This is a genomic window from Gilliamella sp. B3172, from assembly GCF_026536465.1.
Classification (GTDB): domain Bacteria; phylum Pseudomonadota; class Gammaproteobacteria; order Enterobacterales; family Orbaceae; genus Gilliamella.
This window is the reverse complement of sequence record NZ_JAFNOA010000002.1, coordinates 57672-115342: the sequence shown is the minus strand read 5'-3', so window position 1 is coordinate 115342 and position 57671 is coordinate 57672. Positions and strand designations below refer to the sequence as shown.

General features: G+C 35.3%; 36 protein-coding genes, 4 tRNA genes and 1 pseudogene (1 of these 41 only partly in view). 9 read left to right on the top strand and 32 right to left on the bottom strand.

Annotated features, from left to right (window positions below):
* The 13 genes and pseudogenes from J3U37_RS03235 to J3U37_RS03175 all read right to left on the bottom strand — a co-directional run.
* A protein-coding gene (locus tag J3U37_RS03235; RefSeq protein WP_267373343.1) for a BglG family transcription antiterminator crosses the window boundary here: on the bottom strand, positions 1 to 1101 show its 5' portion. Its footprint begins 909 nt before the window's first position; the window shows 1101 of its 2010 coding nt (coding positions 1–1101); its start codon is at positions 1099 to 1101; its stop codon lies off the left edge, out of view.
* Between the two features lie 170 nt (positions 1102 to 1271).
* Positions 1272 to 1589 carry a PTS cellobiose transporter subunit IIB gene (locus J3U37_RS03230; RefSeq protein WP_220219206.1) on the bottom strand — a complete coding sequence of 106 codons (318 nt, stop codon included), beginning with the start codon at positions 1587 to 1589 and terminating at the stop codon, positions 1272 to 1274.
* 24 nt (positions 1590 to 1613) lie between these two features.
* Positions 1614 to 3044, bottom strand: a complete 1431-nt coding sequence (locus J3U37_RS03225; protein WP_220219205.1) for a 6-phospho-beta-glucosidase — start codon at positions 3042 to 3044, stop codon at positions 1614 to 1616.
* Positions 3045 to 3208: 164 nt separating this feature from the next.
* Positions 3209 to 3495, bottom strand: a pseudogene (locus tag J3U37_RS03220) (YciI family protein).
* Positions 3496 to 3617: 122 nt separating this feature from the next.
* Complete coding sequence (locus J3U37_RS03215; protein ID WP_065563083.1) at positions 3618 to 3845, bottom strand: ChaB family protein; 228 nt, start codon at positions 3843 to 3845, stop codon at positions 3618 to 3620.
* A 427-nt stretch (positions 3846 to 4272) separates the two neighbouring features.
* Positions 4273 to 5268: an MDR family oxidoreductase gene (locus tag J3U37_RS03210; RefSeq protein WP_267373342.1), complete on the bottom strand. Its 996-nt coding sequence runs from the start codon at positions 5266 to 5268 to the stop codon at positions 4273 to 4275.
* A gap of 200 nt (positions 5269 to 5468) precedes the next feature.
* Entirely contained in the window at positions 5469 to 6074 is a 606-nt protein-coding gene (locus J3U37_RS03205; RefSeq protein WP_267373341.1) for a TetR/AcrR family transcriptional regulator, read from the bottom strand.
* 207 nt (positions 6075 to 6281) lie between these two features.
* The gene (gene sstT, locus J3U37_RS03200) at positions 6282 to 7523 is read right to left on the bottom strand and encodes a serine/threonine transporter SstT (RefSeq protein ID WP_220219201.1); all 1242 of its coding nucleotides are present in this window, start codon (positions 7521 to 7523) and stop codon (positions 6282 to 6284) included.
* A gap of 213 nt (positions 7524 to 7736) precedes the next feature.
* Positions 7737 to 12149 carry an autotransporter outer membrane beta-barrel domain-containing protein gene (locus J3U37_RS03195; RefSeq protein WP_267373340.1) on the bottom strand — a complete coding sequence of 1471 codons (4413 nt, stop codon included), beginning with the start codon at positions 12147 to 12149 and terminating at the stop codon, positions 7737 to 7739.
* Between the two features lie 745 nt (positions 12150 to 12894).
* Positions 12895 to 14640: an acetyl/propionyl/methylcrotonyl-CoA carboxylase subunit alpha gene (locus J3U37_RS03190; protein ID WP_267373339.1), complete on the bottom strand. Its 1746-nt coding sequence runs from the start codon at positions 14638 to 14640 to the stop codon at positions 12895 to 12897.
* The gene (locus tag J3U37_RS03185) at positions 14633 to 16231 is read right to left on the bottom strand and encodes a 5-oxoprolinase/urea amidolyase family protein (RefSeq protein ID WP_416379980.1); all 1599 of its coding nucleotides are present in this window, start codon (positions 16229 to 16231) and stop codon (positions 14633 to 14635) included. The genes J3U37_RS03190 and J3U37_RS03185 overlap by 8 nt, the downstream gene beginning before the upstream one ends.
* A 102-nt stretch (positions 16232 to 16333) precedes the next feature.
* Positions 16334 to 17101: a LamB/YcsF family protein gene (locus tag J3U37_RS03180; RefSeq protein ID WP_267373337.1), complete on the bottom strand. Its 768-nt coding sequence runs from the start codon at positions 17099 to 17101 to the stop codon at positions 16334 to 16336.
* A gap of 9 nt (positions 17102 to 17110) precedes the next feature.
* A complete protein-coding gene (locus tag J3U37_RS03175; protein ID WP_267373336.1) occupies positions 17111 to 18349 on the bottom strand; it encodes an NRAMP family divalent metal transporter in 1239 nt (412 codons plus the stop codon).
* A 614-nt stretch (positions 18350 to 18963) separates the two neighbouring features.
* On the opposite strand from J3U37_RS03175, the gene J3U37_RS03170 reads away from it, so the two are divergent.
* The 5 genes from J3U37_RS03170 (at position 18964) to J3U37_RS03150 (ending at position 36083) form a co-directional block, all read left to right on the top strand.
* The gene (locus J3U37_RS03170) at positions 18964 to 22311 is read left to right on the top strand and encodes a DUF6138 family protein (protein WP_267373335.1); all 3348 of its coding nucleotides are present in this window, start codon (positions 18964 to 18966) and stop codon (positions 22309 to 22311) included.
* 105 nt (positions 22312 to 22416) lie between these two features.
* The gene (locus J3U37_RS03165; protein ID WP_267373334.1) at positions 22417 to 25761 is read left to right on the top strand and encodes a DUF6138 family protein; all 3345 of its coding nucleotides are present in this window, start codon (positions 22417 to 22419) and stop codon (positions 25759 to 25761) included.
* Between the two features lie 105 nt (positions 25762 to 25866).
* Positions 25867 to 29223: a DUF6138 family protein gene (locus tag J3U37_RS03160; protein ID WP_267373333.1), complete on the top strand. Its 3357-nt coding sequence runs from the start codon at positions 25867 to 25869 to the stop codon at positions 29221 to 29223.
* Positions 29224 to 29328: 105 nt separating this feature from the next.
* Entirely contained in the window at positions 29329 to 32694 is a 3366-nt protein-coding gene (locus J3U37_RS03155; RefSeq protein WP_267373332.1) for a DUF6138 family protein, read from the top strand.
* A gap of 104 nt (positions 32695 to 32798) precedes the next feature.
* Positions 32799 to 36083, top strand: coding sequence for a DUF6138 family protein (locus J3U37_RS03150; protein WP_267373331.1), 3285 nt, complete (start codon positions 32799 to 32801; stop codon positions 36081 to 36083).
* A gap of 243 nt (positions 36084 to 36326) precedes the next feature.
* On the opposite strand, the gene J3U37_RS03145 is transcribed toward J3U37_RS03150, so the two are convergent.
* The 10 genes from J3U37_RS03145 to J3U37_RS03100 form a co-directional block, all read right to left on the bottom strand.
* Positions 36327 to 37619 carry a hypothetical protein gene (locus tag J3U37_RS03145; protein ID WP_267373330.1) on the bottom strand — a complete coding sequence of 431 codons (1293 nt, stop codon included), beginning with the start codon at positions 37617 to 37619 and terminating at the stop codon, positions 36327 to 36329.
* A 128-nt stretch (positions 37620 to 37747) separates the two neighbouring features.
* Positions 37748 to 38011 (bottom strand): PAAR domain-containing protein, encoded by a 264-nt coding sequence (locus J3U37_RS03140; RefSeq protein WP_267373329.1) that lies wholly within the window; start codon positions 38009 to 38011, stop codon positions 37748 to 37750.
* 35 nt (positions 38012 to 38046) lie between these two features.
* The gene (locus tag J3U37_RS03135; RefSeq protein WP_267373328.1) at positions 38047 to 38946 is read right to left on the bottom strand and encodes a hypothetical protein; all 900 of its coding nucleotides are present in this window, start codon (positions 38944 to 38946) and stop codon (positions 38047 to 38049) included.
* Entirely contained in the window at positions 38943 to 39734 is a 792-nt protein-coding gene (locus tag J3U37_RS03130; RefSeq protein WP_267373326.1) for a hypothetical protein, read from the bottom strand. Before J3U37_RS03130 ends, J3U37_RS03135 begins: the two co-directional genes overlap by 4 nt.
* Positions 39721 to 42354: a hypothetical protein gene (locus J3U37_RS03125; RefSeq protein ID WP_267373324.1), complete on the bottom strand. Its 2634-nt coding sequence runs from the start codon at positions 42352 to 42354 to the stop codon at positions 39721 to 39723. The genes J3U37_RS03130 and J3U37_RS03125 overlap by 14 nt, the downstream gene beginning before the upstream one ends.
* Before the next feature lie 3 nt (positions 42355 to 42357).
* Positions 42358 to 44880 (bottom strand): type VI secretion system Vgr family protein, encoded by a 2523-nt coding sequence (locus J3U37_RS03120; protein ID WP_267373322.1) that lies wholly within the window; start codon positions 44878 to 44880, stop codon positions 42358 to 42360.
* Positions 44881 to 45495: 615 nt separating this feature from the next.
* Positions 45496 to 45571 (bottom strand) — tRNA-Gly (locus tag J3U37_RS03115).
* 71 nt (positions 45572 to 45642) lie between these two features.
* Positions 45643 to 45900, bottom strand: coding sequence for a DUF1145 domain-containing protein (locus J3U37_RS03110; RefSeq protein WP_267329289.1), 258 nt, complete (start codon positions 45898 to 45900; stop codon positions 45643 to 45645).
* Between the two features lies 1 nt (position 45901).
* Positions 45902 to 46465 (bottom strand): 16S rRNA (guanine(966)-N(2))-methyltransferase RsmD, encoded by a 564-nt coding sequence (rsmD, locus tag J3U37_RS03105; RefSeq protein WP_267373320.1) that lies wholly within the window; start codon positions 46463 to 46465, stop codon positions 45902 to 45904.
* 13 nt (positions 46466 to 46478) lie between these two features.
* The gene (locus J3U37_RS03100) at positions 46479 to 49016 is read right to left on the bottom strand and encodes a penicillin-binding protein 1A (RefSeq protein ID WP_220219164.1); all 2538 of its coding nucleotides are present in this window, start codon (positions 49014 to 49016) and stop codon (positions 46479 to 46481) included.
* Positions 49017 to 49389: 373 nt separating this feature from the next.
* Here J3U37_RS03100 and J3U37_RS03095 point away from each other — a divergent pair, with 373 nt between their 5' ends.
* Complete coding sequence (locus J3U37_RS03095; RefSeq protein WP_220219163.1) at positions 49390 to 49794, top strand: protein YgfX; 405 nt, start codon at positions 49390 to 49392, stop codon at positions 49792 to 49794.
* A 33-nt stretch (positions 49795 to 49827) separates the two neighbouring features.
* On the opposite strand, the gene tusA is transcribed toward J3U37_RS03095, so the two are convergent.
* From tusA to J3U37_RS03065, 6 genes are all read right to left on the bottom strand, one after another.
* Positions 49828 to 50061: a sulfurtransferase TusA gene (gene tusA, locus J3U37_RS03090; protein ID WP_366915714.1), complete on the bottom strand. Its 234-nt coding sequence runs from the start codon at positions 50059 to 50061 to the stop codon at positions 49828 to 49830.
* A gap of 20 nt (positions 50062 to 50081) precedes the next feature.
* Positions 50082 to 50888 carry a Cof-type HAD-IIB family hydrolase gene (locus J3U37_RS03085; RefSeq protein ID WP_220219162.1) on the bottom strand — a complete coding sequence of 269 codons (807 nt, stop codon included), beginning with the start codon at positions 50886 to 50888 and terminating at the stop codon, positions 50082 to 50084.
* A 125-nt stretch (positions 50889 to 51013) separates the two neighbouring features.
* On the bottom strand, positions 51014 to 52306 hold the full coding sequence (locus J3U37_RS03080) for a secretin N-terminal domain-containing protein (RefSeq protein WP_267373317.1): 1293 nt from the start codon (positions 52304 to 52306) through the stop codon (positions 51014 to 51016).
* Between the two features lie 32 nt (positions 52307 to 52338).
* Positions 52339 to 52707 carry a hypothetical protein gene (locus tag J3U37_RS03075; protein WP_220219160.1) on the bottom strand — a complete coding sequence of 123 codons (369 nt, stop codon included), beginning with the start codon at positions 52705 to 52707 and terminating at the stop codon, positions 52339 to 52341.
* Positions 52704 to 53177, bottom strand: coding sequence for a hypothetical protein (locus tag J3U37_RS03070; RefSeq protein ID WP_220219159.1), 474 nt, complete (start codon positions 53175 to 53177; stop codon positions 52704 to 52706). Before J3U37_RS03070 ends, J3U37_RS03075 begins: the two co-directional genes overlap by 4 nt.
* Positions 53167 to 54114, bottom strand: a complete 948-nt coding sequence (locus J3U37_RS03065) for a PilN domain-containing protein (RefSeq protein WP_267373314.1) — start codon at positions 54112 to 54114, stop codon at positions 53167 to 53169. Before J3U37_RS03065 ends, J3U37_RS03070 begins: the two co-directional genes overlap by 11 nt.
* Positions 54115 to 54315: 201 nt before the next feature.
* On the opposite strand from J3U37_RS03065, the gene J3U37_RS03060 reads away from it, so the two are divergent.
* The 3 genes from J3U37_RS03060 (at position 54316) to J3U37_RS03050 (ending at position 54598) form a co-directional block, all read left to right on the top strand.
* Positions 54316 to 54391: transfer RNA gene (locus J3U37_RS03060), tRNA-Val, on the top strand.
* Positions 54392 to 54424: 33 nt separating this feature from the next.
* A tRNA-Val gene (locus J3U37_RS03055) sits at positions 54425 to 54500 on the top strand.
* A gap of 22 nt (positions 54501 to 54522) precedes the next feature.
* Positions 54523 to 54598, top strand: a tRNA-Lys gene (locus J3U37_RS03050).
* A gap of 219 nt (positions 54599 to 54817) precedes the next feature.
* On the opposite strand, the gene J3U37_RS03045 is transcribed toward J3U37_RS03050, so the two are convergent.
* The 3 genes from J3U37_RS03045 to J3U37_RS03035 form a co-directional block, all read right to left on the bottom strand.
* Positions 54818 to 55444, bottom strand: coding sequence for a LysE/ArgO family amino acid transporter (locus J3U37_RS03045; RefSeq protein WP_267373312.1), 627 nt, complete (start codon positions 55442 to 55444; stop codon positions 54818 to 54820).
* A gap of 94 nt (positions 55445 to 55538) precedes the next feature.
* Positions 55539 to 56879 carry an APC family permease gene (locus J3U37_RS03040; protein WP_267373310.1) on the bottom strand — a complete coding sequence of 447 codons (1341 nt, stop codon included), beginning with the start codon at positions 56877 to 56879 and terminating at the stop codon, positions 55539 to 55541.
* 113 nt (positions 56880 to 56992) lie between these two features.
* On the bottom strand, positions 56993 to 57412 hold the full coding sequence (locus J3U37_RS03035) for an OsmC family protein (protein WP_267373308.1): 420 nt from the start codon (positions 57410 to 57412) through the stop codon (positions 56993 to 56995).
* Positions 57413 to 57671 lie beyond the last annotated feature (259 nt).

Sequence of the window (57671 nt, the reverse complement as noted above, 5' to 3'; positions counted from 1 at the left end):
AAGGTAGTGTTTTACCAGTTCAAAGAGCTCCGGCGAACTGGCTTTAATTTCATTTAGCAATGGATTTTCTAACTTAATTTTCTGCTCTAATCGGACTAACATTGGCTTTAAATGTTGAATTAGCCCTTTTTTTAACTGTTCATCTTTATAAAACCGATAACCGGTCTCTTGTTGAATCTTAATAAGTAAATTGCTAAGCGATAAATAGAGTTCTGAATCTAAATCTTGCTGAATTAAATTTGACTTACTCATTAAATGTAAAGTCAAATACATCTGCTCTTCTTTTGGAAAATGAAAACCGATAACCGTTTCAACCCTATCAATAATTTTTTTAGCAACTTGATATTCTAAGCTCTCTTTAGCTTTATCTGGCAGATCAAGATTTTGTATTGAAAGTCCTGATTGTAAACGTTTAATACTCAGTGACAGATGAAGTACGATGTTTTGCATCATAACATCAGATAATTTGATATTCGCTTCACGACATTCATCTAAGATGATAATGGTTAAGGTATCAAAGCAAATTGCATCACCAAACTTATTGAAATACGTTAAGCGTTGCAAAAAGTTAATCGACTCTTCATGAAAAAAATAGCTCATAATAAAGTGTCTTTTTGCTTTTTCGTCGCCTTCAACAGAAAGCAAAGATTTACTCTTTTTTATGGTAAGCTCAAAAGATTGGAGTTGATTTTTAATTTCTTGGATATCTTTATTTAACTGCGATGAACTAATAAATAATTGTTCGGATAAAGTCTCGATATCAATTTTTTGGCATTCTAATAAAAGCAGATTAAGAATATAGTGTCTTCTTTGACTCAATTCACGGTAATTTGATTGTTCCTCACTGCGATCTAACAAATGGTGTTCAATTAAAAATTGATTAAATGCAGTTCTATCTTTAATTTGCAGCTGGTAACCATAACCTTGCTTACTGATTATCAATCCACCATTTTTTTCAATGAGTGATTTAAGATCATTGAGATAAGTACGTACAGTCCGATCGGATAATGATAATTCACTTGCCAATGTAGCACTGCTCTTAAAAAGGTTTTTAGAACGAACTAATAAACTTATAAGATCACGTTGTTTATTTTTGATCATTATCATCCATACCTATAGTCACTAAAACGATATTATCAATAATATTGCAATTACTCTTATCGTTAAGATAAGTTCTCACATCCAGTAAGATAATCAGGCACTGCTATGAAGCATCATCAATAGACAGTGCCCAAATCCTATCGTTAAACTGATAGGATAGTGACAAAGAATTATTTAAGATTTTCCTCTGTTAATTTAGCCAGTTGCTCAATACCTGATTGAATTGGTATATAAGCTTGGAAAGGAATGCTTACCACCGGCTTACCTGCTTCATCTCCCATTTTTTTAAATTTATCGAGCATCATCATCGTTTGGGGGCTAATTAAAAAGAGCGAAAAATCACTGTCTTTAATCATATTTCCACCTTCCGTGGCAGATACTGCGTCCAATACGATTTCTTTGCCTTGACTGGCAAAATATTCTGTTACTTTTTTAGCCATTAATGAGGAAGACATGCCTGCGGCACAAATAATTAACGCTTTTTTCATAGTTTCTCCTAAAAGAGTGATCCATTATAAGATTTCGCCGTTTGATTCAATGACTTTCTTGTACCATGCAAATGAATCTTTACGGCTACGTTTTAACGTTCCATTACCTTTATTATCTTTATCAACATAGATAAATCCGTAACGTTTTTCCATTTCGCCCGTTCCGGCTGATACTAAATCGATGCATCCCCATGGGGTATAGCCCATTAGATCCACGCCGTCTTCTTCCACCGCTAATTTCATTTGTTTAATGTGTTCACGTAAATATTCAATCCGATACGTATCATGGACACTACCGTCGGCTTCGACTTTATCATAAGCACCAAAACCATTTTCCACGATGAAAAGCGGCAAGTGATACATATCAGTTAGCCAGTTTAATGTGTAGCGCAAACCTTCCGGATCGATCTGCCAACCCCAATCAGATTTTTTAACGTATTGATTACCAATTAAATCGGTTTTTTCGTTATATTCATAGTTATCTGATTTTTTTCTAATCGCATTAGACATGTAATAACTAAAACCAATGTAATCGACTGTACCGTTTTCTAATACTTCGAGATCTTGGCTTGTCACGTCTAATTTAAAGCCTTTGCGTTGCCAGTATTTGATAATATGATTAGGATATTGACCATGAACATGAACATCAGTAAAGAAATACTTACGTTCCATGACTTTTTGAGCCATTAAGATATCACCTGGTTTACAGGTTTCCGGATAGATTGGAACAACGGCAATCATACAACCAATTTGAAAATCAGGATTGATAGCATGACCAATTTGGACAGCTTTTGCACTAGCGACCAATTCATAATGTGCTGCTTGATACATTATTTGTTCACGATCATCGCCAGCTTTATAGTAGATACCAGAGTTAGTAAACGGGGCAAAGTCTTCATCAAAATTGGCTTGATTATTGATTTCATTAAACGTCATCCAATATTTGACTTTATTTTTGTAACGATCAAAGCAGACCTCTGCAAAGCGCACAAAGAAATCAATTAATTTACGATTACGAAAACCACCATACTCCGTAACTAAATAGTAAGGTAATTCAAAATGTGAGAGGGTAACAACTGGTTCAATATTGTATTTTAAACATTCATCAAATAAATCATCATAAAATTTTAGGCCTTCTTCATTGGGTGCCAGTTCATCACCTTTAGGAAAAATTCGAGTCCATGCAATCGAAGTTCTAAAACATTTAAAACCCATTTCAGCAAATAGCTTAATATCTTCTTTATAATGATGATAAAAATCGATAGCTTCATGATTGGGATAATACTCACCTTCTATTATCCCTTCGGTAATTTTTCGATAACTTTTTGGGGAACCAACAGTCATGACATCAGCAACGCTGATACCTTTTCCTCCGGCTTGCCATGCGCCTTCTAATTGATGTGCAGCAACCGCACCACCCCATAAAAAATCCTTTGGTAAACCTTTATTATTCATGATCAAATACCTGTATTAAATGAGAGATTAAATTCAGTATAAAAGGAAAAAATTTGAATTACTAACCAACTTTTTCCGTATTGATCAGGAAAATATAAGCAAAGAAAATAGATATAAAAGCGTGATGCTTAAAAAAATTAAATTGCGCTTACCGTAATTATTAACTAAATAAATTGTTCAAAACCAGTGGCATATTTGGACGGTACAAATTCGATAATATCGTACTGGGCAATTTGCTGAATATAAAACGGATCTTTTTGCATTATAGTTAACGCTTGTTCTTTATTCTCAGCACGACAAAGTATCACACCACCAGTACGTGGCACTTTTCGGCCTGAAGCAATAAAATGTCCCAATCGATAATTCTCTTCAAGGTAATCGATATGCTGCTGTAAAAAATTTTTTCAACTTCATTAATGGGTTTAATATAAGTGAGGGTGAATATAAACATAATAATTCTCCATATAAAAAACCAGCTTAATAGCTAGTTTTTATTGACTATTCATATTGTTAATAAATCCATATCTATAATAACTTAGTTGTGGACTTGATAGCATTTATAGTATTGAGTTTTTACTTGCGTTCCCATTGACCATTTTCATTTTTGCGGTAAACCTTTTCTACAGCTGACCACGCCACTCTAAATGCGATTTGCTCTGGCGAACTTTTATCTCGCCTTTTCTTGGGATCTTGGTACTCTTTTATGGCATTGTTAAAAGCTTCTTTAAAAATATCTTGAGCATGTTCGGGTAAAACATGGCGTACAGATTCGGGTAAATCATCTCGTGTTTGATATGGCATATAACATTTCCTCTATAAATTAGTCATACATGAATGAAAATTTAAAAACGGTAAAAGTTAAAGCTGCTACAAAATCAAAATACGTTTAAAATTTAGTCTCTTTTTGGCAAGAATACAAGTTTTAATTTGCTTTGGTTAATCACTCTATTTTTTACTTTTATCAGCTAGCTCACCATTGCGGTATTTTGGCTAAAAATAAGATCCAAATAGCTAACCTTTAGTGTAATTAACAAAACTATCCAATTGAATAGTTGAAAATGTCCAACACATGCAAAGTAGCTAAATACTTGACAGTAAATAATTTAGCTACCCTGTTTTGCATAGGTGACGATTTTGCTAATCATTGAATGCCAACAAATCTAAATAAAAAATAAATTGCGGTCAATAACACAGCAAAAATCTGTATGAAGTTCAATATAAAGTTATTTTATTTGTTCACATCTACTACAAAACGACCTTTGGTTTGTCCTGCTATCATGTTCTGCGCAGTATCAACACACTCGTCTAAACGAATAGTATTGCCTATATGAGCCAAAGTTTTATCATCTAAATACTGAGCTAATAAGTTCCATGCGGCAATACGATTATCATAACTTGCCATTACGCTGTCGATACCTGCCAATGTTACCCCGCGCAAAATAAAAGGTGCGACAGTTGCCGGGAAATCCATTCCTTGTGCTAGCCCACAACAGGCTACAATACCACCATATTGAGTTTGGGCACATACATTAGCTAAGGTATGAGAACCAACCACATCGACAACGGCTGACCACTGTTCTTTTTGTAGAGGTTTACCCGCCTCTTTCAACTGTTTACTATCAATAATATTGCTGGCACCAAGTTTGTGTAAATATTCTTTGTCAGTTAATTTACCTGTTGATGCAGTAACTTGATAACCCAATTTGCTTAATAATGCTACCGCAACTGAGCCAACTCCGCCACTCGCCCCTGTCACAAGTACAGTTCCGCTCTGCGGTTTTATCCCAAAATCAACAATACGTTTTACACATAATGCAGCAGTATATCCGGCGGTGCCAATAATCATCGATTGATAGGGTGTGATATTTTGGGGTAATGGAATTAACCAATCTGATTTTAAGTAAGCATATTGCGCCAGACACCCCCAATGGGTTTCACCACATCCCCAACCATTTAAAATAACAGTATCACCAGCATGATAACGATCATTGCTAGATTCAATAACTGTACCCACACCATCAATACCTGGCACCATAGGCCATTGCCTAACAACAGGACTTTTATTGGTTAACGCCAAAGCATCTTTATAGTTAATACTTGAATATAGCACCTTAACCAAGGTATCACCTTGTTGAGTAACAAGCAGTTGTTTATCAATTGTTTTTATAGAGGCCGAAAAACCGGTAGTATCATTTTTATCTAACAAAATAGCTTTAAATGACATGCTTACTCCTTATTACATATCTAAATGTAAAGTTGGTTCATTTGCTTAATTCATCAAGTTAAATATTGAACTAACCTGATGATTTTCCTTATAGACGATCGGTCTAGGAATTATAGACCGATCGTCTAGTAAAAGACAATACAGTAAAAACAATTTATTTCACATAGCGATAGGAATAAACATAACATTCAAAAGATGTATTAAGAAATTATTTTATTTAGAAAAAGCTCTATAAAAAGATCGAGTGGTGTTGAGTTTTTGACCAATTTACTACGCGTTACTGCCCCTTCCCAACCAATCCAAAAAAAAGCGGCCAGTGCTTTACAATCAGTATGAGTATTAATTTCTCCTGATTGCTGCGCAAGTAATAAACAATTTTCAATCTTAGTTTGCCAGCTTTGTAAGATTTGCTCCAACAGCAAAGCATAACCACCGGGAAGTAATGATTCTTCTTGAATCAGTTCACCAATCAAACAGCCTCGATTAAAATCATATTTTTCCATTCCCTTTTTAGCATCTTCATAAAAGGCATGAATTCTTGCTAATGGGGAGTTAATTGACATATTTGTTAAATGTTTATTTAATTTATGAGCAAAAAAGCTATCATAACTGGCTATAATCGTCCGTCCAAATTCTTCTTTACTTTTGAAGTAATAATAGAAAGATCCTTTGGGAACACCGACTTGTTTTAAGATACTTTCAATATTCGATGAAACATAACCGTAAGTTGTCATCATCTCGACACCGCTTCGAATCAATGCCGCTTTTGTTCCATTTTCTTTTTTTGTGGTTGATTGAAATGACATGACAAATAAGATCCACTATCAATAATAATCTTGCGCTCAATAATAAATAGTCACTTTAGCAAAAGCAATGAGTTTATTTATTACCATAAAATGAAGAAGAATTTTGAGTAAAGTTATTACAATGATAATGTTGATAAGCTCTTAAATTAAAGATTGAACGATATTAAAAATGTATTTCAAAATCATTCAATCTTATTAATTGTGATACTATTTTTCGGCGACTTTTTTATTTTTTGATGCTTCGGATACTGCACCAATAAAAACTACATCGCTTGAAGAATTCAGTGCGGTTTCAACCGAGTCTTGAATAACACCAATTGCAATACCGATACCGATAACTTTGGCAGATATTTCATTTGGTATACCGAACATACTACAAGCGACCGGAATCAACAATAATGACCCGCCCGCTATACCAGATGCGCCACAAGCACAAATTGCAGTAATAATACACAGCAATACCGCAGAATAGATATCAACATGAATGTTAGGCATTGAATTAACAGTTGCTAAAGTCAAAACAGTAATGGTTATTGCAGCGCCTGACATATTGATTGCAGCTCCCAAAGGCACGGCTACTGAATAGGTATCTTCATCCATTTTTAATCGTTTACAAATTTCAATATTAACCGGAATATTTGCCGCAGAGCTACGGGTAAAAAATGCAGGTATGGCACTTTCTTTTAATGATGTAAAGACCAATGGGTAAGGGTTTTTACGCATGACTAAGAATGCTAACAGTGGATTAATCACCAACGCAACAATAAACATACATGATACAAGCACAATTAATAAATGCGCATATTTATATAACTCATCAAAACCGGTTTCTGCCAATGTGGATGAGACTAATCCAAACACACCTAAAGGTGCAAAACGAATAATAATTCTGACAATAAATGAAATGGCATATGAGAGATCATTCATCATGATTTTTGTTGATTCGCTTGCATGTCTTAATGCAAGTCCAATACCGACGCCCCAAATGATTAAACCAATATAATTTGCATTAACAAGCGCATTAACCGGATTATCTATCATTTTATCTAACAAAGTTATTAAAACATCTTTGATGCCACTAGGAGGCTTTAATTTAATTTGCTCAATGTCATTACCTAATGTAATTTGAGATGGAAATAAAAAACTTGCTAAGGTGGCTAATAGAGCAGCATATATCATTCCAGCGAAATAGAGTGATAAAAGTGTCCCCATATTCGCTTTTTTGCCATGTTGATGGTTTGATATTGAAGCGATAACTAAAATCAATACCAATATTGGCGCAACTGATTTTAACGCATTAATGAAAAGCCCACCGAGTAACGACATGTTTAAGGCAGTATCTTTGGAAAAAAAAGCCAGTGTTATACCTAAAATCAGGCCCAATAAGATTTGAGGAATCAACCCTACTTTAAAGTAAAAACGTATCAAAGGATTGGTTGAGTGAGTCATGGTATTTCCCTATTTTTCTAACATGAAGCTCAAACCTTAACACAAATAAGATATAAACTTGTAGAAAAAAAATTTATCATAATCTTTTTTTATATATAACTTTGGTTAATTATTAAGATTAATTACCTTAAATATGGATCAATAAAAAAAACCGATACCTTAATTATATAAAGTATCGGTCAGTTAGATTAAAAACTTAGCTTGCTAGTTATGTTACCAGTTAGCTCTAATACCTATTGAACCATTAATTGGCGCTTTCACATTTGCATCACCACTATTAGACCAAATATGACCAATTTCCGTATAGGCACTGACATCACGATTAAACTCATAACTTCCACCTATAGCAAGTTCTGTACTGGTGTAACCGGCACCACTATTAAACTTAGTAGCAACACTTGGACTTTCAAACGTTACACGATCAGCCCCATCGGGTGAATAGTATAAATTTATACGAGCATAAGGACGCAACGTTCCAGATTCTGTCTGAAAATGATTTTCAAGTCGCGCACCCACTCGAAAAAGCCAAGAATTGTTATGACTTTGTTTAACGGTAGTGTTACCACTGATATGACTATTATTAATATCTAGCCATTGATGAATAATTTGTAATTGAGGTTCAATTCGCCAATCATAATAATTCAAATCAAATGGTTTACCTGCTTCAGCAGAAACACTTATACCGTAACCTTTTTCAGAGCTGTTCTTGTTGCTATTTGGTTTGATGTCAACTTTATGACGACCGCCTTGTAAGACCAAATCTAAATATGTTCCTTCATCATCCATGTAGTTACCGTACGCACCTAAGAAATAGGAATTTAATTTATTCTTGCCTGCATGACCGTTAATTGTACTAGCAAAACCATTTATATCTAAACTACCATGTAAAAATCCGAAATATGCCCCAGCTCGCCAATAACTATTTTCATCTTTCCAAATATCACTACCAACTTGTAAACCGGCGTAATTGCCTTTACTATGCGAATTTGCTATGCCGTTTTGTTTTATATCAGTTCTCTCAGTGATAATTCGCCCCCAACTAATACGAGAATCCCCTAATAAGGTATTACCTATACGTTGATGCATGTTCGCTTGCATAATCAAATCAGCTTGGCGTAATTGTGCAGCAACAGCTGCAAACATTGGCACTTCCTTACGATAAGCAACCTTGCTCGGTGAAACCGGGTTAATCGGTGGTTCTGGTTTATCCGGATTAACCGGTGGTTCTGGTTTATCTGGATTTACTGGTGGGTTTGGTTTATCTGGATTTACTGGGTTAACTGGATTCACCGGGTCAACTGGATTTACCGGGTTAACTGGATTTACCGGGTTAACTGGATTTACTGGATTTACTGGATTTACTGGATTAGTTGGATTGGTTGGATTAGTTGGATTGGTTGGATTGGTTGGTTTGTAAGAACGTAAATACCAATTGTTATTTTCTTGATTAATATCACCTTTATGTAAATAGTATTCATAAGCGCCGACATCTAAATGTGTCCCATCTAAATTAAAAGCATCGTTCGAGCTCACTCCATTTACATTGACAATTTCAATACCATTAGTTGTGCCTGTATCTGCACCTAATCCACCAATATTGGTTATTTTAACTAATGTGTTTCCTGAAGCATTTCCACCAATTATTAACTTATCGGTTAAGCTATTACTATCTTGCACCACTGTATCAAGCAAAAGCTGTCCATTATCACCAATATAATTACCTGTTATAGTAAGATTATCGCCAGTATAGTTATTATTCAGCGCGATAGTACCACTATTATAAACATCGCCACTTACTGTAGCTTGATGTAACGTTGGGACAAAATCTAAAATAGAGTTCGAACTTAGTTTAAGTTTATCAGTATTTAAATTACCAGTTAATGATAATCTGCCGTTTGTACCAACATTAATATTTTCCCAATCAAGAATCGCTATATCGCCACGGCTACCTACTGAATCAGAAGATCCTGTCAGATGAGTGCTAAAGTTAAGTATATCTATTTCATTTGATGAACCAGCTCGAATATATTGATGCCCACCATCAATCTTGGTTAATTCTGAGATATCGGAGCCTTCATTGATATTAAGCGTATCATTACCCGTTCCTAGCAAAATTTTACCGCTAACTCTAGAACCATTATTAAGATTAATTATAGAATTGGTAACTTCATTTTTTATCGCTGTCCCAAGAACTGAATAAACATTAGCGCCATTGTTAAGGTTAATATTGGTTGTTGTATCCGATTTACCTGTTGTATAGATACCCGCATCGAGATTATTGGCAGCATCTGTCCCATTTGCATATACATTACCATTAATATTAATATTTGTTGAACCTAACCCATTGTTATTAATCTTAATACCATTGTTTTTACCATAAATTACACCTGCTTTTTGATCAACCTCGATATCATGACTCAAGTTACTGTGAGTTATAACGATACCTGACTCATCTTGACCGATGACGACTCCGCTATGTGCAATAAATTTAGTTTGACCTAATCCTGAGTTTTCAAGTTCTATACCATTTTTTTTTCCTTTGATTAACTCAGTTCCTGTTTGAGAAACTAGCAAGTCAGTTGTATTATTCTGATTTGAAACATAAATTGCATCATCTAGCTCGCCTTCAACTCTATTCGCAATGGCAACTACGGTTTGAGCCGATCCTTTATTAATCAGATTAATACCTTTGCTATGACCTTTTATATAACTATTACTTAAGGTCTCCAGATGTAATTGACCCGTAGTTATATCATTCTCAACAACAATCGCATCAGCATTTTTACCTATAATATTACCGGCCAGAGACAGAGAAGTAGTAGAAATGCCCTTGTTAGTAAAATTTAGTCCATTATAATAACCAGAAATCGTACCAGACTGTTGCTCATAAGATAGATTAAGACTGTTGGCTGCATTTACAACAGACATACCATGTTGCTGAATACTTTCAATGACACCCGATGTTGATATCTGGGTTGAGCCAGTGCCTCCATTTATAAGTGAAACACCATTTAACATACCGGTGACAATACCAGACGCTTGTATAAAGATTAATTTATTAGCTTCAATGCCATTTTGGACTATTAAACCTTCATTTACTTGACCAGTGATATTACCAAATAAGTTAATATTAGTATTACCTGTCCCACTATTATGAAGGTTAACACCTCTTAATCTACCAGTAATATTACCGGAAGGTTGAATAAAATTTAAATCCCCTGTTTTGTCAGCGTTTACTGCCACGATACCATCGTTTGAAGCGCCAATAACTTCCTTAGAAATCTCAAGTGAAGTGATACTGCCTTGACCATTATTGACTAGATTTATACCATTGAGGTTACCATGAATTTTACCATTCGACTGAATAATAGATACACCATTCAAGGTTTGACTACTGTTGATAACTTTAATTCCGTCGTTTTGCTCTCCCTCAACAGTTCCTGAAGTTGAGATAAAAGTTGATTTTGTTCCATTATTAAGGATATTTATGCCATTATTATGACCTTTGATCGAGCCTGATGTTTGATTTAATCTTATATTACCGGAATTTGCCGCATTTTGAGCAATAATACCGTCTTGCTGCTCGCCTTGGATACTATTTTTCGTTAAAATGCCAATATCGCCATTACCATTATTCAATAAATTAAGTCCGTTTACATGACCGAAAATACTACCACTCAATTGTTTTAAAGACATAGCCGTTGTAGTATTAGCCTGATTTTTCGCTACAATACCATCTATTTGCTCGCCTGTTACCGAACCAGAAATTGTTATATCGCTAGCTCCCAGGCCATTATTCATAATATTTATACCGTTATTATGACCTTTAATTACAGAATCAACCATTTGTGTTAGAAAAACATCTGAGGCTGTACTAGCCGACTCTGAATAAATAGCATCCATATTACGTCCTTCAACATTACCGGCAATAGTGATATCGGTTTGTTGATTACCATTATTATACGTTGCTAAACCATAACTTTGACCACTTACATTACTATCGTCATATTGATTGATTGTAATATTTTTACTGCCTGTGTTATTTTTTACAAATATACCTTCATTACTTAAACCATTTACTTTACCCGAAACAATAATTTCGGATATACCTTGGCTGTGATTTTCAACACTTATCCCACGATTATGACCTTCAATATTCCCATTTGACTGATTAACCGTCACATCAGATGCTTGATTGCCATTGAGTACAGATATACCATTATCTTGATTACCCACAACTGTACCTGAAGTATTAATGATTGTTGAACCTCTACCGTTATTAGTTGCCGCTATACCGGATTTACTTCCTCTCGATTCACCATTAACTAATTGAGTTATTTTGATATCTTGTGAATTACTACTATTTTGGGCATTAATCCCATCCCCTCCGTTACCAAATATTTTCCCCAGCGTATTGATAGTCAAAATACCATTGCCTTGGTGAATAATCTCGACTCCATTTTGACTACCTGTAATAGAGCCATTAGATTGAATAAAAGTAAAATTTGTGACATTAGAAGGGACTGTATTTTCATATCCATTGCCGTTGGTATTATTTACATCACCTGTACATGCCTGATTATTTGGATCATTAGTTATACATTGAGCAAAACTTGGGTTGGTCATCGCTAATGTAATGCTTGTTGTAGTAATGAAATTAAGTAAAAAAGCTTTGCTTTTAGATTTTGCCTTCCCTGAATTGTCAACAGCACATTGACAACGTGCGCTCCAAATTAACTTATTTATTTTATTCATATTCCCTCTCACTGAATCTTATATTGGTTATGATCCAATTTTTAATTTAAAAACATGAAAAACTGAATTAATTGAATTTTTTGAATAATGTGATCCCTTTAATTTCAAAATAAATACTGGATTTATTTTTTAAGTCACTTGGATAACACGTATATAGATAAAACAATCATTACTTTATTGATAAACAAAGCTCAAAATCATTTATAAACATTAAAGATGGAAAAAAGAAAAGCTAATGACAGTCCAGCAAATAACGGGGGAACTAAACATTTTAAAAGATGAACTATCGGTTAATATTTGTACCATATACCGATAAAAACCGCAATAGAATTATAAAAATTTACATATGATTGTGTAAATTTCGTTTTAATAAACGTGAAAGATCCTATATTTAATTAAACTAGAATATTAAATAAAGATTAATTTAACTTATCGTTGAGCTGAAATAAGCTAACCTGTATGTTTCACTATACCAAGGTTAAAACAGACAATTAGTGACTTTTTATTAAGAATAAAAGGGAGAAAAATTGGCATGAAATGAACTCTCATGCCGATAATTAAAACAAGAAATTATTATAATTATTATTGTCGTCGCTAAACAAACTATTAATAAAAATTAATCAATCTGAGCAATCTTACAGTCAGCGTTAATATACTCACCTTCTTTGATTGCTTGTTTTAAAGTTCCTGAACGATGAGCAATAACGGTTACTTCCATTTTCATTGCTTCCATTATAGCAATAACTTCGCCTTCATTAACAATTTGCCCATCCTCAACGACCCATTTAAATAAGTTTCCTGAAACAGGTGATACCACAATAATACCGTTATACTTTACATCTAAATGCTCAGAACTGGCAATAGTTGAATTAGTTTGAAATGATAAGCCTGTTAGCAATTTTGATGGTAACCCCAGTTTACAGCGTTTGCCATCAATTTCTATAAAGGTATGCGTTATACTTTCTTCATTTTGCGGGATTTGTCTTTTAGCCGGTTGAATTTCATTATTAAACTCAGTTTCAATCCAACGAGTGTGTACATTAAATTGTTGGCAAAAATCTGGATGTTCAATGACCGCTTGATGAAAAGGTAACACTGAAGCCACTCCTTCTATGTTAAACTCAGTCAAAGCTCGACGTGCTCGTGCAATTGCTTGCTTACGATCATTCCCAGTAATAATAAGTTTAGCCATTAAAGAGTCGAAAGTAGCAGGAATCGTTGAACCTGTTTTAACACCACTATCTAAACGTACTCCAGGACCAGATGGCGGTTCAAATAGGCTTATCATACCTGAAGTAGGTAAAAAACCGTTACCCGCATCTTCAGCATTTATTCGGAATTCAATTGCGTGTGACCGGGGCTTCGGTGTTTGATCTATACTCAGCGGTAAACCTTGTGCGATGCGTAGTTGCTCAACAACGAGATCAACACCTGTCGTTTCTTCAGTTACAGGGTGTTCAACTTGTAAGCGCGTATTTACTTCTAAAAATGATAATTTACCTGACTGGCTTAATAAAAATTCGACAGTACCCGCTCCGACATAATTAGCTTTGACACAAATGTCTTTCGAAGCTTTAATAATTTGTTGCTCAAGTTGTTCAGAAATAAAAGGTGCAGGAGACTCTTCAATAAGTTTTTGATTACGTCTTTGCAATGAACAATCTCGTGTACCAACGACAACAACATTACCAAATGTATCAGCAAGTATCTGAGCTTCGATATGTCGAGGGTGATATAGAAATTGTTCTAAAAAGCACTCTCCTCGGCCAAATGCGGCTGTCGCTTCACGTACCGCTGAGTGGTAAAGCTCTTCAACTTCTTCAATTTGCCATGCAACTTTTAACCCGCGACCACCACCGCCAAAAGCAGCTTTGATCGCAATAGGTAATCCATACTCTTGAGCAAACGCCAATACTTCTTTTACATCTTTAACTGGTTGCTTGGTGCCAGAAACTAACGGAGCACCAACAGATAGGGCTATCTGCCTTGCCTGAACTTTATCACCGAGCATTTCAATTGTTTCAGGATTTGGCCCAATCCATATTAATCCAGCTGCTTGTACCGCTTTGGCAAATTCGGCTCGTTCGGATAAAAAACCATATCCGGGATGCACCATAGTTGCACCGGATTTTTTAGCGATAGTAATTATTTTTTCAATGTTTAAATAACTTTCACTGGGTAAAGTCCCGGATAAACCATAAGCTTCATCTGCCATTTGGACATGTAATGAATCTATATCACTATCAGCATAAATAGCAATCGACTTAAAGCCCAAATCTCGACAGGCACGAATAATACGAGTCGCGATTTCACCACGATTAGCAATTAACACTTTATGTGTGATTTTTTTGTAATCAGACATGATCAGAACAACTCCCAATAAATTCTTTAAACATTCCAATAGGATTAAATTTTATTTTAGCATTAACAGGAATTTGACCTGCTAAGTCTAAATGATAATTACAAACTGCACCAATGACGGGATAACCTCCTGTCAATGGATGATCATTCAAAAATAGAACTGGCTGGCCATTAGCTGGAATCTGAATTGCGCCAATACAAGTCCCTTCGCTTGGTAATTCTTGCTGGATTTTACGACTCAATGGCTCTTCACCTAATAATCGTAGCCCAATACGATTAGATGCCGGCGTAACATGCCATAGCTGTGAACAAAGCTTTGTTATCGCCTGTTGAGTAAACCAGTCAGTACGAGGGCCTAATACAATATCTAATTCAACCACATCATCTGAAGTAGGATAATTAACTAAAGGTAATTGAGTTAATGATACAGCATTTAATCGTTTTTTGTGTCTAAGTGCTAAATATTGATTATTTTTCAGTGGTGAAGGTCCCACTTGTGCCAACGTGTCATATGAACAACTGGTTAGAACGGGGGCTATTTCAAATCCACCACGTACAGCAAAATAACTACGGACGCCACATTGACAATTTCCTAGCTCAATAATATCCCCTTTTTCTAATTGAATCGGCTCATACATTCTTGAGTGATATTTTTCTTGCTTAGCAGTAGTAATCGTAATGTCACATGTAGCACCTGTTACAGCAACTAGCATGGCGCTGTTTATCTGTGCCTTAAATCCACCTTGAGTGATTTCTAAAGCCGGGGTGTTGATTGAATTACCGACTACACGATTCACGCTATGTAGCGCACTTTTATCCATAGCTCCGGACTCGGAAATGCCTAATGCTGCTTGACCAATTCGACCATCATCTTGCCATAGTGTTTGTAAGCCAGTCTGTAGAATTTTAATATCGTGTTGTTGATGATCGGTTTCTTCAACTTTTTTAGATATCGGTAATGAGTATATTTTCCCAGATTTACTGGCATCAATAAAATTAACTCGACTACCGGGCTTTAGTAATGCAGGTTCTTTTCGATGTAGATCCCATACCGCAACATGAGTAATTCCAATTAATTGCCACCCACCAGGACTAGTCTTTGGATAAATACTGCTAAATTCTCCCGCTAAGGCTACCGAACCAGCCGGAATGCGGATACGTGGCGATTGGCGACGTGGCACATTAAGATTAGCGCCTTTTGATACCATATAAGCAAAACCAGGCGCAAAGCCACAAAAAGCGACTTGATATTCGTGCTCAGTGTGTCGCTCAATAACTTCACTAATCGTGATACCTAAATAATTAGCAACGTCCGCTAAATCCTCGCCTTGATATTGTACAGGTATAGTAATTAACTCACCTGAAGGCATGACTCCCGCTGAAATATCAAGTGTTGCAACATGTTTGGCAATTGTAGAGGCATTAGTAAGAACAGGATTGAAACGAATCAATATCGTTCTCGCTGCTGGCACAATTTCTTCGATATGCCATTGTTTGAACATATTATGCAATAGATCAGTTAACGCCATTGTTTGTTCAAGGCTATTTAGTTCTACCATTAGTGCATCTAAATTAACCGGTAAAAAACGCATCATACACTCCTAGTGCCTAAAACTGAAAATCCATCAATAATTAAAAGCCAAAATATATAAGGTCGCAGTTTAGATACCTTAAGGAATCTAACCATAAATAATCTAAACAAACGAAGAAACAGTTATACCATTTTGTTGAAATTTATCACGAACACTTTGCGCTATCGCTAACGCAGCAGGACTATCGCCATGAACACAAATTGAACTGGCATCAATCGAAACAAATTTTCCCTCAATTGACATCAAACCACCTTCGTTCACCAATTGTAACATACGTTCGGCTACTAATTGAGGATCATGCAACACAGCGCCTTTTTCATGGCGAGAAACTAAAGTTCCATTAGCATGATATGCACGATCAGCAAACGCTTCGGCTACAACATTTAAACCATTTTCCTTTGCCCAATTAATAAGGGGAGATCCAGCCAAAGCCACCAGAACAAGATTAGCATCAAGTGAACAAATAGCATCAATGACAGCCATTGCCTGACGCTTATCATGCGCCATAGTATTATACAATGCCCCATGGGGTTTTACGTAGTCAACGCTGGCACCAATTGAAGTTGCTAATCCTTTGAGCGCACCAATTTGATAAATCACATCAGCGGTTAATTCGTCTGATGCGAGATCCATATTACGCCGACCAAACCCGACTAAATCAGGATAAGCGACATGTGCACCGATCTTAACATTATTGGCTTTAGCAGCTTTAAGCGTCTTTAAAATTCCTTCCGGGGATCCTGCATGAAAACCACATGCTACATTGGCACTACTGACAATTTTGAGTATCGCTTCATCATTACCCATTTTCCATTGACCAAAACTCTCACCAAGATCACTATTTAAATCTATCAATTTATTAACTGGCATGCTGATCCTTTATTTTAAATAATTAAAGATAGTTACAACTGACATTGCGCCCATATACCAAGTCATAATACAAACAATTAAACCAGACCATATTAACCATCTAGGATAATGATAGCCAGACATAAGATCGGATCGCTTCCAACCTATATAAATAAATATTGTTAAGCCTAGTGGTAAGACTAAACCATTAAAACCACCGGCAAAAACCAATAATGCAACAGGTGCAGTGCCCATTATTAAATAGACAGCCAAAGAGCTGATAATAAATGCAATGGTAGCCATTTGACGTTGTTTTTTCGTAATGTTACGTTTAAACGGTGTGATAAACGTCATTGAAGTATAAGCTGCTCCAATAATACTGGTTAATGCTGCAGCCCATAGTATTAAGCCAAAAATACGCAAACCAAGCTCACCTAAAGCAGCTTGAAAAGCCTGCGATGCAGGATTGGCAGCGTAACTTGAAATATCGATTGTCACCCCACTTGCCACAACGCCTAAAATTGCTAAAAACAAAATGTAACGCATAATGCCAACAACAATTATACCTCGGGTTGCCGCCGTCGATACTGGCTTAATATTATGCACACCACCCATATTTTTATCCAACAAACGATGTGCGCCGGCATAAGAAATATAACCCCCGACAGTACCACCTACAATGGTTGTAATCGATGCAAAATCAATATTACTAGGAAAGACTGTTTGCGTTAAAGCTTGCCCGATTGGCGGATGCGCTGCAAAGAGCACAAATAATGTTAAGCCAATCATTAATAATCCTAAACCTATCATTAATCGATCAATAAAATGACTGGCCTTACTTGATGAAAAGATATAAACAGCCAATAAAGCACTTATTGCCCCACCCCATTTAGGATCAAGACCCACCAGTGCATTTAAGCCAAGACCTGCTCCAGCGATGTTACCAATATTAAAAACCAAGCCACCAAATATCACCAACACAGCCAATAGGTAACCACTACCGGGAATTGTCGCGTTAGCAATATCTGAAGAGTACATTTTAGTTAACGATACCACTCGCCAAATATTTTGTTGCACAACAAAATCAATAATAATTGATGCCAAAATTCCGAATCCAAAAGCACTACCTAATGTTACGGTAAAAGTGGCGGTTTGCGTGATAAAACCAGGGCCTATTGCCGAGGTTGCCATTAAAAAAATAGCACTGATTAAAGAAGCCCGACGATTTTTTACAAAAGCGGCTGCACTATGGCTATTTTGATTTTCCATATGCCTGTTCCTTCTATAGTTGCTTTGCTTGTTAACAAATAATTGCAATTTCCATACCATAGTTATCGCCAATAACTATGAAAATGGTTAACAATGAGTATTGATATAAATTATTAACCACATTGAAGGAATTAACAGCATTTATTAGCTAAAAAACATTCCAAACACTCAATGAAAGCCTACAAAACAGTTTAATTGTAGCCCTGAAAAGCGGCAATAAATATCATTATTTAAATTTTGGTGCAATATTGCTTGTAGAAAGTGCAAAGTAATTTTTTATAACTTTACTCATCCGAAAAGTTATTATAGAAACTTCCCTCAAAAAAACCAGTTTCGAATGTTCATATATTGAAAATTAATAGACAAAATTAATTCAACTATCATTTTTATAATCAATATTTAGAAAGGCTTACACACACACCTAAAATACTAGAAAGAGACATGATGTGAAATTAATGCAAAAACTCATCTCATTTCATCTAAGTGTTTCCAGGAGACCTCGAAAATAATGGTCGTTTTTATAATCAAAATTTTATACACTCAAAAAGTTGTATTAATGACTATTTATATATCTATAAGAACTAAACAAAAATTATAATTAAGGAATATGGGAAATGAAGCATTATTTAGAGTTTAAAGATACCTTGTCGAATAAATTTTGGTATATCACCCAACAAAACGAATCACTAACCATAGTATTCGGCAAGATAGGGACAAAAGGACAAACACAAGTTAAAACGTTTTCTTCGCCTGCCGATGCGGAAAAAGAAGCCAACAAACTGATAAAATCGAAAATCAAAAAGGGCTATGAGGAAAAAGCGATCCCACCAACGCTTGAACAATCAACCTGCACAGAAAAAACAATCATCAAAATGGCCGACGCCCCAAAACCGAAATACCACCCAAAACCCATTCCACCCAAAGATGTGATTGATGATGGTGAAAAAAAACCGTGGAGGAATCTTGTAGCATTTGATTTTGAAGAGTTACGTAAGGTTCCGCCTAAAGAAGTTGTTCCAGTTAAACAACCACCAAAACAAAGTAATACTTCAATTAAAAAAGAGACTTTAACCAAAACACCACAAGAACAAGAATTTGATAATTTAAAAATATTGTTACGAAGTTATATAAAGCAAGGTGTGCAGTTCGATATTGAAGCGACATTTGAACAATTAAAAGCATTAAGCCCCAGCAATAATGAATTTCAAATTTTCATCAAAGATATGCTTCAAATGATATTTTCAAAATTTATGAAGAAAATATCACCTATTCACTTTGATTGCATTCCTTATCTTTTGAGAATCAGAGATCCAGAAATTCTCTTCCAAGAAATCTTTGCGCAAGGTGTGATGAAATATATTTATGACCGTTATCAGACTCATTCCGAATCAATCCATCAGCTGGCTGAACAATATCTTACCGATTATCCGGTACAAATGGTGGATAAAATAGTTAACGGATTACAGCACATTTTTGATACTACCCAAACAGAAGACGAAAAAAATACTCCAGCTGACAAGTTACCTGAAAATGTTTGTGGCTTTAATATTACCTTTGATTATAAAAAGCTGGAAATATATGCTTTATTCAATGAGCGAAGTTACCAATGCTATTATTCAGAAAATCTAAATGAGCTAGAATATGATGGGACTAGTTATGGCGTTGAGATAAATAATCAATATTTTGTTCCATTACTTACCGAAAAACTCCAGAAAATGCTGGATGATGGTTTTTTTGGTGATATGACTAATAAATATTTCAAAATTGCCCTTTTCCAAACAGATAATATTCTTATTGAAATACCACTAGAGCAAACCTACCGACAAACAAAGGTATTTGAGCTTGAAAGCGACCTAAAATATCTCGAGCAATCAGAAGAATATCATGCAGATTTGCTAACTGACACGGTTGACGAATATTTTGCCTATAATGGCATTATTGATAATTATGATACCGATAGAATTTTAGCATTACTAAAAAAATATCTTTATTCAGGTGAAAAAGAGGCTGAATCGGAAGGATGTTCCCTTTTAAATAGATATAGCTATTTTGATTATGAATGGCGTTTAGTTTATTTACAGTTTGAATGGGAAAATTTTAATTATAAATATGCTTATAGCGGTGTTGAATGCTTAGCTGAAAGATATGAACCAGCAATTATACAAAAACAAGAGTGGGATAAGCTGGGCATTATTGATAGCAAGCCAGAAAAAAAAGACGATTCACGTTATCAATCAGCAACCGAACGTTTTTATGATACTTTTACTGAAACTGATGTATTTTGTGAAACTGATACTATTATCGCCAGAGCCATGCCAACGGGCGGTGATATTTACTTACGCTTCAAACAAGAAAGTGAACAGGCATATTCCGATGCGCTTGATTATTTAAATGGTTTAATGGCAAAAGGTTATTCAAATATATTCGAGGGGCATTGGCTTCATATTTATTTTGTTGCCAAGCCTGAGTACTATTCTGAATTTGCTAAATACATTGAAGACTATGAAGACTATGAAGACTTTGAAGACTTTGAAGACTTTGAAGAATATAAGCTAGGGAGGGGGATAGCTTGTTGTTCACATGTCTTTTTCCGCAAAGCAGCGATGTATGAAAGTTTACATGATAAAATAAGAGAGTTTGTTGACTTAACCATGTATAAATTTGATTATAGTTTTGATTTACAAGATGAAGATAATTCTGTCGCAGGTACATTCGCTGCCATTGCTTTGGCAATGACGGATGTAAAACATATGGATATGGCAATAAAATTTGCAAATGAAACCGATGGTGACCATGAACATTTGGCATGTAATTTTGGTATTGTTCTTGAAAAATATTGGGGTATTACGCCCGAAACAGCGGTTGCGATTGCGCTATTGCAATTAACTCAAAGTCAACATATGTCTGAATTATCCAGTCAATTTTATAAAATTCCGCAAAATTTAGCTAGTTTTACGGATTATTACAGTATGAACGAGCCAAAAAATCCATATTGTAAATTGACTGATTTAGTAGAATATCTTTTTGGTGAACCTCGTTATAGTCTTAAAAAGTTAAAAAAATTATTTAATAATGCGACTGATCCGCAAGAGAAATTGATTTATGCTGATTTTTATAATTTAGTTTTAGAAGCTCTTAAGAAAGAAGGAGAAGGTAGCGGCCAACCAATTATCTATAATCTCCCTCCTAAATATGAAAACGATTCCAAACCGTTAATCATCGATGAGCAAGATTTTATCGAAAATCCACCTTGTGTCATTACGCCATTGGAAGCTGAAAAGCGTGGGTTTAATGTTAGAGAATTGGAAACTTATGATTCCTCATGGAGAGCAGTTATTTTTGCGCCATTAACGATAACGAATCCCTATATTTTCGATGCTATTATCCAATATTGTAGGGTGCAAAATGACATAGGTACTCGCTCTGTTATCCTTTGGGGCGCTGAAAAAGCTTACTGTTTTGGTAAAAGGGTCGTGATTGATTTTAGTGGCACACCTTATCAAGTGGGTATGGGAATTTATGGAACAAATCAAGCTCAGCTAATTTATGGAGTAATGGATTTTGCAAAGATTGCTGTTGCAATGAATAGACAAGCCCCCGATACGGAAAAATTATTCGCACTGCGAAAACAACACTATTACTTCGACAGTCCCAAAGGAAGCCCAAACATTGATAAATCCAAGCCCGGTATGATGTATTTGGATGAAGCTATAGCCGCCGGGGTTTTTAATGATAATAATTATAGGGCAATCAAGCAACTTGAAAAAATTACGCCGGATATGGGCGAAGTGTATGATGCCTCACTACTGATTATGGCATATATACAGCAGAAAAAACTAGATTATGCCATGGAGATATTGCAAAGAATCGATACTACTGAACTACAACAAGTGTACCAAACAGCACAAAAACGCCTGCCACAATATCAAGAATACTGGCAGGAAAAGTTAGCCAAATTATAATTATTAAAAAGGCTTACTAATTGGGGCTTAAGCCCCAATTAACAGGATAAATTCAAATTATTCTAATAAATATAAAAAAGATAAGTATTAGGAAAACATAACACAATGAAAAAGTATTTAGAATATAGCGATCTACAGTCAAACAAATTTTGGTATATCACCCAACAAGCCGAATCGCTAACAATCGTATTTGGTAAGGTAGGGACAAAAGGACAAACACAAGTTAAAACGTTTTCTTCGCCTGCCGATGCGGAAAAAGAAGCCAACAAACTGATCAAATCGAAAATCAAAAAGGGCTATGAGGAAAAAGCAATCCCACCAACGCTTGAACAATCAACCAGCACAGAAAAAACAATCATCAAAATGCCTGATGCCCCAAAACCGAAATATCACCCAAAACCGATTCCTCCCAAAGATGTGATTGATGATGGTAAAGAAAAACCGTGGTTTAATCTTCAAGGATTGTCATATGGAGGTCGATCTAATCCATTTGGTTTTGAAGAGTTACGTAAGATGTCGTCTGAAAAAGTTACTCCTATTCAGCCACAACCAAAAGAAATTAATGCCTCGATTAAAAAAGAGACAGCCATCAAAACACCACAAGAACAAAAATTTGATAATTTAAAATTATTGTTACGAGGTTATATAAAGCAAGGTGAGCAGTTTGATATCGAAGCGACGTTTGAACAATTAAAAGCATTAAGCCCAAGCAATAATGAATTTCAAATTTTTATTAAAGAGATGCTTCTGCTCATTTTTTCAAAATTTATCAAGAATATTTCGCCTATTCACTTTGATTGCATTACGTATTTCTTGAGAATCAAAGATCCAAAAATTACTTTCAGCGGGCTCTTTGCCGAAGGAGTAATGAAATATATTTATAGCCACTACAAGACTCGCTCTGAATCAATCCATAGTCTGGCGGAACAATATCTTACCGATTATTCGGTACAAATGGTAAATAAAATAGTTAACGCATTACAATGCATTGTGAATACTATCCGAGCAGGTGGCGAAGATAATATCCCAGCTTACAAATTACCGAATCAAATTAATGGTTTTTATATTACTTTTGATTATAAAAATCGGGGAATGGATAAATTTCTAGAAATAAATTCTTTAACATATAAATGCAATCAAAAAACATATTATTCAGAAAATATAAATGAGCTTGAATATGATCCGGAAAGTTATTGTGATCAAATAAATAATCAATATTTTTTTCCACTACTTGCCGAAAAACTCCAAAAAATGCTAAACGATGGTTTTTTTGATGGTATTACTGATAATTATTTTAACATTGTAGTTTGTCAAATAAACAATATTATTATTGAAACACCACTTGAACCAAACTATCGACAAACAAGGTTATATGAGCTTGAAAGAGACCTAAAATATCTGGAGCAATCAGATGAATATGATGCAGATTTGTTAACTAATACTGTTGATAAATATTTTGCTTTTGATGGTATTGTAAGAACACATGATACCGATAGAATTTTAGTGTTACTAAAAAAATATCTTTATTCGGGTGAAAAAGAGGCTGAATCGAAAGGACGTTCTCTGTTAAGGAAATACGAAGATTTTGATTATAACAAATGGCGTTTAGTTGATTTACAGTTTGAATGGGCAAATTTTGAATTTAAATATGCTGATATCTATATTAAAGACTTAGTTGATAAAGGATATGAGCCAGCAATTATTCAAAAACAAGCGTGGGAACAGCAGCTCATTAATGATTGCAAGCCAGAAAAAAAAGACGATTTAAGTAATCAATCAGAAACGGAGCGTTTTTATCATACTTTTTCTGAAAATGATATATTTTGTGAAACTGACACTATTATCGCCAGAGCCATGCCAACGGACGGTGAAATTTATTTACGCTTTAAACAAGAAAGCGAGCAGGCATATTCAGATGCACTTGATTATTTAAATGGCTTAATGAAAAAAGGTTATTCAAAAATATTTAAAGGGTATTGGCTTAGGATTTATTTTATTGCTAAACCAGAATACTATCCTGAATTAGCCAAGATTATTGAAGAATTTGAAACATTAGCCAGTGATTCACATGCCTTTTTCCGCAAAGCAGCGATGTACGAAAGTTTACATGATAAAATACGAGAATTTATTGAATTAACAATGGAGGTATCTCATTGTTGTTTAGATCTCCAAGATGAAGATAATTCTGTCGCTGGGACATTTGCTGCTATTGCCTTGGCAATGACGGATGTGAAACATATGGATATGGCAATTAAATTTGCGCTTGAGACCGACGATGAACACGATTTTTTTGCAAGTTATTTTGGCGGTGTTCTTGAAAAATATTGGGGTATTACGCCTGAAACAGCAGTTGCGATTGCATTATTGCAGTTAAGTCAACAAGATCCCCCTGATTTATCCAGTCAATTTTATAAAATACCGCAAAATCTTGCTGAGCTAGCTGATTATTTTAATAGCTGCGATTTCCCTTTTAAAAATCGCAAAATTATTACCTTGGTAGAATGTCTTTGGGGAGATGGCAAATATAGCTTGAAGAAGTTAAAAAATTTGTTCAATCGTGCTACTGATCCTTTAGCAAAAGAGATTTATGCTGATTTTCATAATTTAGTTTTAGACGCTCTTGAGGAAGAAAGAGAAGGTAGTGGTCAACCAATTATCTATAATCTCCCACCTAAATATGAAAGCGAATCTGAACCGTTAACAATAGTTGACCAAGATTTTATTGAAAATCCAGCATGTGTTATTACACCATTGCAAGCTAAAAAACGCGGGTTTGATGTTAGAGAATTGGAAACTTGTGATTCCTCATGGATAGCCGTTATTTTTGCCCCATTAACGATAACTAATCCCTATATTTTCGACGCTATTATCCAATATTATAAGGTGCGAAATGACATAGGTGCCCGCTCTGTTATCATTTGGGGCGCTGAAAAAGCTTACTGTTTTGGTAAAAGGGTCGTGATTGATTTTAGTGGCACCCCCTATCAAGTGGGTATGGGAATTTATGGTAAAAACCAAGCTCAGCTAATTTATGGTGTAATGGATTTTGCCAAGATTGCTGTTGCAATGAACAAACAAGCGCCCGATAAAGAGAAGTTATACGCACTAAGAAAACAACACTATTACTTCGATAGTCCCAAAGGAAGCCCAAACATTGATAAATCCAAGCCCGGTATAATGTATTTGGATGAAGCTTTAGTCGCCGGAATTTTTAATGATAATAATTATCGGGCAATCAAACAGCTTGAAAAAATCACCTCGGATATGGGCGAAGTCTATGATGCCTCACTGCTGTTTATGGCATATATGCAGCAGAAAAAACTAGATTATGCATTGGAGAGACTGGAAAGAAAACTCGATACTACTGAACTAAAAAAGGTATACCAAACAGCACAAAAACGCCTGCCACAATATCAAGAATACTGGCAGGAAAAGTTAGCAAAATTATAAAAAATAAAATCATAAAAAGGGGCTTATGCCCCAAAACAATAGGATAAATTTAATTTATTCTGATAAATATAATAAATAAGATAAATATAAGGAAAACATAAAACGATGAAAAAGTATCTAGAATATAGCGATTTACAGTCAAACAAATTTTGGTATATCACCCAACAAAACGAATCACTAACCATAGTATTCGGCAAGATAGGGACAAAAGGACAAACACAAGTTAAAACGTTTTCTTCGCCTGCCGATGCGGAAAAAGAAGCCAACAAACTGATCAAATCGAAAATCAAAAAGAGATATGAGGAAAAAGCAATCCCACCAACGCTTGAACAATCAACCTGCACAGAAAAAACAATCATCAAAATGCCCGACGCCCCAAAACCGAAATATCACCCAAAACCCACACCACCCAAAGATGTGATTGATGACGGTAAAGAAAAACCATGGTTTGATCTTGATGAATGGGCAGATGAAGGTAAACCTAACCCATTTGATTTTGATGAGTTACGTAAAGTTCCGCCTAAAAAAGTTGCTCCAGTTAAACAACCACCAAAACAAAGTAATGCCCCGATAAAAAAAGAGACAGTCACCAAAACACCACAAGAACAAGAATTTGATAATTTAAAAGTTTTATTACGGAAATATATAAAGCAAGGTGAGCAGTTCGATATCGAAGCGACGTTTGAACAATTAAAAGTGTTGAGTCCAAGTACTAAGGTATTTCAAACGTTAGTTAAAGATACTCTTGAAGTTATTTTTTCAAAATTCATCAACATAATATCCCCAATGCATTTTGATTGTATAACCTATCTTCTAACAATCAAAGATCCCAATATTGTAGTGAAAGAATTTTATGCTCAAGGAGCATTAAAATATATTTATGACAATTATCAAACCCGTCCCGATTCAATTCATCGCCTGGCTGAAGAATATCTTAACGATTATCCAGTACAAATGGCAGACAAAATAGCCAGCACGTTACAACACATTGTTGACACAATTCGAGCTGGTGGTGAAGATAATATTCCAGCTTTCAAATTACCGAATCATACTTATGGTTTTTATATTACCTTCGATGAAAGATATCTGAAAATACTCGCTTTAATTCGAGGCGAGAATCCAAAAAGTTATCAATCATTTGCTATTAGTGATATTGAGTATAATCAGCCTCAGTATAATGATCAGATAAATAATCAATATTTTACCCCACTACTTACCGAAAAACTCCAGAAAATGCTGGATAGTGGTTTTTTTGAAGGTATTACTGATCATTATTTTAGAATTGCTTTCTGCAATAAGGACAATATTTTTATCGAAACACCAATAGAACAAACCTACCGACAAACAAAGATACTTGAGCTTGAAAGAGACCTAAAATATCTCGAACAATCAGATGAATATGATGTAGAATTGCTAACTGACACTGTAGAAGAATATTTTGCTTATAATAGGATCATTGAGCAATACGATACCGATAGAATTTTAGCATTATTAAAAAAATATCTTTATTCGGGGAAAAAAGAGGCTGAATCGAAAGGGCGTTCTCTGTTATGGAAACACACCCATGTTGATTTTAGAAAATGGTGGTTAGTTTATTTACAGTTTGAATGGGAAAATTTTAGTTATAAATATGTTTATAACAGTGTTGAATGCTTAGTTGATAAAGGATATGAACCAGCAATTCTACAAAAACAAGCATGGGATAAGCTGGGCATTAGAGATAGCAAGCCAGGAAAAAAAGACGATTCAAACAATCAATCAGAAACCGAACGTTTTTATGATACTTTTACTGAAACTGATGTTTTTTGTGAAACTGACACCATTATCGCCAGAGCCATGCCAACGGACGGTAAAATTTACTTACGCTTTAAACAAGAAAGTGAACAGGCATATTCGGATGCGCTTGATTATTTAAATGGTCTAATGGCAAAAGGTTATTCAAATATATTCGAGGGGCATTGGCTTCATATTTATTTTGTTGCCAAGCCTGAATACTATTCTGAATTCGCTAAATACGTTGAAGAATATGAAGACTTTGAAGAATTAGAGCTAGGGGCAGGAGGAATAGCTTGTTGTTCACATGTCTTTTTCCGCAAAGCAGCCATGTACGAAAGTTTACATGATAAAATTCGAGAGTTTGTTGACTTAACCATGTATGAATCTGATTATAGTTTTGATTTACAAGATGAATATAATTCAGTCGCCGGGGCATTTGCTGCTATTGCCCTGGCAATGACGGATGTGAAACATATGGATTTGGCTATTAAATTTGCACTTGAAACCGATGGTGACCATGAATATTTGGCAGGTAATTTTGGTATTGTTCTTGAAAAATATTGGGGTATTACGCCCGAAACTGCGGTTGCGATTGCGTTATTGCAATTAACTCAAGGTCAACATATGTCTGAATTATCCAGTCAATTTTATAAAATTCCGCAAAATTTAGCTAGTTTGACGGATTATTACAGAAGTAATGAGCCAAAAAATCCATATTGTAAATTGACTGATTTAGTAAAATATCTTTTTGGTGAACCTAGTTATAGTCTTAAAAAGTTAAAAAAATTATTCAATAATGCGACTGATCCGCAAGAAAAGTTGATATATGCTGATTTCCATGATCTGGTTTGGGAAGCATTGAATGAAAAAAATAAAGCGGTGGGTAATAAAATTGAATTTACACCACCTAAACCAGAAAGCGATTCCGAACCGTTAATTATTAATGAGCAAGATTTTATCGAAAATCCACCTTGTATCATTACACCATTGCAAGCTAAAAAGCGCGGGTTTGATGTTAGAGAATTGGAAACTTATGATTCCCCATGGAGAGCAGTAATTTTTGCGCCATTAACGATAACCAATCCCTACATTTTCGACGCTATTATCCAATTTCATAAAGTGCAAAATAACATAGGTGTCCGCTCTGTTATCATTTGGGGCACTGAACAAGCGTACTGTTTTGGTAAAAGGGTCGTGATTGATTTTAGTGGCACCCCTTATCAAGTGGGTATGGGAATTTATGGTAAAAACCAAGCTCAGCTAATTTATGGTGTAATGGATTTTGCTAAGATTGCTGTTGCAATGAATAGACAAGCCCCCGATACGGAAAAATTATTCGCACTGCGAAAACAACACTATTACTTTGACAGTCCCAAAGGAAGCCCAAACATTGATAAATCCAAGCCCGGTATAATGCATTTGGATGGGGCTTTAGCCGCCGGGATTTATAAGGATGATAATTATCGGGCAATCAAGCAGCTTGAAAAAATCACCCCGGATATGGGCGAAGTGTATGATGCCTCACTACTGTTTAGGGCATACATGATGCAGAAAAAACTAGATTATGCCATGGGGAAACTGCACAAAAAACTCGATAATAGTGAACTAAAACAGGTGTACCAAACAGCACAAAAACGCCTGCCACAATATCAAGAATACTGGCAGGAAAAGTTAGCAAAATTATAAAAAATAAAATCATAAAAAGGGGCTTATGCCCCAAAACAATAGGATAAATTTAATTTATTCTGATAAATATAATAAATAAGATAAATATAAGGAAAACATAACACAATGAAAAAGTATCTAGAATATAGCGATCTACAGTCAAACAAATTTTGGTATATCACCCAACAAAACGAATCACTAACCATAGTATTCGGCAAGATAGGGACAAAAGGACAAACACAAGTTAAAACGTTTTCTTCGCCTGCCGATGCGGAAAAAGAAGCCAACAAACTGATCAAATCGAAAATCAAAAAGGGATATGAGGAAAAAGCAATCCCACCAACGCTTGAACAATCAACCTGCACCGAAAAAACAATCATCAAAATGCCCGACGCCCCAAAACCGAAATATCACCCAAAACCCACACCACCCAAAGATGTGATTGATGACGGTAAAGAAAAACCATGGTTTGATCTTGATGAATGGGCAGATGAAGGTAAACCTAACCCATTTGATTTTGATGAGTTACGTAAAGTTCCGCCTAAAAAAGTTGCTCCAGTTAAACAACCACCAAAACAAAGTAATGCCCCGATAAAAAAAGAGACAGTCACCAAAACACCACAAGAACAAGAATTTGATAACTTAAAAGTTTTGTTACGAAAATATATAAAGCAAGGTGAGCAGTTCGATATTCAAGCTAAATTCGAACAATTAAAAGCGTTAAGTCCAAACAATAAGGAATTTCAAATTTTCATCAAAGATATGCTTCAAATGATATTTTCAAAATTTATGAAGAAAATATCACCTATTCACTTTGATTGCATTCCTTATCTTTTGAGAATCAGAGATCCAGAAATTCTTTTCCAAGAAATCTTTGCGCAAGGTGTGATGAAATATATTTATGACCGTTATCAGACTCATGCCGAATCAATCCATCAGCTGGCTGAACAATATCTAACCGATTATCCAATACAAATGGTGGATAAAATAGTTAACGCATTACAGAGTATTTTTGATACTACCCAAACAGAAGATGAAAAAAATACTCCAGCTAACAAATTCCCTGAAAATGTTTGTGGCTTTAATATCACCTTTGATTATAAAACGCTGGAAATATATGCTTTATTCAATGAACGAAATTCCAAACGCTATTATTCAGAAAGTCTAAATGAGCTAGAATATGATGGGACTAGTTATGGCGTTGAGATAAATAATCAATACTTTGTTCCATTACTTACCGAAAAACTTCAAAAAATGCTGGATGATGGTTTTTTTGGTGGTATGACTGATAAATATTTCAGAATTGCCCTTTTCAAAAAAAATAATATTCTTATTGAAATACCACTAGAACAAACCAACCGACAAACAAAGATATTTGAGCTTGAAAGAGACCTAAAATATCTCGAGCAATCAGATGAATATTATGCAGATTTGCTAACTGACACGGTTGAGGAATATTTTGCCCTTAATGGCGTTATTGAGCAATACGATACCGATAGAATTTTAGCATTACTAAAAAAATATCTTTATTCAGGTGAGAAAGAGGCTGAATCGAAAGGACGTTCACTGTTAAGGAAATACGACGATTTTGATTATAACAAATGGCATTTAGTTGATTTACAGTTTGAATGGGCTAATTTTGATTATAGATATGCTTATAACAGTGTTGAATGCTTAGTTGATAAAGGATATGAACCAGCAATTCTACAAAAACAAGCGTGGGATAAACTGGGCATTATTGATAACAAGCCTGATAGCAAGCCAGAAAAAAAAGACGATCCAGACGATCAATCAGAAACCGAACGTTTTTATGATACTTTTACTGAAACTGATGTTTTTTGTGAAACTGAAACCATTATCGCCAGAGCCATGCCAACGGGTGGTGAAATTTACTTACGCTTTAAACAAGAAAGTGAACAGGCATATTCCGATGCACTTGATTATTTAAATAACTTAATGGCAAAAGGTTATTCAAATATATTTGAGGGGCATTGGCTTCATATTTATTTTGTTGCCAAACCTGAATACTATTCTGAATTCGCTAAATACGTTAAAAAATATGTACACTTTGAAGAATATGAACTAGGGATGGGGATAGCTTGTTGTTCACATGTTTTTTTCCGCAAAGCAGCGATGTACGAAAGTTTACATGATAAAATTCGAGAGTTTGTTGACTTAACTATGTATGAACTTGATTATAGTTTTGATTTACAAGATGAATATAGTTCAGTCGCCGGGGCATTTGCTGCTATTGCCCTGGCAATGACGGATGTGAAACATATGGATTTGGCTATTAAATTTGCACTTGAAATCGATGGTGACCATGAATATTTGGCAGGTAATTTTGGTATTGTTCTTGAAAAATATTGGGGTATTACGCCCGAAACAGCGGTTGCGATTGCGCTATTGCAATTAACTCAAGGTCAACATATGTCTGAATTATCCAGTCAATTTTATGAAATTCCGCAAAATTTAGCTAGTTTGACCGATTATTACAGTATGAACGAGCCAAAAAATCCATATTGTAAATTGACTTATTTAGTAAAATATCTTTTTGGTAAACCTAGTGATAGTCTTAAAAAGTTAAAAAAATTATTTAATAATGCGACTGATCCGCAAGAGAAATTGATTTATGCTGATTTTTATAATTTAGTTTTAGAAGCTCTTGAGGATGAAGATGAAGTTAGCGGTCAACCAATTATTTATAACATCTCACCTAAACCAGAAAGCGATGTCGAATCGCTAATCATTAATGAGCAAGATTTTATCGAAAATCCACCTTGTGTCATTACGCCATTGGAAGCTAAAAAACGCGGGTTTGATGTTGGTGAATTGGTAACGTATGATTCCTCATGGAGAGCAATTATTTTTGCGCCATTAACGATAACCAATCCCTACATTTTCGACGCTATTATCCAATTTTATAAAGTGCAAAATAACATAGGTGTCCGCTCTGTTATCATTTGGGGCACTGAACAAGCGTACTGTTTTGGTAAAAGGGTCGTGATTGATTTTAGTGGCACCCCTTATCAAGTGGGTATGGGAATTTATGGTAAAAACCAAGCTCAGCTAATTTATGGAGTAATGGATTTTGCAAAGATTGCTGTTGCAATGAACAAACAAGAGCCCGATAAAGAAAAATTATACGCACTGCGAAAACAATACTATTACTTCGACAGTCCCAAAGGAAGCCCAAACATTGATTACTCTAAGCCCGGTATAATGTATTTGGATGAGGCTTTAAGCGCCGGGATTTATAAGGATGATAATTATCGGGCAATCAAACAGCTTGAAAAAATCACCCCGGATATGGGCGAAGTGTATGATACCTCACTATTGTTTATGGCATATATACAGCAGAAAAAACTAGATTATGCCATGGAGAAACTGCAAAGAATCGATACTACTGAACTAAAACAGGTATACCAAACAGCACAAAAACGCCTGCCACAATATCAAGAATACTGGCAGGAAAAGTTAGCCAAATTATAATTAATAAAAGGCTTACTAATTGGGGCTTAAGCCCCAATAAACAGGATAAATTCAAATTATTCTGATAAATATAAAAAAGATAAGTATAAGGAAAACATAAAACAATGAATCAATATTTTGAATGCATTGATGAAGTGAATAATAAATTTTGGTATATCGATCAAAAAGACAATCTTTACACAGTGCTTTATGGTGAAATTGGAACCGAAGGACAAAAGCATACCAAGACCTTTGCTTCGCAGGAGGAAGCAGAAAAAGAAGCAATAAAAATAATAAAATCAAAAATTAAAAAGGGCTATCAAGAAAAAACCATACCAGCAACGCTATTGCCAGCGATTGCCCGATTAAGTCAAATTATCAAAATGCCCGATGCCCCAAAACCGAAATATCACCCCAAACCCACACCACCCAAAGATGTGATTGATGACGGTAAAGAAAAACCATGGTTTGACCTCGATGAATGGGCTGATGAAGGTGAACCGAATCCATTTGATTTTGGAGAGTTACGTAAAACAAACATTAGCAATACGTCTAATTCAACTAATAATCGAAATATTAATGAATTTAAAAATCTAAAAAATAAAGTACAAAAACATATAGAAGAAGGTAATCGCTTTGGTTATCAATTCGAAGTCGTTGCTACTTTAGACAGGCTTAAAGCGTTAAGTTCGTCGGAAAAAGAATTTCAAAATTTAATTAAAGAATTTCTTGAAATGATATTTTCTGATTCTGATTCTATTTGGCGGGTTTGCCCAATCCATTTAGAGCTATTAGCTTATCTTTTACCACTTAAAGAAGCAAATATTATGGTAAAAGGAAAAAATGCGCAAGGAGTTCTGAAATATCTTTTCTCTCATAATCCAAGCGATTTGAACATGATAAATATGTTGATTGAAGAGTATTTTAAAGGATTATGTGAAAATATTTCCGCTCAAATAATTCACTTTTTGAAAGAAATAGTGAATTGCATCCGCTCGGGAGGAAAAGGTAATATCCCCCCTTATAGACTTTCTAAAAAAAGCTATGGTTTCGGTATAAAAATAGAAAATTTCAGGGATAGTGGTATTTATAATTTAGTTCATAAGAACGATCCAACTTGCTATGCTCAATTCAGCTGTGATACACAAAATCATGAGTCGAAGTTAATTATAAAATATTTAACCCCTATACTTAAACATAAACTTGAAACTATGCTTAATGAAGGCTTTTTTGATGGATTAGCGACAAATTATTTTAAAATTACATTTATAGGCGAAATAGAGCCATTAATTGAAAAACGCATTAACGAAAGTTATCTCAAAGAGCAGTTAGAAAAAATAGATGAATATCTTCAACAACTCGAAAAATCCGATCTGTATGATGTGACGCTATTGTCTATATTATTGAGAAAATATTTAGATACTTCCTGCCTTATTCAAAAATCTTTTACCGATAGGATTCTAGCGTTATTAAAAAAATATCTTTATTCAGGCGATGAAGGTATAGAACACCATACGTGGTCTTTAATACCGACTTATGGATACTCTCAAACAGATTTTGCTAACGAGCTCAAACTCATTTCAGCTCAATATTTGTGGGAAAATTATCGATATGATTATGCTATAATGGAAATTAATGAGCTGGTTCAACGAGGATACCTTCCAGCAATTTATCAAAAAAGAGCATGGGAAAAAAAATTCATCACCGATGGATATAATAATTATAATTATGCTAATCAATCTGAAATAATGTATGATTATGAATCGTTGATAGAACAAGATATTTTTTGTGAAACGGATGCTATTATCGCTCGAGCCATGCCTGATGGTAATATCTATTTACGCTTTAAGTCAGAAAGTGAACAAGCATATTCAGAGGCACTTGATTATTTAAATAGCTTAATGGCAAAAGGCTATTCAAAAATATTTGAGGGTTATTGGCTAAGAATTTATTTCGTCGCAAAACCTCAATTCTACAGTGCATTTAACAATATTATTGAAGAATACCCAGCATTAGCCAGTGACTCTCATGCTTTTTTCCGCAAAGCAGCCATGTACGAAAGTTTACATGATAAAATACGAAAATTTGTTGAATTAACAATGGAGAAATTTCACCATTGTTTAGATCTCCAAGATGAAGATAATTCTGTCGCAGGCACATTCGCTGCCATTGCTTTGGCAATGACGGATGTGAAACATATGGATATGGCAATAAAATTTGCACTTGAGACCGATGATGAACACGAATTTTTGGCAAGTTATTTTGGCAAAATGTTGCAAAGACATTGGGGGATTACTCCAGAAACAGCGGTTGCGATTGCATTATTGCAATTGAGCTATCAAGAACAACCTAATTTATCCAGTCAATTTTATAAAATACCGCAAAATCTTGCGGCGCTGACTGATTATTTTAATAGTGATGATATCCCTCATAAAAGTCGTAAAATTATTACTCTCGCTTCGAGCCTTTTTGGTAACGAAAAATATAGCTTAAAAAAACTAAAAGAGTTGTTTAGTGATGCGACTGATCCATTGGCAAAAGAAATTTATGCTGATATTCATAATTTAGTTTTAGACGCTCTTAAGGAGGAAGGAGAAGCTAGCGGTCAGCCAATTATTTATAATATCTCACCTAAACCAAAAAGCGATTACGAACCGTTAATTATAAATGAGCAAGATTTTATCGAAAATCCAACTTGTATCATTACACCATTACAAGCTAAAAAACGCGGGTTTGATGTTGGTGAATTGCAAACTTATGATTCCCCATGGAGAGCAATTATTTTTGCACCATTAACGATAACGAATCCCTACATTTTCGACGCTATTATCCAATTTTATAAAGTGCAGAATAAAATTAATCCCGACTCTACTATTATTTGGGGTGCAGAACAGGCGTATTGCTTTGGAAAAAAAATCGTGATTGATTTCAGTGGCACCCCCTATCAAGTGGGTATGGGAATTTATGGTAAAAACCAAGCTCAGCTAATTTATGGTGTAATGGATTTTGCTAAGATTGCTGTTGCAATGAATAGACAATCCCCCGATACGGAAAAATTATTCGCACTGCGAAAACAACACTATTACTTCGATAGTCCTAAAGGAAGCCCAAACATTGATTACTCTAAGCCCGGTATAATGTATTTAGATGAGGCTTTAGGTGCCGGGATTTATAAGGATGATAATTATCAGGCAATCAAACAGCTTGAAAAAATTACGCCGGATATGGGTGAAGTCTATGATGCCTCACTACTGTTTAGGGCATACATGATGCAGAAAAAACAAGATTATGCCATGGAGACACTACAAAGAAAACTCGATACTACTGAACTAAAACAGGTGTACCAAACAGCACAAAAACGCCTGCCACAATATCAAGAATATTGGCAGGAAAAGTTAGCGGAATTATAAAAAATAAAATCATAAAAAGGGGCTTATGCCCCAAAGCATAAGTTTGATTTATTTTGATAAAGATAATTAATAAAATAAGTATTAGGAAAACATAACACAATGAAAAAGTATTTATAATATAGCGATTTACGTTAACCTTTAGCATTGCACCTTAGTGAATTATGCTACTATGTGCTCTTTTTGTCGGTATTGTTATGAATATCACTGTAGCCAGTTTCAAAAAATATTCGTAGTTGGCTATTCCTAATCATTAGGCGATATTTTTCCTTGTTCTTTATACCACATTTCAATAAACTCATCTTCATATTCCGATATTAGCAGATGCGCACTTGTAAAGACTAGTGAAGTCACTAAAAGTAATATAATTAAGAACATAACAACTGTGAGTATCGATAAAGGGCTATCGCTTATTTCTTTATGGGCATATCCCAGTAAGAAGAATAACAATGATAAAAATAAAACTAAACTCAACCAAGTTATTACTGGGTAACCACTTGGCCGTTTATCTCTTTCTGGAAAACGAGCCTCTTTATCCGACAACTGCATAATATGAATAGCACCATCACTTTTGGTTGCAATGATTTGGCCTTTTTGTCCTTGAGTGACCCCTTCTGCCGCAAATGCCAATGCGAGCCATCCATGATCATCTAATTTACCCAAATGATGATCAAGTTCATAAATTTTATTTGGATTAAGTTTTACTTTACTATCAGAATCCAACAATGCAGATTTAAAAATACTCAGTGCCGAAGCGGATAAATTTGTCCATCCTTGGTTCAGTTGTTTTTTTTCAACTTGCTCTGCTGCTAAAAAATAATCAAGATCATCACTAAGATTGGGTAAATTTGTATTAAGCACACGAAATAATTTTAATTTCAAATTAAAATATTTTAGTTTTTGTGTGTCATCAGAAAAAAGGATAGCACAGCAATATTCAGTGACAGGTAATTGCGTATTGATATCAAACAACATGTTAATCAATAAAATATTTTGAATGACCTTATCATCAATCCAGCTATTGATAATATCTGGCGTAGGTATTTCATTTGAAAAAATAATATCGTATCGTTTAATGTTTAGGTCATGTAATTGGCTGTAATTAATTAAAGCATCAATAATCTTTTCTTGTTCCTGATTAGTATTTAAAAGGATAGTAATGCTTGGAAAAAACTTCAATTTAGCTTTCATTGGTAGCAAAATCTTATCAAATAAAAAATATAATGCTGAACTGTCAATGGCTCTTATCGCTGAAATGGGCACTGCCTTCTCAGGATTCATGGGCGCTTGACCGTCAACACCCATAATTTTTGAAGCTACATTATCGATATCAGTAACATATGTAGAATCAATTAAATAAATCGATTTACGACACCACGCTTTCCAATTTAAGTGCATGGTTTTAATACAATAATTAAAGAATACTGCCTCAAATTTATTAAAAAAATAGAAACTATATACAAATCCCATTATAGATAAACTAAAAAACATTGGTACAATAGCGAAAAAAAACAGAATCATGTTTAGCTGTGAAACCATTTTATCATTATGAATCAATAAAATAAAAAAATCGAAAGAGCTGACACTAATAATACAAATTAATAAATAGATCCAAATGGAAAAATTAGTTGGTACTATTTTTTCTTGAATATCAGGAAGTTGCCATTTCATGATTCGCTACCCACGTTAGTTAATGTTGACATTAATATGCAACCGCACGCTGTGTGACAACCATTCACAGCAACAGCACGATTATGCATTATCCATGTTGGATGTCCCTCTATAATAGCATTTACGCCATGCCCTTTTTTGGGGCAAGACACAGTGTCACCAACTAAAGCAACGGGTTTACCGTCAAAATTAGCCCCTGATGCACTAATAACTATTCCACCATGTGAGTGCGGATCACCTAAACGTATAACCCCTTTCATGAATAAACGCTCCAGTTATATTTTAAAGATAAATGTTATTTCTCAACCCCAATTTCACAGCGTATCCTATCCCAACCTTGATAAGGCTCTAATTTGATATTACGTGCTGAGGTGATCCGTTCTAAATAAGCCGGTTTATAATAAATCTCCCAATATCGACCAAATTGTTGAATTCCTCTTGTGCTATCTAAACCTTTAGTTAGGTCTAAACTAGTATCTATACCATTTAATGAGTGGAAACTTTGCTCAGGGTGACTAAACATTTCATAGAAGACGGTATCGCCAAACACGACATCGTCATTGGTAATAAAGTAGCCAGTATTACCGGAAACTGTGATTGAATTGGTAAAACGTCTCATTACTTTATCAACGTCCGAAAACTCAATGGTTAAAGGGCTATCATCGACACCAATAAAGCGTTCTATTTTTTTACTTGGTTTAGCGGCAAAACTGGTTACATAACCTTCAAGAAAAGTTTTACCGCTATCAATGGAAAACAGTACCGTTGACATATCATTGGTCGGAATACCAATATAATCTTTGCCAGGGTTGTAATAGTTGAATGTTGGTAATCTGTCACGCGTAAAAAAAACTTCATCTATACGGGTATGAATATTTTTTAAGTCATCGTGATACCATATTAGCCCTTCACAGCTTTCACCTTGAAGAGTTAAATAGCGATCAGCATCGTAACGGTAAATCACCTGTTGTTTTTCACTTAAATAATAAAATGATGCGGTATACATAGGGTTATCTGTTTTAATCACTTCAGGATAAATCATCTCGTAACCAGCTTTGGGCGCAGGCATGGGAATGTCTAACCCTTGCATATCATAGTGCTCTGGTAGGATTGAGCCAATCGTTACGATCCCTCCCCATAAACAGGCTGGGATTACTATACAGTAGACAAATAGGCTAATGAGTGTCCGTTTCATGCTTTATCCCCTTTTGTTGTTACCCCTAGTAGATGACGTAATTTGGCTTGCAACTGAATGAGTGGGTTATAACGGTTATATACGGTTATCTCTTGCTTTAAACTCGGGTCACAACGCCACTGATGCCAACCTGTGTAGTTGTTGTGTATGGCGGGCATGGTTTGCGGTGCATCTGACCAGCGTTCGCCCATATAATTTATTTGATATTCTAAATATTTTTCATTAGCGGGAGATAATACTGTACTGGATGTACCATAGGGTTTGGGTGAACGAAAAATCCCTCTATTTTTGTCTTTTAAAAAAAATTGATTATTCAGCACCACCATGCTTTCGGTGGTTTCACGATTTGGGCGATAATCACCGTTAAGATCTCTATCTTGAATATAAATAGAATCGAAAGAGTGCCCACCATCTTGTGAAAACTGTATAGCTGAATAGTCTTCATAAGGAATAAAAATATAATCTTCTGGCATATGAGCGAAAGGCTCTGTTAACACCTCTGCAGAATGTCGCGCTAACTCATAATAAATAAGTTTTTGATCATCAATATAGTACAGCCGTCCCCGACACCCATAGCCAGTGAGTTGTAAATAACGGTGCTCATCAAACCGAAATACCACTTGGGTAGGTTGGGTATATTTTATTTCATCCTGACCTGGTAAAGGAATAATGGCTAAAAAACTGATCAAAAAAGTCGCATAACTCAACCAACATAATAGATACCAGCGTTTAAAATAACAGAGTAGAAATAAAATCAGGCTGAGTAATAGATAACTAATCATCAACATTTGATATTCCTTTTAAGTCTGGATCGGGATGAATCCATTGTGGTGGATTGGTTAATTTGCTGTATTTATCTTTCCACAATCCATCATTTATTTGATCAATTATAAAAAAACGGTGAAAATTATTCACCACTAAATCTTTGTTAGGCATATGTTTTTCAGGGTAATTCATTGCTCGTTTTAAAGGTTTTGGCAAAACACCATGGAGAGCATATTGAACAGTCTCTGGATCACTATTTTGTGGGTGCCGCCAGTCAGCGCGCCTACGCCACTCGTTTAGTGTCGTTTGGCATGTTGGGGTAATGCCTTGCACCACACCAATTGCCAAATCGTAAGCCATAATTTTAGCGGGTGCTTCTCGGCTATTGGTGATACCTGAATGATGTGAACTCGTTTCCTCTTCGTCATCAACAAGGTTGCGGATCATGATATCTAATTCTTGTTGTGGTATACGGTAACCAACAAGGATTCTATCTGGTTCGCATACCACATACTGCACTGATTTTATACCTCGATCCCATTCGGGATGCTCTGCTTCTAGTTTTTTTAGTTGCGTTTCATCACTAATTGTTAAAGATTTAACCTCATACATATCCACTTTTTGAGGAGGAATATAATCAGGCCTGTTTATGTGTTTAAAGTAAATTTTCTTCTCTAGTTTTTCACGAAATATATTATCGCTATTATAGATATCATTGTAGTGAATTACACGGCTTAACTTCGTTTTTTCACCCGGTTCATCAACCGTATATATCATGGTTTCCGGAACGGGTTCACCATTAATTAATCGCTCAGTAAAAATATAAGGTGCTATTTTTATATCTCCTGTTGATACATCATTACATTTCACTTTTGCTGCCGCTTTTCGCTTTACGAGTTTTTCTTCAATTGATTGATTTTTTTCATAATCTTCACAAACGGTATCTAATTGTTTAGAGCTTATTTTTTGATAGAAAAGTTCTGGGTAATCTCTTCCTATTTCTTCGTTGGTTGGTATATACCTCACATAAAACGCTCTCCCTGAATTAAAATAAAAACCGTTTGAAAAAAAACCTTTCCGATTTTTGAATAATGGCTCTTTTATTAATTTTTCTAATTGTTCAGGAAGCAGGACAACTGATGCTTCAACTTCTTCCCCATAGTAATTCATATACTCTAAACGTTGATTATAATCTGCTACACTAATATAGTTAGGATAATCTTTTTCCTTGACTTCAAGAAGAATTATCGGTACTTTTATTTTTCCGTTTTTGGTGTCATTACCAACAATATGACCATGGCTAAAAATACGCTGTTTTAAATTCTCAGTTTTACACTGTTTGAAAATATGATCGGGGATACCTTGCCAGCCCATACCTTGCACATTTAATAACGAAACCACATGATCGTTAGGGCTAAAATAGTGATAGACCTTACCATAGTTGTCTCGATAAAAAAGACTCGCATCTTTACCCAGTCGGTCATAATGCTTTATGCTACCGTCGGATTGTACATAGATCTCGTTGGGATTGACTTCAGTGTTAATCACGCCTGCTTCGATCATTTTCTCTATATCAAAAAAATTTTTCCTCCGATCGCTTTGGATTTTATGCATTAGTTCAACAAAATTAATAAAAGTCTGTTCGCGCCCATATTGGCTCTGTAAGCCCATATATAAATCTTTAGTTAACATTTCAAACGTAGATGGCTCAAAAGCGTAGGGTGAATGTGCCAATATAATGCAATCCGCTGGTAATGTTTTTTCTTTTTCTTGTGCTAATAGCAAGTTAGCTAACATGGTTATAATAGTGCCCTGGCTATGAGCCACAATATTAATGGGAATATCTTGTCCCTGAGTATCTTTTCTAATAGTTTTAATTAAATTGGCTAAGCGATGCGCAGCAAAGGCAAAATAGATGCGATGGGGATTGTCATAACTTTTTGAACCTTTAGGGGTAAGAATATTCCCCCAATAAGCTAATATACCTGCCATGCCCGGACCGTACATATCGGGTATACAGCTTGTAGCATTGGCAAAAGGACCGCCGTTACGTTGATATTTATAGTCGATCCAGTTACCAAACTTATCACAATTGAGTTTATTAAAATGCACTGTACCACTGTTTAGGTAACAGTCACGATCAATCCAGAAGCTATCATAAGGTAATTCAGGATCAGTGATATTGGCATCTTTTAATCTGTTATAATAAGCAAGTTGCTCTTCTTTATAGGTTTCTTCATCAACAGGTCGATATCCCCAAGTAAAGGGAATAACTGGTGAATAACCTCGACATTTAACGGTTTTAGTTTCGTTTGATGGATTGTTTTTATCCTCAACTTTTTCTTCCCACTCGGTTAACATCCTTATATTTGGTGAATAATCATCAGCATCGGTGTTCATTAATTGCCATTTGTTTGGCTTTAAATCGTTACGCCCCAGCCGTTTATTTAAACCTGCACAAATCATTTCATCCTGATTTTCGAATGCCTCACCGATATCATTAACCCCATGAATTAAAATGACAACACAAGGAAGGGGGCGCGAAGCTTCTATATTGCAAGTTAACATTTGAGCAGAACTAGTTGGTAAACCGATTGTACTTTCTGATATATTCTCTCCTTTTATTTCATTGAAACTCACCATAACTTATTCCTTTTGAAGTATTTCTATTTTTAATTGCTCTAATTCAGTCATTGGTATGAGCGTCGTTTCACCATTCTCATCAGTCACGCCATCTTGTGTACTGCCGTCACTAAAATAGATGCGATAAGCTTGATTTTTCAGTACCTGAGTTGGTGAATCATTAAAATGTAATTTGAATTTCCGCGCAAAACTACCTTTCTCAAACGAAGGCATAACCTCTTTTATACTTTCAGGGCCTGAGTAAGATAACATGGTCGTTTTTTGTAAAATACTGGTTGGGGCGATCATCTCTATTGAGCCATCTTTGATACGAATCCCCCCACCACCACTCAGTAGCAGTAACTCGCTTTGAGCATTAATGGTGATTTTTCCACCACTGCTAGTGATAAAGATATTTTTTTGTGCAGTGAGTTCCATTTCATCAGACTGTGCTTGAATTTGTACTCGCCCAGATGCGGCAATCAGTTTCATACCTGCTTTGTGGGCAAATATGGAGATCATTTCACCAGCTGCCATTGAGAGTTTTTTAAAGATATTGATACTGGCATTATGACCAGCAGTGGCAATAATATTTTCGGCAGCTGCATGTTGAATACTTTTTGACGACGTTTGCGTAATGCCTTGTTCACCATGGATCACAACGGTTGATTCTTGTAATTGTTTGGTAGCAGCAAGTAACGTTTGTTGCTCTGTCATTTCTGCTGGCTCTGCGCCACTTACTTTACCACTACCTATCAAAGCACTTGATATATCCAACGATTTTTCAACCTGCCTAATCGTCTCTTTCATATCAAGCTGTTGTCCTGTGGCCTTTTCTTTTATGGCAGTGGTTACATATATACCTTTGGCTGCGCGAATCGCGCCCCATTCATCAGTACGTAGTTCAAACCCTTCTCCACGCTGTTTTTTGTTCTGATTAACTAAATGACCCAGATTAAGCTGGGTTTTGCCGTATTCGGTGGCTAGTTTGATATGCTCCTGCCCGCGCTTATCGTCCATGCGTAATTTGTTATTAGCCGGTGTTCGAATCACATTACGGTGTTTATTCATGGTGGTGACGAGATCTGGGTGGGCGCTGTCATGCAAGCTATAGGCAATATAAGGCCGATCAGGATTACTATCCGTAAAGGCTATCGCAACACTCGTACCATCGATAAGTGGGAAATGAAAACCATACGTATTACCAGCATACGGTTTGGCTAATCTAACCCATAAGCTTTCCTCACCGTTTTTCCATTCTGATAAGTCAAAGTTAAATTTAACCCGATAACGCCCTTGAGTATCAATATACCCATAAGTGTCATTATCTGGACTGGTCACCCGCGCCGGTAAGGTGCCGGCCACTTGTGGCCACGGTAGCGGCATAGGCCGATAGGGTTTTAAAGCGTTGTACGGAATGGCAATAAATTTAAGTTCAAACGCATCACTACGGTTACCTTGCCCTTGTATCGATAAAATGACCAAACCCTCTTGAATATTGGGCAGAGGATTACCAGCAATACGGATATATTGCCCAGGTGATAAGTTATAACAGTTACTTTTACCGGTAATGATTACCTGATTGCTGATAGCATATTGATGCCGAATTTGAGCATACCATTGCCCACTCTCTACGATGTCTTGATTGCCTTGCTGTTTGTAGTGTTCACCATAGCGGTAAACTGTGCCGTGGGTGGTGGTCTCTTTAGGGGCAGTATTTACTTCACTTTGCAAATTAAATGACGCATTACGGTAATTGTAATCTTGCACGTTGACCGAGGCGTTAACGACTTTGCTATGTAGTGACATTTCCCATGCACTTTCAACACCACTATCTAATGTGCCACTTGGCTGCTTATAAACAATGCTACCGGCATTATCATAACCTTGTTCATAGTCACTAAAAACTATCACATCGCAATGATACTTGGTATGGCTTTCAAAGCGAAACCAAATCCCCACATCAGCTAAAATACGCTGAATAAATGCTAGGTCACTTTCTTGCCATTGGGTAATAAACTCACGCTCTGGATAACGGTCTTTTAATTCCAAACGGTAATCAATGCCGGTAAAACCATGGCTGCGCAGCACTTCTTCCACAATGCTTACCACGCTTTTATTTTGATAGATAGCACAGCGATGCTCATTAGCCAATAATGCCACGCGAGGCTTTAGTATAACTTGGTAACAGGTTTCCTCTTTACTGACTGATATTAGGCTAAACTCTGTAATAACGCCATGTATCGTTCTGGTTTTTGCCGGTTGGTCTAATGAGCTAATGCCAGTGGGTTGCTTAATGAGAGCCGGTGCATAAAAAGTAAGTGAAGCCGGTTGTTTAAGTATGGCATTTATATCGAGCTGTTTTTCAGGACTGGTAAAGGTGATTTCATAATGCCAAGGTTCATTTAACACCTCCTGCCCATTAAGTGATACAACGGATAACTGAGTTAAAGCATTAAGTCGATCAATTGAAAGAGAATAATAATTATGATGAACATTCTTAGCCAAAGAAGCAATACCTGTCATTAATGGGCTATTTATATCCATAACTGTTCCTTCAGTTTATTGTTTTTATCGCCAAAAATATGCGGTTTTACATAATTAAAATACGTTATTTTTTCATGCTGTCAATAGCTTTTTTATAATTTCATTGAATTTTTTATAAAAAAGCTATTAAAAAATAATTATTTATTGGTGAGTTTTGATTTTTTAATTAATTTTTTATCACTACAGAAAATCACTTATTATGTTCGATAAATAAACGAATACATTAATTTTTTTTAAATATATAATCTTCATTTTTCAATTTAACAGCGAAATTGCCAACTGATTACATCTGGATAATCGCTTTTTTCAATGACGAGAAATGTCAACATGGTGCTAAAAAAATATCTCAACAATTCATTTTATTACTACTACTCGTAGTTGATAGTAATACTTGTATTGCATATATGGCTTTAGTAAAAAGAACTTGCTACATTTGCGCGTAAAGGATATAACACAGCTTTCGATTGCTTATATTTCGTTGATTAATAGCGTCAATAACATTGCTGAACGTGATCAGTTCTTAGGACGACCTATCATTTTTTTAACGGATAAAGACCACATTATTACCAAAAATCCGCTGCTGTCACCCTATATGGATTACCATGTAAGTTATATTGGAGCGGGAAACGAGGTTCGAACTCGCGACCTCAACCTTGGCAAGGTTGCGCTCTACCAACTGAGCTATTCCCGCTTATTGAACTCTTCGAAAGAAGAGGTGTGCATTATACAAAAATTTTGATAACTAGCAACCTCTTTTCTGCACTATTTTTTATTTTTCCAGCTAAGTGTTTCAAAAACACCAAAAATAAAAAGTCTAATTGCTTTAAATTTGTCCTCTTGTTTTTCTTGATTAGTCATTGTTGTCTGCAAAATCAATGCTTGTAAACCATGAATAATAACAAAAGCCGCTAAGCCAACATAGGCAACAACATTTGCAGGTTTTGGATAAGGGAAGATCAAATTGAATAATAAAAATAACCACATGAAAGCGTAGATAACTTTACCAACAAATATAAACATATTAACTGTTTTCTCTAATAAAAAGATAACTATGAACCTGACCAGCTGTTTTTTCTCGGTGTAGATGCCAATTACTCGGAATCTTGTCTAACAAGTTTAACCCAATTTCAGCCTCAATATAAATATAACTATTATCATTAAGCCAATCATTATCCTCCAATTGACTAACTGTTGTGGCGACTAATGATTGATGAAACGGCGGATCAATAAATACTATATCAAATTTCTTGTGTGCTGGCTTCGAGAGCCAAAGTAACGTATCAGTATGAAAAACTTCTATACCTTCCGCAACAACAAGCTGTTTGTTTTTAATTAATTGATTGGCAACTTGCTTATCTTTTTCCAGCATAGTGACATTTTTAGCGCCTCGAGAAGCAGCTTCAAAGCCCAGAGAGCCACTGCCTGAAAAGCAATCTAAACATTCACTATTATGCATAACAGGCATTAACCAATTAAACAAAGTTTCTTTGACACGATCTGTTGTTGGACGCAAACCCAGTTTGTCTAGTACTGATAATTTGCGTCCACGCCATTTTCCAGCAATGATTCTTATAAAACCATTCATTTTGTACCCTTGATTAGAATAGTTCCGTTGTACCGCCTTGTGAATCAGTGACACTGGTACCCACTTCTTGTGTTGCATAAGTGGTTGGCTCAGTACCTTTTATAAAGTACTCAGACATCGTTTTGGAACCAGATTGTGGTAATAATCCTGTTCGTTGATCAATAGTGACGCTAACAACATTAGCAGGTTGCTTATCTTGCACAACTGGAACATCTTGTAGCGCAACTTTCATATAATCAACCCATACCGGATTAGCAGTCACAGCACCGGCTTCAGCACGATATGTGCGCCCTAGTTCGCGGCGATGATCATCAAAGCCCATCCAAACAGTTGTCACAATATTGCCACCGAATCCAGAAAACCAAACGTCTTTTGAAGCATTTGTTGTACCGGTTTTACCACCGACATCTTTTCTACCTAATGCTTTTACCCGCCAAGCTGTGCCATTCCAATCTGAGCCACCAAATACAATTGAGCGCAGGCCATCTTTCATAATAAAGGCTATTCCACTGTTAACAGTGTGCGGTGCATATTTTGGTGTAACATTTGTTGAATTTTCACCATTAATATCAGGTAAAATAAGATTATCTTCTGGATTAAGGTTCGCTTGTTCAGGTTCCTCATTGCCAGATTCATTTGATTCATTTTCAACATTATCTAACGATACAGGCATTGTTCCAATTGCGATATCATCATTATCACAATCATGACAAGCAATGAGTGGTTGATGCTGATAAATCACGTCATTACGATCGTCGTATTCTATTCGTTCAATTAAATATGGTTTGATTAAGTAACCACCATTAACAATGACCGAATATGCCCTAGCAACTTGTAATGGCGTAAAGGATGCTGAACCTAAAGCTAACGATTCATTGTATGAAATATTTTCTTTAGGAAATCCAAAACGCTCTAAATAAGTTGCCGCATAATTAAGTCCAACTGCTCGTAATGCTCTAACCATCATTACATTTTTAGACATGCCTAAACCAATTCGCATACGCAGTGGACCGGCATAAGTTGGTGGTGAATTTTTAGGGCGCCAAGTTACACTTCCGGTTGTTCTAACAATTGGCGCATCATTAAGCAATGTTGCCATTGTTAAGCCTTGTTCTAACGCTGAAGTATAGATGAAAGGTTTAATGTTAGAACCTAACTGACGAAGAGCTTGTGTAGCACGATTGAATTTACTGAGATTAAAATCATACCCACCAACAATCGCTTTAATTGCACCATTATCAGAATCTAATGAAACCAATGCCGCATTAACCGCTGGTATTTGCGCCAGTTCCCAGATATCGTTATTTTTTTTAACCCAAATAAGTTGGCCTGCTTTTAACACATCAGTGACTTTTTTAGGTGATGCGCCTTGTCGTGTATCACTAATAAAACGTCGTGCCCACTTCATTCCTTGAAAGTTAATGGTGATATTACTTTTATCCGTCAAAACTGCCGTTGCTTGTGTATCATTAGATTCGGTGACAACTGCAGGACACATACCAACATGACAAGGGTATTTGTTTAAAATAGCTTGAATTTGCTCAGCATTCCATGGTGTTTCATTTTTTTGCCATAACTCTTTTTCTGGCCCACGATAACCGTGTCGAATATCGTAATCAACGATATGTTTTTGTACAGCTTCGTTAGCTGCTACTTGGTCGGTTTTGGAGATAGTTGTATAAACTTTATAACCATCTGTATAAGCATTCTCCCCAAATTTGTCATACATAAATTGTCTTGCCATTTCAGCGACATAAGGAGCGGAAAATTCAATTTGAGGTTCATGATAACTTACGTTTAAAGGTTTTTTAATTGCTTCATCATATTCAGCTTGAGTAATGTAAGATTGATCTAACATTCGCCCTAATACCCAATTACGTCTTGTTAAGGCACGTTCTGGGTGCGCAATTGGATTGAAAGCAGATGGTGCATTAGGTAGCCCTGCAAGCAACGCTGCTTCATCAACAGTAAGCTGATCAGGTGTTTTACCAAAAAATGTATAAGACGCTGCCCCAACACCATATGCTCGAGATCCAAAATTAATCATGTTTAAATACAACGTCATGATCTCTTCTTTGGATAATTCTTTTTCCATACGTATAGCTAAAATCATTTCTTTAACTTTACGGGCAATACTTTTTTCAGGCGTTAGGAAGAAATTTTTCGCAACTTGTTGAGTTATCGTACTCCCACCTTGTGAAAAGCCATGTTGGGTTACCCCAATGTACATAGCTCGCATAATACCAATAGGATCGATACCGAAATGCTCGTTAAAACGTGCATCCTCAGTTGCAATAACCGCATTTACAACTTGTGGAGGAATTTGGTTATACTGTAAAGGCGTTCGGCGACGTTCACCAAAAATAGCAATTAATTCTCCGTCTTTACTTAACACTTGCATTGGAGTTTGTAATTTTACGTCTTTTAAGGTAGCTACATCCGGTAAATCTTTGGAATAATAAGCATACCCAGCTATGCCTATTATTAAGCCACAAATAAATAGCGCGAAGAAAATTTTCAGAAAAAATTTCAAGATTTTAAGTAATATCACAAAATATTCCTATCCAATTGATTTTATTTCAAAAATAGTACAAGTATCTATTTTATATTGCTTTATATATTTTTAAACGACGAGTATATACTAGTTATGATAAAAGACGCAAAATAAAAACGAGTAATTATTATTTTAATCATGACAAAATATTTACACCCTGTTCAAGACATTGAGGTTATAAAGGTAACGTCGGTAAAACAGGCTACTTGCTTTACACAATTAAAGCAGTTCTGCTTTGGTAGCGCTTAAATATTATCAAGTAAAAAAATAACTCGTTTCTGTGTATTATCTCACAATATTTATTGATATTAAAAAATTTCTGAAAATTATCTGACATCATTCCATTTTATTAGTCTTTTGAATTTCGATTATGTGGAGCACACAACTTAATATCTCTTACTTACAGATATATATGAGTACTGCATTTTATTGTTTATTAACCTGCGCTAGTTTAATAATATTTGCAAATACCGCTCTTAATGCCTATACGTTTGTCATTGTACTTCTATTAATTACTCAATGGTGGCGTAGTATTTGTTACTTTAGGACGATCAAAGGAGAATTAGCACTTTTTGATTATATACACCAAATTTACTGGCATAATCAACGCTGGCATATAATGCGTAAGCCCCTACTGTTTCGTTATGTGATCATTTTAAATTTAAAATCCCGCCATGACGGTAAAAGGCATACGCTTTTTTTAATGGTTGATAACTTAATGCCTAATGATTGGCGAACATTGCATTACCATTTAAATATCATTGATTTAAGTTAAACAGATAGCGTTTCAATTTTTAATTGATAACAACTATTGTGATTTTTTTATCCAATATTGGAAAGGTTTTGTTTCGATTTGTGAATTGATTAACTCATGATCCATATGTCGACAAAAACTAGGAATATCACGAGTCGTTGCTAAATCATCCGCAATAACATAGAGAACTTGCCCAACAGCAAGCTCTCTAATTGTTTTGCGGACCAACATGATTGGTTCGGGGCAACGTAAGCCCAATGTATTAAGCTCTTTATCAAATTTCATCATTTATAACTTTGCTTAATTATTTATAAAAATAGCTTTTCCAAGTAATGTGGCACAGCATCATCAGCATTTGAGCCAATAACTTCATGAGTTGGTAATAATGATTTTAACTCTGAACTACCATCTTTCATAATACATCCCTTACCGGCCATTTTTAACATTTCATAGTCATTCATACCGTCACCAAATGCAATGCTATCATTAAGGGTAAATCCTAATTTTTCAACAACTTGTTTTAATGCACTACCTTTAGAAACATTTTCAGCCATAACTTCAAGGCAGTTGAGTGTAGAAAATGCGGTACTTACTTTATTACCAAATTTTTGCTCTATTCGATTTTTTAACTTCACTAAGTGAGGATATAAAGCATCATCAGTAGTGGTAAAATAAATTTTCGCAATATCATTGGTATCAAAATCATGTGGATTAAAAAACTGATAAGTAAAATGAGTATCTCTATGAAAACTCAATGAAAACTCATCTTCCTTATTGATCAACCAATTGTCTCCATGATAAATATGTGTGTAAACTAATGGATCATCAACACACTCTTTAGCAAGTTCACTTGCGATACTTGGCTCAATACTATGGCTGACGATTAAATTACCTGCACTATCATGAACTCTGGCACCATTAGAAGTTATCATAAAGGCATCAATTTCCATATTTTCTCGCATTTGAGCAACATCAATATGATGCCGGCCTGTTGCAAAAACAAAATGAATATCCTTATTGCGTAATGCTTGAAGAATCTTTTTCGTATAAGGTGATAAGCTATGCTCAGGAGTTAATAATGTGCCATCTAAATCAGAAGCTACAACACGAAACATAATATTTCTCTACTTTGGTAATCAATTGAAATCCTACCGATAAAACTGTACTTTGAAGCAATATAAAAGTAAATCAAAGTAAAACGGTAAAAATGAGATTGATTATGATACAACTCTGCTGAGATTTACTCAACTAATTGTGGTGTTATAAAGATAACTAATTCTCTTTTTTGCTGCTTTTTACTTTTATTATTGAATAAATTACCAATTATAGGCAGTTTACTTACTCCAGGCACCTTACGGGTATGACTGTTATTAATCTGCTGAAAAATTCCGCCTAACACAACTGTTTCACCACTTTTTACCATTACTTGAGTTTTGATTTCTTGCGTTTCAATTGCTAATGCTTCGCCACCATCTCGCCTTTTTATCGATTGCCCTGCTGTATTTTGGGTAATGAAAAGATCTAAAATCATTTTATCATCGGCAATAATTTTCGGTGTTACTTCTAAACCTAAAACCGCTTGTTTAAATTCAATTGATGTTGCCCCATTACTACCACTTGATACTTCATAAGGAATATCCGTTCCTTGTTTAATGGATGCTGTATTTTGATTAGCTGTGAGTAAGTTTGGGCTAGCAATAATTTCTAGCTGATTTTCAGCCTCTAAGGCAGATAGCTCTAAGTTGAGTAAACCGCCTGAAAGTTTAGCTAAATTAAATCCCACGGTAGAAGTTGCACTTGCTACATCAAGCCCGACATCAAACTTATTTAAACCCAGCGAAGATCCACCCGAATATCCCCATTTAATTCCTAATTCATTCATGCTCTCTTCACTCATTGTCACAATATGCGCTGATATATGAACTTGAGAAATGGGTTTATCAAACGCTTTTACCAATTTTTTTATACCTTCAAAACGTTCAGTTATATCAGTAATAATCAGTGAATTCGTTCTTTTATCAATAACGACTTTGCCTCGTGGTGACAATAATTCTTGCTGTTCTATTGCTTCAATTAAAGTCATTGGTTGCGCATGATTTACGGCAATAGACATTATCTCTAATGGTTGTTTTAACTGTTGTTCTTTCAGCTCTTGTTGTTGTCTTTCTAACAAAATCTGAGGGTCAACCGCTTTTGATACAAATAAAATATTATCTTCTATTTGAGCTTGTAACTTAGCCGAATGTAAAACAATATCTAACGCTCTTTGCCAATCAATATTTTGTAGTTTGATTGTTTGTTTAATTGATACATCATCATCCAACACTAAATTCAACTGTTTATTGTCAGCCAAAGCTTGCAAGATAATTGCAACATCAGTTTGATAAAAGTTGATTGAAATGAAGTTGTTTTGTTGCTCATCAAGGGGAAGCTCGGTTTGTGCCAAACTAAGCGGTATGCTAAATAAGAAAAAAAGTGAAATCATAAAGAATTTTGAGATAACACTTTTCAATATTGACCTGAAATTAACCATTTCTATAAACCTTTTAGCTGATAAATAAAACATTATTTATGAATCGGCATGATCCATGTCACCTTATCGGGACAATAATGAGCTAGCTGAGCTTGCCAAAAAATCTTATTATGTTGCAAAGATTCAATTGACCATGGAAAAAGTTCATTGGGGATCAGATTGTCAGTTATAGCTAGCCACTGGTTGTCTTTAGTTAACCAGATCTGTCGATATTGATTATTTGATTGCTGGACCATACCAATAAACTGCCAATCTTGTATTTGACTAATTAGCATTTGAGTTTGCGCTTGGCAGGTTAATCGATCGGATTGATGAAAGGGATCACGTAAAACTGCAATGACTAAGGTTGCATAGCTATTTATAAATAGAAACAATACTATTTTAAATGCGTTACTCTTCACTCTAATTCCTCTTTAAATGATAAAGTAAATGTTATTTGTAAATAAGTTTCTTGATTGGTAATTTTCAAATTCTGAAAATCTAAATAGTAGTAATTATCATCAAATGATGAAATTAAGCTGATAAAGTCAGCAAATTGACCATGTAATTGTATGTCCCAGTTAACCGTCGATTCAGCTTGATAACGTTTAAAGGAAATTAATTTTAATCGGTTAGACTCGAAAGCGAGAGCTAATTCATTTTCTGAAATAAGACTTAATAAACTCTCTTTGCTGGCTTGATAACGCCGTAATTTCGATTCTAATAATTCTATTTCGGCTTTCTTTTCGTGGTATAAATTGGCTTGTTGTTCAATCTGTTGCTTAATGTCTTGAATAAATAAAAAATATCCTATTAACACCACTGTTATTGACAACATAATGATGATTAAATACTGTTGCCAGATAGGTCGACTTAAAAAATCACTCATCATTTAGTTTAATATCCATTTCAAATGAGAGCATATCTTCATGATTGGTTAAAGTTATTATTTGGCTTTTACTTATATTTTCTAACTGCAATAACACCTGATTAAAATGGATAATTTCAATATAACTTAAGCTATGTCCTGTTATGGCAATATTTTGAGGGATATATTGATATGAATTCAACCAAACCATGTCAGGTAGCTTTTCGGAAAGTGTCAATAACGACTGTTTAATTTGCCGTTGACTTGGTGAAGGATTGGGTATGTAAGTTGACAATTCTGCCAAATACTGTTGCTTGATAAGTTGCTGCTTTGACAGCTTAGCTTCATAATCATTTAGTTGAGTTTGCGCGTTTATCCACCAAAAGATAAATTGACAGATAAGCACGCCAATGAGGCAAACAGTCATCAGGGTTAGCTGGAATTTGTGCCTGCTTAACTTAGTTTGACGCCATGGTAAAAAATTGAAGCGAATATTATCATTAACATAGCCGATAAAAACCAGATTCAATTCATTTTTGTCGAACAAATCAATCCAATAATTAACATCACTACGTTCACAGACTGTTACTTGAACGCTATTTTTCGGGCGCCTAAAATAAACATAATCAAAAAAAAACTCTTTTGCTGAGCGCCCAAACAACTTATACATTGAAGCTTCAATATATAAAGCCAGTTCATTTGAGTTGAGCTTAACATCGGGTAGTGTCAATGTTTGTGACTGTACATAGCTTTCACTAAGATTTAGTTCATATTTACTCTGTTTAGGGTATTGGTTTTGTAATTTTGCGACAAATTGTTCAATCTCATCTGGCGATTGGTAATAATACTCCCCCTGCCCTAGATGATCGCTTAGGTTTAAATGAGTTTTAGGCTTAACAATTTTATGACGCAAAATGTTAGGTTCAATATTGATAACAATACGGCTTTTATTAAAAATCATGATCGACTGTCTTTTTTTGAGCTAATGATATTTTTTAATGCTAATGCTATTTAGCAAAATAAAAGCTTAAAAAAGGCATTTTTGAGAACTAACATCCAAAAAATGTTTAAAATTACACCGAACGGGGCTAATTTCGTAGAAATATAAAAAAAAAGGTTGACTGAAATAAGACGTGCCTTATAATGCACATCCACACGGTAAGGGTGATTAGCTCAGTTGGGAGAGCACCTCCCTTACAAGGAGGGGGTCACTGGTTCGAACCCGGTATCACCCACCAATCTTTACCGTGACGTTTTAGAAATAAAACATGGGGTGATTAGCTCAGTTGGGAGAGCACCTCCCTTACAAGGAGGGGGTCACTGGTTCGAACCCGGTATCACCCACCACTTTTGTTTACTTTTTCTATATGGGTTGTTAGCTCAGTCGGTAGAGCAGCGGACTTTTAATCCGTTTGTCGAGCGTTCGAATCGCTCACGACCCACCATTTTCTTCTCGTTATTTTTAACACCAACTTGAAAAACATTGCCTTAAACAAATACTACGATACCTTTAAGTCTCATATAACATAAAGTGATGAGATAAAAAATTCTAGCAACAAAAAGCGATTAAGGTAAAACAGGAAGGCAAGAGAGAATAGCTTGTAAAAACAGGATTACTATGGCTGGATAATCATCATCAACCACAGTAAACATTTAAGTATGCGTTAACTTGCTAAAAAGACATACATGATTAATCGATAAGCAATATAAAACATTACTAAACCAACGATACAATCTAATATCACCCACATTCTTTTTTGTTTAAATAATGGGGTTAAAAGTCTGGCACCATAACCAATTCCAAAAAACCAAAGAAACGAAACACAAACTGCACCAATTAAAAATGCCATTTTTTGTTCGCTACTTAATGTGCCGGCAATGCCACCAACAATAACCACCGTATCTAAATAGACATGTGGGTTTAGTAACGTCACAGCTAATGTCGCAAGCACAACTTTCATTAGGCTATTATTTTTATTATCTTGCGATTCAACTTGCATGCTGCTTGTCCCTTTTAAGGCACTTTTAAAAGCATTATATCCGTACCAAATTAAAAATATTGCACCTAATATAGCAAGTATATTGGTGATTAATGGATTGGCACTGATAAATGAGCCCACACCTAAAATCCCAATTGACATTAAGGTAAAATCACAAATAAAGCAGATTGCTGACACAAAAAAGATATGATTTTTTAATAAACCTTGTTTTAGTACAAATAAATTTTGCGCACCAATTGCGATAATCAAGCTAGCTGAAATTAATGCGCCTCGCATTATCTCTGAAATCATGTTTTTATAACAGCCTAAATAAATTGAAAAATATTAGCATATTATTACCAGCTTAAAAAGGTGACTCAACGACAATTTCAATGATCAAAATGCGTTACTTTTTCCAATCAGTCAAGAAGCGTTGATGACGATTAAATAATAACATGACAACACCAACAATAAGCCATAGTAAGCCGACGATTTTTGCATCGTTATTAATATTTAGTAGTACCGGTAATAAAACTAAAATACCAATAACAGGTAAAATAATATCGAAAATCAAAGAAGCCACGCCATTATGACCTTTAACGAATTTAAAATAGCCTATCACTGAGACATGTAACATGATAAATGCCGTCAGTGCCCCTATATCGACAAAGGAAACTAACGTAGGGAGTCCTCGAACACTATTTGCTGCAATGGCAGCTATGCATAAATTAAAAGTGGCAGCAAAAACAATAGCGATTGTTGGCACGCCCGTTTTCTTTCCTACTTTAGATAATATTGAAGGTAAGCGTTTATCTCTGCCCATACTAAATAATAAACGACTAGCAGCAGCTTGCCCAACCATAGCAGCGAAAGAAGCGCCAATTGCTTTCATTAACCCTAAAGCCCAGCCAAGGTAAATACTAATTTCATCGTTGACGATAGTGTAGTATGCCTTTCCTTGTAATTCTGGATGATTATTTAAATATTCCGGCGTATAAGGGCTGAGTAGCGCGCCGATATAAATTTGTAAGACAAACAAGCCACCGGCTAAAATTAGACAGCAGATAATCGCTTTACTTACTAAACTCGGTTTACCACTGTTCTCTTCGGCAAAAGCAGCAATCGCATCAAAGCCTAAGAAAGATAAAACTGCCACTGAAACACCTGAAAATAAGTTTCCCCAAGTAAATAGGTCGCCGCCAATTAATGGTTGTAACCAATCTCGTTTAATTCCCGTGGTTGCCAGTATCCAGATACCGGCAATGAGCACACAAGCCAGTACCGTGATTTCAAGTATTAATATAATTAAGGTGATTTTTGCCGATTTTTTAAAACCAATAAGGTTTAAACAAGTGGTGACAACCACAGCCAAAAAAGTCCAGATCCATACAGGAATTTCAGGAATAAGCGCATTGAGCGAGATACCACTAAAGAGATAAGCTACCGCAGGAATAAACATGTAATCGAGTAACAACAACCAGCCAACCAAAAATCCCGCATTAGGATGAATGCCGGCTGAGCAATAGGCATAAACAGCACCAGCATGAGGTAATGCCTTAACCATTCTCGCATATGAACATGCCGTTAATGCCATAACAAGTGTTGCCACTATGTATACTAAGACAACAGCACCATCTGTCGACGCATCTAAAATACCATACAAACCAACTGGCGCAGCAGGTCCAATAAAGAGCAATCCCAAGATCACCAGATCTCTAAATCGCATGGTTTTATTTAACTGTTGCATAATCATTTCCATATATAGATCAATTGAAGTGATCAAAATGTTAAATGATTATTAAAATAATGACTAATATCAACTTGTTATAAATATATAACCATTTGATTTAAGCATGGTTCTTAACGTGACGCTCTAATTTCATAGCTATAAACCATTTTTGCTGTTTTTCCCAGCATAATTGATGCACTACAATATTTTTCTGAGGCAAGCTTTAAAGCTTTTTCAACAGACTCGGTTGCAATATTTTTTCCGCTTATAACAATATGAAAACGAATTTCAGTATAAACTTTAGGATGAGTCTGTGCTTGTACTTTTTCGATATCAATCCAAAAATCAGAAACATCTTGTTTGGCAGTTTTCAAAATGGCGAGAATATCATAAGACATACAGCCAGCAGCGCCATGTAGAAGTAGCTCCATGGGGCGTGCACCTCGATTTCGTCCACCATGCTCAACGCCACCATCCATGACTAAAGCATGACCACTTGCTGTTTCACCAATAAAACCAAAGTCATCAATCCATTTCAAACGATCTTTCACTTTTTTATTCCTTCTATATCAAGTTAATGGTTAAAGTTTAAGTACTAACATAATTTATTTTATTAATTATGTCACTGATTTACTGATGATGTTGCCATTAAGTTAACTTACTGCTGTTTTATTTATAAAAGTATTAATTGAAAAAAAGTAATAAATGCAATTAATATAGGATAATTCATTCAATGCTCACAATAAATACTCAGTTGTTTTATCTATTGTTTTTCATAATGATTAAAAACTTAAACAGCAATTAATAGGC

Bases quoted from the DNA above. Each gene is read 5' to 3' on its own strand.
- J3U37_RS03160 (WP_267373333.1), top strand. From the start codon at position 25,867: ATGAAAAAGTATCTAGAATATAGCGATTTACAGTCAAACAAATTTTGG.
- J3U37_RS03195 (WP_267373340.1), bottom strand. From the start codon at position 12,149: ATGACCAACCCAAGTTTTGCTCAATGTATAACTAATGATCCAAATAAT.
- J3U37_RS03120 (WP_267373322.1), bottom strand. From the start codon at position 44,880: ATGGATATAAATAGCCCATTAATGACAGGTATTGCTTCTTTGGCTAAG.
- rsmD (WP_267373320.1), bottom strand. From the start codon at position 46,465: ATGAATGGTTTTATAAGAATCATTGCTGGAAAATGGCGTGGACGCAAA.
- J3U37_RS03070 (WP_220219159.1), bottom strand. From the start codon at position 53,177: ATGATGAGTGATTTTTTAAGTCGACCTATCTGGCAACAGTATTTAATC.
- J3U37_RS03175 (WP_267373336.1), bottom strand. From the start codon at position 18,349: ATGGAAAATCAAAATAGCCATAGTGCAGCCGCTTTTGTAAAAAATCGT.
- tusA (WP_366915714.1), bottom strand. From the start codon at position 50,061: ATGATGAAATTTGATAAAGAGCTTAATACATTGGGCTTACGTTGCCCC.
- J3U37_RS03130 (WP_267373326.1), bottom strand. From the start codon at position 39,734: ATGTTGATGATTAGTTATCTATTACTCAGCCTGATTTTATTTCTACTC.
- J3U37_RS03230 (WP_220219206.1), bottom strand. From the start codon at position 1,589: ATGAAAAAAGCGTTAATTATTTGTGCCGCAGGCATGTCTTCCTCATTA.
- J3U37_RS03045 (WP_267373312.1), bottom strand. From the start codon at position 55,444: ATGATTTCAGAGATAATGCGAGGCGCATTAATTTCAGCTAGCTTGATT.
- J3U37_RS03095 (WP_220219163.1), top strand. From the start codon at position 49,390: ATGTGGAGCACACAACTTAATATCTCTTACTTACAGATATATATGAGT.
- J3U37_RS03215 (WP_065563083.1), bottom strand. From the start codon at position 3,845: ATGCCATATCAAACACGAGATGATTTACCCGAATCTGTACGCCATGTT.
- J3U37_RS03080 (WP_267373317.1), bottom strand. From the start codon at position 52,306: ATGGTTAATTTCAGGTCAATATTGAAAAGTGTTATCTCAAAATTCTTT.
- J3U37_RS03150 (WP_267373331.1), top strand. From the start codon at position 32,799: ATGAATCAATATTTTGAATGCATTGATGAAGTGAATAATAAATTTTGG.
- J3U37_RS03225 (WP_220219205.1), bottom strand. From the start codon at position 3,044: ATGAATAATAAAGGTTTACCAAAGGATTTTTTATGGGGTGGTGCGGTT.
- J3U37_RS03140 (WP_267373329.1), bottom strand. From the start codon at position 38,011: ATGAAAGGGGTTATACGTTTAGGTGATCCGCACTCACATGGTGGAATA.
- sstT (WP_220219201.1), bottom strand. From the start codon at position 7,523: ATGACTCACTCAACCAATCCTTTGATACGTTTTTACTTTAAAGTAGGG.
- J3U37_RS03170 (WP_267373335.1), top strand. From the start codon at position 18,964: ATGAAGCATTATTTAGAGTTTAAAGATACCTTGTCGAATAAATTTTGG.
- J3U37_RS03205 (WP_267373341.1), bottom strand. From the start codon at position 6,074: ATGTCATTTCAATCAACCACAAAAAAAGAAAATGGAACAAAAGCGGCA.
- J3U37_RS03065 (WP_267373314.1), bottom strand. From the start codon at position 54,114: ATGATTTTTAATAAAAGCCGTATTGTTATCAATATTGAACCTAACATT.
- J3U37_RS03040 (WP_267373310.1), bottom strand. From the start codon at position 56,879: ATGCAACAGTTAAATAAAACCATGCGATTTAGAGATCTGGTGATCTTG.
- J3U37_RS03210 (WP_267373342.1), bottom strand. From the start codon at position 5,268: ATGTCATTTAAAGCTATTTTGTTAGATAAAAATGATACTACCGGTTTT.
- J3U37_RS03135 (WP_267373328.1), bottom strand. From the start codon at position 38,946: ATGAAACGGACACTCATTAGCCTATTTGTCTACTGTATAGTAATCCCA.
- J3U37_RS03110 (WP_267329289.1), bottom strand. From the start codon at position 45,900: ATGTTTATATTTGTTGGTAAAGTTATCTACGCTTTCATGTGGTTATTT.
- J3U37_RS03180 (WP_267373337.1), bottom strand. From the start codon at position 17,101: ATGCCAGTTAATAAATTGATAGATTTAAATAGTGATCTTGGTGAGAGT.
- J3U37_RS03125 (WP_267373324.1), bottom strand. From the start codon at position 42,354: ATGGTGAGTTTCAATGAAATAAAAGGAGAGAATATATCAGAAAGTACA.
- J3U37_RS03155 (WP_267373332.1), top strand. From the start codon at position 29,329: ATGAAAAAGTATCTAGAATATAGCGATCTACAGTCAAACAAATTTTGG.
- J3U37_RS03185 (WP_416379980.1), bottom strand. From the start codon at position 16,231: ATGCGTTTTTTACCGGTTAATTTAGATGCACTAATGGTAGAACTAAAT.
- J3U37_RS03145 (WP_267373330.1), bottom strand. From the start codon at position 37,619: ATGGTTTCACAGCTAAACATGATTCTGTTTTTTTTCGCTATTGTACCA.
- J3U37_RS03085 (WP_220219162.1), bottom strand. From the start codon at position 50,888: ATGTTTCGTGTTGTAGCTTCTGATTTAGATGGCACATTATTAACTCCT.
- J3U37_RS03190 (WP_267373339.1), bottom strand. From the start codon at position 14,640: ATGTCTGATTACAAAAAAATCACACATAAAGTGTTAATTGCTAATCGT.
- J3U37_RS03165 (WP_267373334.1), top strand. From the start codon at position 22,417: ATGAAAAAGTATTTAGAATATAGCGATCTACAGTCAAACAAATTTTGG.